Origin of the sequence: Myxococcus sp. AB056 (genome assembly GCF_006547365.1) — a bacterium.
In the GTDB taxonomy this organism is placed as follows: domain Bacteria; phylum Myxococcota; class Myxococcia; order Myxococcales; family Myxococcaceae; genus Myxococcus; species Myxococcus virescens.
This window is the reverse complement of the sequence record NZ_VHLB01000071.1, coordinates 1-45,215: the sequence shown is the minus strand read 5'-3', so window position 1 is coordinate 45,215 and position 45,215 is coordinate 1. Positions and strand designations below refer to the sequence as shown.

Below are 45,215 nucleotides of genomic sequence, written 5' to 3'. Positions count from 1 at the left end.
CCTCTCCGTCTGAGCCGGACGCCCGGGGCGGGGTGGGGTGGCTCAGCCGCACCGTGGACGTGGGCCCGTAGGCCCCGCCCCGGGCGTCCGGCTCAGACGGAGAGGTGCGCCGCCGCGCGCCCGAGCCCTTCGGCCACGGAGGTGAAGGCATCCGCGGTGCGCACGCGCCCCTCGCCGAAGCGGCGCATGTAGAGCTGGCGCACCGCGGGAATCTGTGACGAGCCGCCGGTGAGGAACACCGCGTCGATGTCCTTCGCCTCCGCGTGCTTCTCCAGCAGGCCCGCGGTGCACGCGTCCAGCTCGTCCAGCAGCGGCTGGCTGAAGGTTTCGAACTCCTCGCGGGTGATGGGCTCGTGGAGGGTGATGCGGGCCTCCTCGAAGTCCACCGTGGCCGTGTCTTCCTGGGACAGGCGCACCTTGGCCGCTTCAATGGCGCGGAAGAGGCGGTAGCCCAGGTTGTCCATGACGAGGTCGTACAGGGCCTGGATTTCGGCCTTGCGGTCGCTCGTGTTGAGCATGGTCTCCAGCAGCTCCTGGGTCGACTTCTCCCGGATGAAGGACATCTCGTGCCAGGTGAGCAGCTTGGCCATGATGTGCTGGGGAATGGGCAGCCGCTTGTCGCTGAAACCGCGCACCTGGTAGGTGGAGCCCGCGCCGAAGCGGGGCAGCAGCTTGTGGCGCATGATTTCCGCGTCGAAGCGGTCACCACCGATGCGCACGCCCGTGGAGCCCACCACGTCCTGGCGGCGGTCCGGGTTGCCGCGGCGGCTGGGGCCCAGGCGCATCAGCGTGAGGTCGGTGGTGCCGGCGCCGAAGTCCGCCACCAGCACGAGCTCGTCGCGCGTGAGCTGCGCCTCATAGGCGAGCGCCGCGGCGATGGGCTCGATGAGGAACTGGACGTGCTGGAAGCCGGCGAGCTCCGCGGCGCGCAGCAGGCGCTGCTGGGCCAGGGCATCCGCCTCCGGGTCCGGCGTGAAGACGGCGGGCCGGCCGAGCACGACGGCTTCGGGCGCGCCACCCATGGAGCTCGCGGCGGCGTCCCGCACGCGGCGCAGCAGCACGGCCACCAGCTCCTCGATGGTGTAGGTGCGCCCCTTCACCTGGGTGGCGCGGAAGGAGTTGGAGTGGAGGAAGGACTTCACGGACTGGATGAAGCGTCCGGTGTTGTCCTCCAGGTAGCGCTGGATGGCGTCGGCGCCGGCGTAGATGTCCTGCTCGTCGTCCGGGAAGAAGAGGACGGAGCGGAAGAGACGGGCCTCCGAGGTATGGGGTTGCAGGGACAGCACCGTGCCGTCAGGCAGGGCCGCGGCGGTGTTGCTGGTTCCGAAATCGAGTCCGCACGCACGCATGGGGGGCGCCCCTTACCGTTAAACCCCATCCATGGGTAGCGCTTCGTGCACCAACCCGTGGGAGGAGGGCGGCCAGGAGGGCGGACGCCTGGATTGGATGCGGGTTGGCGCGAGGACGCCGCTCGCCATCTTTCCTCTGGGACGTGCATGGAGACGGGAGGCAGCCAATGAGATTTCGCGCGGGATGGTTGTTGGCAGGCGCCGCGGCGCTGACGCTGGGGACGGCGTGTGAAGAACGCGACCGGGGGACCCAAGGGCAGGCAAGCGGGCAGCCCACGGTGAACGACCAGGTGGCGCAGGCCCAGCAGCGCTCGGAGAACGCTTTTGACTCAGCTCGCAAGGCTCAGGAGCAGGCGAGCAGTCAGCAGAAAGAGGCCGCCGACGCCCAGCAGGATCTCCAGAACAAGCAGCGGGAGTACCAGGAGGCCCAGGCCAAGGCGCAGTCGGCCTCGCAGCAGGCCCAGCAGACCCAGCAGCGCGCCCAGCAGCAGACGCAGCAAGCCCAGCAGGAGGCGCAGCAGGCCCAGCAGGAGGCACAGCAGGCTCAGCGACAGCAGAGCGACGCGCTGGCGCAGCAGAACCAGCAGGCTCGTCAGCAGTCCGAGCAGCTTCGTCAGCAGACCCAGCAGCCAGTGGCCGCGGCGCCCGCGCCCCAGGCGCAGCAGCAGCAGCAGGGGGCCCAGGCTCAGCAGGGCTCGGAGCAGCAAATCGTCGGTGAGGTGCTGCGCGCAAATGATGACGAGCTGCTGCTCAGCTCACAGGGCGAGCCGCAGTTGCGCCTGCAGGTGTCACCGCAGACGCAGGTCATGGTGGACGGGCGCCAGGCCAGCGCTGGGGAAATCCAGGAGGGCAGTCAGGTCCGGGCCTCGTACCGGACCGACGAGCAGAGCGGAGAGCCCCAGGCGGTGCGCATCGAGGCGACCTCCCAGGTCCAGCCCACGGCGCCGGCCGCGCCGGAGAGCGGCCAGTCCACCCCGGGCTCCCAGCAGCCCACGCAGTAGGCGACAGGGACCGTCCGTCCTTCCCCCACGGTGAAGGGCGGACGCGCCATTCCGGCCTCGGGGTGTGCGAAGCGGCCGCGGCATCGTCGGTCAGACCGCACTCGCGCTTTGCCCAGTTGAGCCAGTGCGCATGTCGTGCTCTAGGCATTCGCATCATGCGCACGGAGAATTGGCTTCCCCTCATCGGTCTGTTGCTCGTCATCCCCTTCCACTCCGTGGAGGCCCGTCCCGTCCGCGCGGAAGCTCAGCTCTGGTACACGGTGTCGGCGCAGGGGGGCATCGGGGAACACCTCCTCTATTATCTGGAAGCCCAGCCGCGCTTCGGCAAGGACGACGCCCGCGCCGTCTTCCGCTCGGCGGGAGGTGTGCGGTTGGCCCAGGACATGTCGCTGTGGCTGGGGCAGGGCTGGTTTCCATCGTGGCGCTGGGAGGGCGACCCGGCCTTGCGTCAGGGCGAAAGCCGGCTCTTCCAGCAGTTCCTCTACACGCCGAAGTTCGGCCAGGTCCGGGGCACGCTCCGCGCCCGTCTGGAGCAGCGCTTCCTGCCCGGCACGACGGAGGTCTCCCACCGGGGCCGCGTCATGCTGCGCGGTGCGCACCCCGTGGCCGCGGAGGGGCGGCTGTCTTTGATTGTCTGGGATGAGGTCTTCTACCACCTCAGCTCGGTGGCGAATGGCCCCAGCGCCGGCTTCGACATGAACCGCGTGTTCGTGGGTGCGGGCTGGAAGTACGGGGACCACTCCACCGTGGAGGTGGGCTACCTCAACGTCTTCACGCGCAGGCCCTATGCGGAGACCGAGCAGCTCATCCATACGCTCTCCGTCGCCATGCCCTTCAATTACATGTAACGGAATGCGCGATGAATGATGAGACAGACTGTCCGGGCCCTGGGGGCCCGCAGGAGCCGTGAGGCGCGGCGGCTGACAGGGACTCAGGTCAACATGCGGCGCAAGCGCTTGGGAATCTCTTCCGTGCGCCACCGCTGGACCTCGCGGGCAATCTCCGCCGCGCGTTTCGTTCGCTCCTCCCGGACCAGGGGGAGCAGGGCCCGCGCGGACTTGCGCTCGCGCGGCGCCGACTCCGCGGCCAGCCGCTCGAACAGCTCCAGGCGCACGTCGGCGTCGTGCAGCTCTCCCAGGCCGTCCTGGAGCGGCACGAGCACCTCCAGCAGCGCGTCCAGGGTGCGGCGGAAGGCAGGCTGGAAGATTTCCAGCTCGTAGCGCAGCCGCTTCAGCTCCTTGCGCAGCTCGTGGGCGGACGCCGCGTCGGCCGCGTCCACGTACGTGTCGATTCGCTTCTGCACGCGCTTGAGGCGTTGGCGCAGCGCGCCCCGGACGCGGCGGCCGGCGAAGCGGTGCCCGTCATTGAGCCCGTCCAGCTTGCGCAAGAGCCGCGGCACCGTCCTGTCCACCCAGCGCTCCAGCTCCGCGTGCAGGCGCGTCTCGTGCGTCTCCAACTCGGACAGCCGCTTCTTGCGCAGGGTCTGGATGCCGGCGCGCACCTGGGGCTTCTTGCTCGCTTTCCGGGCCACGCTCTCCAGCCATGCGGCCTGGACGTGCACGTCCCGAACGCCCCCCAGCGCGTCCTGGATGCGCTTCACGTCGCGCTCCAGCTTCTTCATACCGCCCAGGGAGCGGAACACCTTGAGGGCGGCGCGAAGCCGCCGGGTGGCCACACGCATGTCATGGACAGATTCGTCATCCACGGCGTCCTGAAAGCCGGCCTCCGGTTTGCGAACGTCCGCGAGCCGGCCCGCGAGGATGCGGCGCGCGGCGTCTCCCAGGCGGCTGTCGGGCCCGAGCCCTCGGATGGGCGTGGGTTGGGCCATCTATTCCTCCGTGCGTGCGTGTTGGCGGAGCATCCGCTCGACACCCTCCGGCCCCTCCCAGCCCAGGATGCGCGCGTCCTTGTCCTCGAAGCGCACGGCGGCGAGGAAGAAGTGCTCCAACTCCTCTCGCTCGCGCTGTGGCACTTGCTGATAGTCCGTCAGGTGTCCGGCGCGGGACGGGGTGATGGGAACGGCGAGGATGCGGTCATTGCGCTCGCGTCCGCCGTCGCCCGTGTTCTGCTCCACCTGGAGCACGCCGAGCGCACGGCAGGGCAGCACCACGCCGGGAAAGCTCGCGTCGTCCCAGTACACCATCGCATCCAGTGGGTCCCCATCCGGCCCCTGGGTGGAGGGGATGAAGCCCCAGTCGAAGGGATAGCTCAGGCCCCTGGGAAGCGGCCGTGAGAGGCTGAAGGCCTTGAGCGCCGTGTCGTACTTGAGCTTCAGCGTGGAGCCTCGGGGAGACTCGACGATGACGTGAAAGGCGCCTTGTTTCCCTCGCAGGGGCAACCGGGTGAGGTCCGTCACCATAGACAGCAAAGGTTGCGCCTGCCGCGTGTTCCGGCAACCGTGGCTGGGCGGAATCTTCGCTTCTTCAACCTTCGTCCGTGGCTCGGCCTCAGGAGCTGCAGCTCACCGCCAGGTGCCGGCCCCAGGCGGGAGGCGCCGCTGCGTAGGACTCCGCGTCGGGGTGTTCGGCGAACGGGTCCGACAGCACGCCGAGCAGCCGGTCCACGAGCGAGAAGTCCCCGGCCTCCGCGCGGGAGATGGCCTCCTGCGCCACCCAGTTGCGCAGCACGTACTTCGGGTTCACCCGCGTCATGCGCGCGTGGCGCTCTGCGTCCATGCTGCCCTCGGCGGCCAGCCGCGCCCGGTAGCGCCCGGCCCAGGCATCGAAGCCCTCGGGGGCGGAGAACAAGTCACGTACTGGACGCGTGTCCGCGCCGTTCGCCGAGGCGAAGTGGCCCAGCGCGCGGAAGAAGCGCGTGTAGTCCACGTGGGCTTCGGCCATGCGGGCGAACAGGTCGCTCACCAGCTCGCGGTCCTCGTCGCGCGTCTCCCGCAGGCCCAGCTTCGCGCGCATCCGGTCCATGAAGTGCGCGTTGTAGGTGGGCTGGTAGGTGGCCAGCGCGGCGCGGGCCTCATCCTCCGAGATGAGCGTGAGCAGCGCTTCGCCCAGACACGCGAGATTCCACAGGCCGATGCGCGGCTGCTGGTCGAATGCGTAGCGGCCCCGGTCGTCGGAGTGATTGCAGATGAAGCCCGGCTCGAAGTCGTCCAGGAAGCCGAAGGGCCCGTAGTCCAGCGTGAGGCCCAGGATGGACATGTTGTCCGTGTTCATCACCCCGTGCGCGAAGCCCACCGCCTGCCACTGCGCAATCAGCCGCGCCGTGCGCTCCACCACCTCCGCGTAGAAGCGCGGGTAGCGGCCTTCCTGGCCCGCGAGGTGGGGGAAGTGCTCGGTGATGACGTGGTCGGCCAGCGTGGCCACGTGCTCGGTCTGCTCGGTGTAGTGGAAGAACTCGAAGGTGCCGAAGCGCACGTGCGAGGGCGCCATGCGCACCAGCATGGCGCCCGTCTCCACCGCCTCGCGGTACACCGGGGCCTGGCTGCCGAGGATGCCCAGGCCGCGCGTGGTGGGGATGCCCAGGCCGTGCATGGCCTCGCCGCACAGGTATTCGCGGATGGTGGAGCGCAGCACCGCGCGTCCGTCACCTCCGCGCGAGAAGGGCGTGGGCCCGCCGCCCTTGAGGTGCAAGTCCCACTTCGCCCCGGCGGCGTCGCGGACCTCGCCTAGCAGCAGGGCGCGGCCGTCGCCCAGCCGGGGCACGTACACGCCGAACTGGTGCCCCGCGTACACCATGGCGAAGGGCTCCATTCCCGGCAGGGGCTTCGCGCCTCCCATCGCCGCGACGAACTCCGGCCGCTGCGCCTCCTCGGGCGTCAGGTCCAGGAGCTTCAAGGCGGCGGGGTTGACGCTCACCAGCTTCGCGTCAGGAAAGGGACTGGGGTGGACGCGCGCGCCGAACCCAGCGGGCAGGCGGGCATAGGTGTTGTCGAAGCGGAGCTGTTCGAGCGTGGCCATGACGGGGAAGAACACATGGAAGCGCGGCGGCCATCCAGCCACCGCGCTTCGGGGAAGCTGCGTGGGACTACTTGAGCTGGGGGACCTTCATGCCGCGCTCCACGGCGGGCCGGCTGCCCACGCGGTGGAGCCACTGCACGATGTTGCTGGACCCCCGGAACAGCTCGGGGAAGTACGCGCGGGTGCTGGCCACCCAGGGATACAGCGCGATGTCCGCGATGGAGTAGCGACCCGCGACGTAATCCCCGGAGCCCAGCTTCCCGTCGAGCACGCCGACGAGCCGCCGGGACTCGGCGTGATAGCGCTCGATGCCGTAGGGGACCTTCTTGGGGGCGAAGCGGGCGAAGTGGTTGAGCTGGCCGAACATGGGGCCCACGCCGCCCATCTGGAACATCAGCCACTCCATCACTTCCGCCCGGCCGCGCGGGTTGGAGGGCAGCAACTGGCCCGTCTTCTCCGCCAGGTAGATGAGGATGGCGCCGGACTCGAAGACCTTGAGCGGACGGTGGTCCTGCGTCGCGTGGTCGACGATGGCTGGAATCTTGTTGTTGGGGTTGATGTCCAGGAACTCGGGCTTGAACTGCTCGCCTTTGGTGATGTCCACCACGTGCGTCTTGTACTGGAGGCCCAGCTCCTCCAGGGCGATGGATACCTTCTGCCCGTTGGGCGTCGCGAACGTGTAGAGGTCGATCATCCCTTGACTCCCGTGAGCTGCTCGCTCACCTGCCAGAGCCGCTCCGCGAGCGCGTCGTTCCGCGCGGCGGAGGACGGCTTCTTCGGACGGCATTTGTAGAAGTACTGCCCGGACACTGCCTCCACTTCGGGCGAGGACGCCAGATACACGGACGTCCGCGCTCCCTTCTCCGCCGAAATCATGAACGCCGCGCCCAGCTTGACGAGGTGGCGGAAGAAGCCCTGGGTGTTGTGACCGAAGCCCGTGCGCACTACGCCGGGGTGCAGGGCGTTGGTCGTCACCTGCGTACCCTCCAGCCGCTTCGCCAGCGCGCGGGTGAACAGGATGTTGGCCAGCTTCGACGTGCCGTACACGCGGAAGCCGATGAAGCCGCGCTCGCTCTGCAGGTCATCGAAGTCGAGCTTGCCCGCGGCGTGGGCATCGGACGAGACGTTGATGATGCGGGCCGGGCCGGTGGCCTTCATCACGTCCAGCAGCAGGTTCGTCAGGAGGAAGGGCGCGAAGTGATTGGTGGCCATGGTGGCCTCCAGCCCGTCCTCCGTCACCTGCCGCCGGTCGATGATGAGCCCCGCGTTGTTGAGCAGCACGTCCAGGCGCGGGTAGCGGGAGCGGAAGGTCTGCGCCAGCTCCCGCACGGACTTCAGGGAGGCGAGGTCGGCGCGGAGCCAGTCCACCTGGGCGCTGGGGGCGGCCTCCTTCACGGCGGCCACGGCCGCCTCGGTGCGGCCCGCGTCCCGGCCCACCAGCACCACCGTGGCGCCCATGCGCGCGAGCGCCTTGGCGGCCTCCAGGCCGATGCCGCCGGTGGCCCCGGTGATGAGGCACACCTTCCCATCCATGCGCGTCTGTGAAGTCAAAAAGGCGTCCTCCGTCGCGAAAGGACGCCTTCTATACGCTGGAGCCCGCCCGCGCGCTTGCTCTTGAGCAGGCGCGCGGGGGCCTTCCGGTGGTCAACGCTCCGTTCAGGCGTTGGAGGGGCTGGCGGTGGTGTCCTGGGGCCGGACGTCCCCCCCGCGGCGCGCCCCCGCGCGGGGCTCGCCGTGCAGGTGGCTCTCCAGGAACCACAGGTCCAGTTCGACCTCGCCCAGCGTCTGGGTGAGCAGGTCGGAGGTGACGGGGTCGTTCAGCTCGTCGGAGCGGTGGATGCCGTTGCGGATGCTGGCCCCGTAGCGGGCGAAGCGGTCCACCAGGGCCTTGAGGTGGTCGTCACCGTCCACGGCCTTCAGGTCATATTCGGGCAGCTCGCTGTTCTTGGCCGCCAGCCGGATGGTGCCCTCGGCGTAGCCGCCCAGGGTGCCCGCGCGCTCGGCGAACTCGTCGGCCTGCTTGCGGACGTGCTTGGCCAGGTCGTCGAACAGCTCGTGGCGGCTGTAGAAGTGCCGGCCGCGGATGTTCCAGTGCGCTTGTTTGATTTGCCAATGCAGGTCGATGGCGTCGGCCAGCAGGGTGTTGAGCGAATCGATGAGCTCCTCACGTGCGTCGGTGGGGAGATTCACATGGCTTGGAAAGTTCATGGTGCGCGGTTCCTCCAGAAGGTCATTCCAAGGTGGGGATTCCTGCCGGGAATGCCAGCCCGTGCGTGGCGCCTGGGGGGCAGGCGGGCGGGCTCACGGTCGGTATGATGGGCGGACCATGCTTGCTCTCGACCTCGTGGAACGGCTGCGCCAGGTATCTCCCAGCGCGGCGAATGCGCTGCTGACGGTGGCGGTGAAGAACATCATCCCGCTGTCCTCGGTGATGGGCGTCCGGGTGGAGGACGCATCGGATGCCCGGGCCCGGGTGTCCGTGCCGCTGAAGCGGCGCACGCGCAACCACGTGGGCAGCGTGTACCTGGGCGTGCAGGTGACGGTGATGGAGCTGACCATGGGCGTGTGGCTCTTCCGCCGCTTCCCGCCCGGCCGTTACCTGGCGCTGGTGAACGAACTCCAGGTGTCCTTCAAGGCGAAGGCGAAGGGCGGCGTGCGCGCCATCTGCGAGCCGTCTCCCGAGGTGTTCAACACCCTGGACGCGGCGCTCCGGCAGAAGGGGGACAAGGCCCAGGAGTGGATTCCCGTTCGCCTGGAGGACTTCGAGGGCACGCACATCGCGGATGCCCGCTTCCTGGCGGTGATGAAGAAGGCCTGAGGCGGCGTCGGGTTGCCCCCTTGCGCTGGGGCCAGGCGGCGACGGCACTGAAGTTCGGGACGGCCCCGTCAAAAGGGGCTGCTTCACTGTGGTGACCCGTCGAGGCAAGCTGTCCGCTGTGTCGCGGCGCGCTCAACCGTTTTTCATGCTCCTGGTGTCGGGGCTCCTGCACGTCGCGCTCTTCGTGGCGCTGTCGGGCAGCGAGCCCAACGACCGCAAGCGCCGCGTGGAACCACGTGCCGTCGAGATGGAGGTCGTCTACCAGGACGTGACGCCTCCCCCCGAGCCGCCAGCGCCGGAGCCCCGCCAGCCGCCTCCTGACGAAGCCCCCCCGCGCCTGCCTCCGAAGAAGGAGGACCCGCCTCGTCACGTGGAGCGTCCGCGCCCCACCACGACGGAGCCCCCCAACACGTCCGAGGAACCTCCGTCCGATGCCGCTCCAGCGGGCTCCAGCGAGCCACCGCCAGCCCTGGCGCAAGACGTCCCTCGCGACGTTCCTCACCCACAGCAGCGTCCCAACCTGGAGCCACAGGGCCTGCTGGGAGGCGGCCTGCTGGGCGGCGGCCCCCCTTCGACGGGACGGACGCTCCGCCCTGGCGAAGGCCCCGACCCGAAGGCGCTGGCGGCCCGGCAGGCCGAGGAGGCCCGGGTGCGTGTGGACGGCTGGGCCCAGGACGCCGCGGCCACGGCGCGCGCGTCGAGCGGCGCCACGCATCCCTACTTCGCGAAGTTGCGGGAAGGCTTCGCGAAGCAGTTGGTGAACCCGCCACCCCCGGACCTGAAGGTGTTGGGCTCACGAATGAAGCGCGAGCAGGTGGATGCCATTGCGCGCTTCGGAAAGACAGGCACGCCCATCGCCGCCGAGCCCCGGGACCACCGGTTGGAGCAGCGCAATCGCATGCAAGCGGCCGTCGAGGCCGGGCGCGCGGCCAACATGTACATGGTGGATGTCACCACGCCGGTGCTCGCGCTCGCGGCCATCGTCGAGGTCTGGCAGGCGCGCGACGGGAAGCTGCTCGACCTCAAGGTGATTGAAGGCTCCGGCGACCCGAAATTCGACTCCTGGGCCGTGTCCCAGCTCCGGGATGCGCTCGCCAGCGCGGAGGCGCCGAAGCCCGGAGGCGGCCTGGGCATTCGTGATGACGGCATGCGCAGCCGATGGCGGCTGGAGGAATACCTTGGGAATCCGCGCGTGCAGATTCACCTGATGGGCGTCTACTGACCGTGCCGATGTGGAGGTCTTCGCGGTCGTCACGACCCCGTGAAGACAGGGCGCTCGTCCTCCAGCAGGAAGTCGACGATGCTCTTCCACGTCGACTCGAACTGGGGCCTGCGGAAGCCGGAGCCGGAGATGAGCCAATCCACGTGCGGTGGTTGGTGCGCGGGCTGGTCGAAGTGGCCAATCGCATCCAGGTGGTCCGCGCGCACCGCGGCCAGCACCCGGCCATACACCTGCGAGCGCGTGGGGACGATGCCGTCACATGCCGTGGGTCCAGGCATCGCGCCATAGGCCTGCACCAGCGCCGCCGTCTGCGCGGGCGTGTGCAGCGGCAGCGCGGTGAGCGGCATCCGCTGCGTCTGCCCGTACGTCAGCGCGTAGATGGTGTGCGTGAGCTGCGCGTAGGGGTCCAGCCCCGCCGCCATGCGCGTGCGCAGCGACGGCGGGCGCGCCTGCGTCACCACCGAGCCATACCGCACGCCGGGCCGGTCCAGCGTGCTGGCGTTGAACAGGTCGATGCCCTCCGGCGTGAGCTGTGGAATCAGCGAGGTGTCGTTGCCCACGTCGCTGAGGAACTTCGACACCGCGTCACGGCGCTCCGAGGAGAAGTCCCCCAGGAGCTGGTCATAGAGCTGGTCCAGCAGCGTGGGCTTCCACCCGAGCTGGTCATCCGCCCGCGCCAGCAGGTGGCCGAAGCGGAACACCACGCGCAGGGGCAGCCTGCCGAAGCGCAGCACGTAGACGGTGAAGAGGGACAGCAGCTTGAGGATGCGCTGTCCGAACAGGCCCATGAAGAACGTGGCCAGCGGCGTGCCCGCGTGCGGCGTGGACACGGACGTCACGGTGCGCACGCGCCTGGCGAAGGGCTCCAGGTCCACGCCCTCCGCCACCTGCGCGCCGGGGCTGACGAACAGGCGCGAGTCCAACCCGCCCGTCGAGTGGCCGATGAGGTGGATGGGGCCGTCGTCTCCGGACGCCGTCTCCTGTACGGCCTTGAGCAGGTCCGCGGTGCGCGTGCGGATGGAGGCCGTGGGGTGGGAGAGGACGATGATGACCTCCGCCTCCACCTGCCTGCGGGCCAGCTCGTCCTTCAGATAGTCCAGGGCGTGGCCGAAGTAGATGAGCTCGCCCAGGTTGATGAAGCCGAAGAAACCGGGGACGAGGTAGACGCGATGCTTGCCTGGCATTGCCCGCACCATATCTGACGCGGCGCATGATACCCGTGGGGAATGCACCCTCCGCTCGGGGGTTGACGCGCGCCGGCCATCACGTTCAGAACCGGCAACCCCCACTCCCAGTCATGACAGAAGGACGCCCGCACGTGGATCGCAGACTGCTCGCACTCGGCCTGCTCCTGTCCCTCCCCGCCTCGGCGGACGAGGGAATGTGGACCTACGACGCCTTTCCCTCCGACACGGTGAACAATGCCTACGGCTTCACGCCCACGCAGGCGTGGCTGGACCACGTCCGGCTCGGCTCGGTGAGACTGGCCGGCGGCTGCTCCGCCAGCTTCGTGTCGCCAGAGGGCCTGGTGATGACCAATCACCACTGCATCCGCGGCTGCATCGAGGACCTGTCCTCGCCGAAGAAGGACCTGCTGGCCAAGGGCTTCTACGCGTCGAGCGCCGCGCAGGAGCTGCGCTGCCCGAAGGTGGAGGCCAACCAGCTGGTGGAGATGACGGACGTCACCGCGAAGATGAACGCGGCGACGAAGGGCCTCACCGGCGCGGCCTTCAACACCGCGTTGAAGAAGGAGACGGCCGCGGTGGAGGCCGCCTGCGCCACGTCCGGAGACGTGCGCTGTGACGTGGTGACGCTCTTCAACGGCGGCAAGTATCACCTGTACAAGTACCGTCGCTTCCAGGACGTGCGGCTCGTCTTCGCGCCCGAGTTCTCCATGGCCGCCTTTGGCGGTGACCCGGACAACTTCAACTTCCCGCGCTTCGGCTTCGACGCGGCCTTCCTGCGCGTGTGGCAGGACAATGCGCCCGCGAAGAGCCCGCACTTCCTGCCGTGGGCGAAGCAGGGCGCGAAGGAGGGTGACCTCGTCTTCGTCTCCGGCCACCCGGGTGGCACCGAGCGCAAGGCGACCGTCGCCGAGCTGGAGTTCCAGCGCGACGTCAACCTGCCGTACACGTTGCTCCAGCTCGCCGAGCTGCGGGGCATGCTGCGCGAGTACGCCGGGGGGTCGGCGGAGCGCTACCGCACCACGCGGTCCATGCTGCGCGGCGTGGAGAACGGGCTGAAGGCCCTGCGCGGGCGGCACCAGTCGCTGGCGGACCCGGCGCTGCTGGCCGGCAAGCGTCAGGATGAGGCGGCGCTGCGCCAGAAGGTGGACGCCAACGCGCAGGTGAAGGCCGCCACCGACGGCGCGTGGGACGAAATCACCCAGGCGTTGGATGCGTACCGCCGCATGCTGCCCGACTACCGCATGAAGGAGGCCGGGGACGCCTATCCCTCCGAGCTCTTCCGCATGGCCCGGCACCTGGTGCGCGTGGCCGAGGAGAAGGAGCGGCCCAACGCGGAGCGGCTGCGCGAGTACACCCAGTCCCAGCTCCCCACGCTGGAGCAGCAGCTCCTGCGCGACGCGCCGGTGACGCCCGAGCTGGACCAGGCGCTGCTGACGTTCGGCCTCACCCGCGTGCGCGAGACGCTGGGCGCGGATGACCCCTTCGTCCAATTGGTGCTCGGACGCGAGGCGCCCGCCGACCTGGCGCGCACCCTGGTGCGTGGCACGAAGCTGCGGGACGTGAAGGTGCGCGCCGCGCTGCTCAAGGGCGGCAAGGCGGCGGTGGAGGCCTCCAAGGACCCGATGATTCTCTTCGCGCGCAAGGTGGACGCGGAGGCCCGCGCGGCGCGCAAGCGCTACGAGGACACCGTGGAGGCGGTGCTCAAGCGCAACGGCGAGCGCATCGCCAAGGCGCACCTCGCGGTGTACGGCACCTCCGGTTATCCGGACGCCACCTTCACCCTCCGCCTCAACGCTGGGCAGGTGAAGGGCTGGGATGAGAATGGCCGCCCCGTGGCCGCGCTCACCACCTTTGGCGGCGCGTATGAGCGGCACACCGGCAAGGAGCCGTACAAGCTCCCGGACACCTGGCTGAAGGCGCGCGGCAAGGTGCCGCCCCAGACGCCGTTCGACGTGGCCACCACCAACGACATCATCGGCGGCAACTCCGGCTCGCCCCTGGTGGACCGCGACGGGCGCGTGGTGGGGCTCATCTTCGATGGGAACCTGCACTCGCTGGGGGGGCGCTATGCCTACGTCCCTGAGACGAACCGTGCGGTCGCCGTGCACGGAGAGGGCATCCTGGCGGGCCTGGAGCACGTCTACGGGGCCAGGCGCGTGGTAGACGAGCTGCGCACGGCCAGCGACGCCGCGGTCGTGCCCGCGAAGTAGTCGCGGTTCTCAAGACCTGAGAGGTCTTGTGGATTGGATTTGGGCTTTCTGAACGCCTTGGCCGCAGTGGCCAAGGCATGTCAGAGGGAGCAGGATAGAATCCGGTTCAAAGCTGAAAACCGGTTACTCATGGCTCCCTCCAAACCCAATGACATTCCCCTCGGCACGGTGCTGAGGGAGACCTATGAGATTGCAGGCGTCCTCGGCCGAGGTGGCATGGGGACCGTCTTCCTGGCCAACCACCTGCGGCTGCGCGGACGGCAGGTGGCCATCAAGGTGCTGCGCCACGACGCGGGCATGGGGGCCGAGGCCTTCGTGCGCTTCCGGCGCGAGGCGGAGATTGCCTCGAAGCTGGGGCATCCCAACATCGTCGAGGTGCTCGACTTCGACAGCCTCGAGGATGGCTCGCCCTACATGGTGATGGAGTGCCTGCGCGGCCTGCCGCTGTCGCGCAGGCTGCGCAAGGGCCCGATGACGCTGGAGGAGGTGTTCTCCTGCGCGCGCCAGATGGGCTCGGCGCTCCAGGCCGCGCACCGCGCGGGCATCGTCCACCGCGACCTCAAGCCGGGCAACGTGTTCCTCGTGCCCACCGAGGTGGGCGGCGTGATGATGGAGCACGTGAAGTTGCTCGACTTCGGCATCTCCAAGGTCATCGACTCGCAGAGCGTGCACACGCAGGGCGGCATCCTCCTGGGCACGCCGCAGTACATGGCGCCCGAGCAGGCCACCGGGAAGAACGGCGAGGTGGACCCGCGCACGGACATCTTCGCCTTCGGGTGCCTCGTCTACGAGATGCTGGCGCGCCGGCTTCCGTTCCGGGACAACGGCAACCTTCCGGAGCTCATCTACCGCATCGTCTATGATCCGCCGGAGCCCCTGGAGGCGCTGGTGCCGGACCTGCCGGACCACGTCATCGCGGCGGTGGAGAAGTCGTTGGAGAAGCGCCCGGAGGACCGCTTCCCGGACGTGGCCAGCTTCATCTTCGCGCTGACGGGGCGCGCGCTCCAGACGATGGGCGAGGTGCCAATGCTCACGCCGCTGACCACGCCGCGGCTCGCGGTGGAGCTGGCTCCGGAGTCGAAGCCGGAGACGGTGCCCGGCCGGCGCTCGGGACGCGGGACGGAGGATGAAGACGTCGACGAGAATCCTCCGGACGCGAACCCGCCCTTCCGGGAGTCGGAGACGGTCAGCCTGTCCGCGCCGGTGCCCGCGGTGGCTCCGTCCCACGACGCCGCGACCATCGCCGAGGCGATGCCCTTGCCGGAGATGGAGGCGCCCCCGCCTCGGCCCGTCGTGGCGCCCGCGGACGTCGTGCCCGCGCCCATCGCCCGTTCGCCCGTGGCGAGGCCGCCCTCGGCTGCGCCTCCAGGGCCGAGCGCCCGGAAGCCGACGCCTCGGGACGGCGCTGTGGCCGGGGCCCAGGTGCCAGACGGAGGCGTGTCGGCGTCTCGGGGGCCCGAGAAACCCCTCGCGCCTGCTCCGTTGCCGCGCGGCGCTGACGCTCCACCCGTACGTCCGCCAGCAGGGGGCGCGCAGGCGGGTGCCGCGTCACCGAAGGTGGTCCCCGCGCCCATCGCGCGGGCGCCCGTGGCAGGAGGCCCCTCCGCGCCGGTCGCTGCCCGGAATGGGCCGCCCTCGCCAGGCGCGGACGCGGTGGGGTCGACCGTGTTGCTGCGCTCGAAGGCGGGCGTGGCCCAGTCCGCCTCGCCAGGTGTGCTCGCCGCCCAGCCGAAGCGGAAGCTGACGCCGCTCACGGTGGCGATGATGGTGGCGCTCGTCGCCGCCGTGGCCTTCGCCGTGTGGCCACGGCCGGATCCACGCGCGGAGGCGTCCCGAAAGCACGCCGCGCCCGCTGCTGGCGCGGAGTAGCGTCCTCCTTACGTGGAGGCGTCAGGCGCGATGACCGAGAGGGCCTCGAGCTCCAGGCCGTGCCTCGCCCCTCGGGCGACCAGCCGAGCCTCCTGGCCAGCAGGATGGTCTCGCGGGCGTCACAGCCTGACAGGACCGTGGGGCCGTGCCCTGTCAGGACTCGGACCGAACCCGACCTGCTGAGTTCGAGGCCCGACACGCCCTGACAGGACGCAGCAGGGCGTTGGTGCGGCGCGTCAGGGAAGACGTATCCTGATGAGGACTGACACGCTGGTTCATGTCATGTCCAACACCGAGCGTATGCGGGCACAGGGAGGGCAAGGGGCCCTCGGGGGGAGCCTGTCATCGCCGGTGGACCCACCGTGTGCGGCCGCGTCCCCCCGGGGCGGACGGCCGTCCAGGGCCCGGTTCCAGCCGAGAGGGGGGCTCGGCTGGGACCGGGGGCCCTGTGTGATGTAGCATCGCTGACAGTGCCGGGGGGAAAGGGGAGATGCGCGATGGTGGTGGAGGCTCCAGAACCCGGGAAACTATCGGCGATTCTCTTCACGGGCATTGAAGGCCCTGATGGGCTCTCATGGCGTGACGAATCGCTCCAGAACGACATGCGGGATGAGCATGCGCTGCTCGTCCGTGAGTTGTTGCCGCGCCATGGAGGGCGCGAGGTGAAGCGGCTGGAGGATGGCTTCCTCCTGGAGTTCGAGGGAGGCCCCTCGGCGGTGGACTTCGGTCTGGAATTGCAGCGCGTCCTGGACGCCCGCAACGGAGACGTGTCCGCCGAGCGCCGGGTCATCTTGCGCGTGGGTGTCCACCTGGGGATGGTGGTCCACCGCGACGGGGACGTGTTTGGAGAAGGCGTCAACCTGGCCGCGCGCATCGAGGCGCTGGCACGCCCTGGCACGCTCTATGTCAGCGAGACGGTGGCGCGTCAGGTGGAAGGCCGCCTGGCTTCACCGCCGGTTCGCCTGGGCCGTGGTGAGATGAAGAACATCCGGTTGCCCGTGGCCGTCTACCGCATCGACCCGCCCGAGCACCGCCGCCGGATGCCGCTGCTGTCGCGCATGCGTTCCTTCTGGGGGCGCCGGAGCGCGGCGAACTGACGCGCACAAGCGCGGGCGGGCCTGGGCGAGCGGCGTTATAGAGGCCGCCCCATGCCCCAGCTCACACTCGTCGTCGGTTCGAAGAACTACTCATCCTGGTCCCTGCGGCCCTACCTCGCGCTGGCCCACACGGGACAGCCCTTCCAGGAGGTGGTGATTCCGCTGGCTGTTCCGGACACCGAGGACCGGATTGCCCGGTACTCCCCCAGCAAGCGCGTGCCGGTGCTCCAGCACGGCGACCTGACCATCTGGGACTCGCTGGCCATCTGTGAGTACCTGGCGGAGGCCTTCCCCCAGGCCCAGCTGTGGCCCCAGGACATGGCGGCTCGCGCGGTGGCCCGCGCCGTCACCGCGGAGATGCACTCCGGCTTCGGCGCGCTCCGGCAGCACATGAACATGAACCTGCGCGCGCGCAGCCCGGGCAAGGGCCGTGCGCCCGGTGTGGCGGAGGACATCGCCCGCGTCCAGGCCCTCTGGAATGACTGTCGCGGGCGCTTCGGCCAGGGAGGGCCCTTCCTCTTCGGCCGCTTCTCCATCGCGGACGCCTTCTACGCGCCCGTCGTCACCCGCTTCGTCACCTATGACGTGGCGCTGGACGCGGTGAGCGCGGCCTACCGCGACGCGGTGCTCGCGCTGCCCGCGCTCCAGAAGTGGACCGAGGAAGGGCGGAGCGAGCCCGGCATCCCGAAGTACGACTGAGCCCTCCTCCCAGCGCGCTACTTGCTCGCGGGGGCCGGCTTCACCTCTTCGACCCGGGTGGCGCCGTCCTTGTCCACCGCGAGCTTCAGGTGGGGCGTGCCCTTCGCATCATGCAGGACGATGCTCGCCACGCCCTCCTCCACGCCGATGACGATGCGCTCCTTCCAGTCGTGCCGGAAGGTGATGTTGGGCTTGCCCTGGATGAGCCCCATGCACATCGCCTCGTAGCCTTCCTCGCTGTCGAAGCAGAGGCCGTTGATGCCGATGCTGTCGAGCATCCCGAGCCCGCCGACCTCCTGCCCGGACGCATTCATGAACTGGATGCCGTAGGCCTTCACCGCGCGCTTGAGGCCCTTGGGGTCGGGCATGGGCGCCGCGATGCGGATGCGCGCCTGTCCGTGCTCGTCGACGATGTTCAGCTCACGCACGGACAGCGACGCGGCAGCGGGGGCGGTGTTCACGCTGGTGCACGCGCCGAGCAGGCCCAGGGCGGAGCAAGCCGCCCACATCGACAGCCGGGGGAGACGGGAAGGGGACATCACGAGCAGACCTTTCGGAGGACGTCGAGGAGAGGACGCCACCGTAGGGAACCCGCGCACCGCCAGGGCCATGGCGGTGCGGTCATTTCGTCACGCTTTGGTCATGGCCGTCAGCTCAGCGCGCCGTCGCGCACGCGCGCGAACAGCGCGTCGTAGCGGCCTTCCGCGTAGAGCTGCACCAGCTCCGGGTAGCGGCCCTGGCGCAGCTCGCGCAGGTACGCGTACTTCGTGGCGTGGTAGCCCGCCACCGCCCATGCCAGGCGGGAGGCCTCCGCGCCGCCGCGCCACAGCGCGCCCTTCAGCAGACAGTCGCGCGCCCAGGACGCCAGGCGCTGCACGCCCACGGGCTTGAGGCCGCGCTGCTCGGCATGGGCGCGCAGGGCCCACAGCAAGGCATAGCGGTCCTCCTTCTGCGCGCGGAACTCCACCGACGTGGCGAAGCGGTGCTCGATGAAGGCGCGGACGCGTCCGCCCGCCAGCTTCGGCAGGGCCTCATGGACAATCTGCTCCGGCCGCCACACGGCCTTGTCCCGGCGCACCAGCCGCGCCCGCCACTGCGTGCGGTAGCGGAAGCGGTGCGTCCCCAGCTCGGCCCAGTCGCGGCGGGGCAGCCGGTACACGGCCTCCGTGGGCGACGAGGTCTTCCAAGCGCGCAGTGTCTCCACCGCCTCGGGGCCCAGCAGCTCGTCCGAGTCGAGGAAGAAGACGTAGTCACAGGGCGCCAGGGCGTTCACCGCGGCCTCGCGCGCGGCGCCGTAGCCTCGCCATGCATGGGGCACGGAGCGCGCGCCCAGCGAACGCACCAGCTCCGCCGAGCCATCCGTGGCCCCGGAGTCCAGCGCCACCACGTCATCGCAGAGCGCCAGCAGCCCGTGCAGGCACGGCTCCAACGTGTCCCGGTTGTTCCGGTGGAGGACGTAGCCGCCCAGCTTCATAGACCCAGGGCCTTGAGCTGCGCGTCGAAGGCGTCAGCGGTGGTGAAGAGCCGGCCTTGAATTCCCACGGCCTCGGCGGCCTGGACGAACTCGGCCAGGTCGTCGAAGAAGACGGCCTCCTCCGGGGCGCAGCCCACGCCCGCCAGCGCGAGCCGGAAGATGTCCGGCTCCGGCTTCACGTGGCCCACCTCGCAGCTCATCACCACGCTGTCGAAGCGCTGGAGCACCGGCAGCAGCGGACGCAGGTAGGCGACGTGCAGCGCGTTGGTGTTGGACACCAGCCCCAGGTGCACCCGGCCCACCAGCGACTCGATGCGCGGCAGCACGGCATCATGCCGCGTGAAGTGGCTGCTCCACAGCGAGGCGAACTCCGCCATGGGCAGGTCCACGTCCAGCGCGCGGCAAACGTCCTGGCGGATGCCCTCCGCGCCCAGCACGCCCCGGTTGGCGTCCGTCCACCCCGCGCCCGTCAGCCGCCGGGCCACCTCCGCGGCCTCCAGGCCCGCGCGGGCGCCCAGCCGGGAGAAGAGCAGGGTGTTGTCGTGGAAGACGAGGACGTTGCCCAGGTCCAGCAGCACTGCCTTCACCTGCGCCATGCATGCTCCTTCAGATGCGATAAGCGCGGGCCACGTCCTGCATCTGCTCGGACACATCCTGGAGCAGCTTCGCCGCCCGGGTGGTGGCCGACAGGCTCTCCTGGGTGTCGTTCATCATGGAGGACAGGTCCGTGACCGCGCTGAAAATCTGGGCGATGCCCGCGTTCTGCTGGCTCACCGCGCCGGCAATCTGCCGCACCGCGGTGGCGTTGTCCTGGATGATGGCGGCCAGCTCCTTCAGCCGCTCTCCGGTGCCGCGCACCTGCTCCAGGCCGTTCTCCATATGCGTGTAGCCCTGCTCCGTCATCTTCGCGGTGGAGAGGATGGCGCTGCTCAAATCGCCCAGGATTTCGCGCACCCGGTCCGTGGCCTGGATGGACTGGTCCGCCAGGCTGCGAATCTCGCGCGCCACCACGCCAAAGCCCTTGCCGTGCTCGCCGGAGCGGACGGACTCGATGGCGGCGTTGAGCGCCAGCATGTTGGACTGGTCCGCCAGGTCCTTCACTGTCTGGGTGATTCCGCCAATCTGCTGCGTGCGCTCGTTGAGCTGGGCGATGCGCTCCGTCATCTGCTCGGCCTGGGACAGGATTTCAGAGAAGCCGCCCAGGCTGTCCCGGATGGCCCCTTCGCCCGCGCGCCCCACCTCTTCGGCCACGGAGGCGCGATTGAGCACGTCCTCCGCCTTCTCCGAGGCCAGCATCGACGTCTGCTTGATTTCCTGCGCCGTCACCTGCGTCTGCTGGAGGGCCGCGGCCTGACGGGCCACGTTGCGCTCCTGCTGCGTCGACGCCGTCTGCAGCTCCGCCACCGTCTCACTGAGCACGCGCGTGCCGGTGTGCAGGCTCTGCGCCGTCTCCCGCAACTGGAACACCAGCAGGCCGAAGGCGCCAGCCAGCTCGCCCACCTCGTCGTTGCCGGCCTTCACGTCCAGCGTCTGCGTGAGGTCGCCCTCGCTCACCAGCCGCGTCACCGCCGCGCGCAGGGCCAGCACGGGACCGGAGATGCGGTGCGACAGCAGCCACGCGCCCACGACGGCCAGCACGATGAAGCACACCGCCATCAGCAGCGCCACCCGGTTCACGCGCACCACCGGGGCGTAGGCCTCCGCCGGGTCCACGCGCGCCACGAAGTGCCAGCCGTCTGCCACGTCGCGCACGTCCGTGCCGTTGACGGCCGTGACGGCCAGCAGCGTGTCGTTCCCCTGGGCGTTCGCGCCGCGCGAGTCGTACAGCAGCGTGCCGTCCGGCCGCTGGAGGGTGATCGCGAAGCTCTTCAGGGCGCGCTGATGGGCACGGGCCAGCGCCGGCTGCACCAGCTGGTCCACGTGCGCCCAGTCGAAGGCGGCCAGCAGCACGCCCATCCGGTGCTTGGAGATGGGGTCCAGCACCGGGAAGGCCAGCGACAGCACGTGGCCGGTGAAGATGGGGTGCTCCTCGGTGATGCCCTCGCTGCTGGTGCGCCCCTGCTGGGCCTCCGTGAACCAGGGGCTGCGCCGCACCTCGTCCTGCCGGCGCAGGTATTCGTCGCGCAGGGCAGGGGTGTTGGCGGAGATGGCGCGGCCGGTGTCGTCGAAGATGACGATGCCGTTGAGGGTGAGGTAGCGGCTCTGGAGCACGCCGAGCATGGCGTCGGCGGGCGACACGTCACCTCGCAGCGCGGCACGGACCGCGGGGTCCTCGGCCCAGCCGCGGGCGCTCGCCTCCCGTTCGGCCAGCGTCGACTCCAGCAGGTCCTTCACGCCTTCGGCCTCGCTCAGCAGCGATGCGTGAATCTGCTCTTCCATCACCTGCCGCGCGCTGCGGGCATGGAGCCAGGTCAGCGTCAGCAGCGGGACGACCGACAGCAGCGTCGCGTAGAGCGTGAGGCGTCCACGAAGGGACTTGGTTCCAGGAAGAGAAAGGGCCATGTGGCGCGGCGGGCAGCGTGCGGGGGCCTCCCAGAAAGGTCGGCCCTCGTCCTATACCAGAGCCCCGCGTCTCCAGGGCACCCCCGCGCCTGCCTGCTCAGATGACAGGCACCCGGTTGGGCAGCTCCTTCGCCGGGACGTTGGAGTAGTCCGAGTCCACGTCCAGGAGGACGCGCTGCCGGACCCGGGCGCTCAGCAAGCGGCGAATCCTCCCCAGGAATCCCGGCGGCGCGGCGATGACCAGCTTGTCGAAGTCGTGCCGGTCATGTGCCTTGTCCAGGAACACGGACAGCTCGCGGGCGAAGCGGTCGTGCTCCAGCTCCCTTCGTCCATTGGGCTCGTTCTCCGCCGGCGGGCCGTGCAGGGTGCCGGCATTGGGGTTGTCCGCCTGCTCAATCAGCTCTGCCTGACGGGCCCGACTCTCGTCGTGGTGGAACTCCTCCACCAGCCGCCAGTCCTCTTCCGCCTTCGCGTCCGTCGCGAAGAGGCGGGCCCGGCTTGCGTTCCCCACCAGAATCCAGAGCGTCCCATTCGCCATGTCGTGCGTCTCCTTGCGCTATAGAGTGGGAGATGCGGACCCCTCCGGGCCAAGGCAAGCTTCCCCAGACGAGCCGCACGCACGCCGAGCGCAGGGCAGGCAGCCAGGCCGCGCGTCGTTGACGGGTTTTGCGGGGACTGGGGGCGCCCCGGGCGCCGCATTCCGTTGCGCGGAGCGTCGCGATACAAGAGGGAGCCATGCGTATTTCCGTTGCTCCCGTCACTGCCCTGCTGGCGCTCGCGCTGCTGGCTGCTCCCTCGTGGGCTCAGGAACAGGGTGGGCTGGGCCTGGACCTCACCTCGGACGCCCCCGCCGAACAGCAGGGAATGGACATGGGGTTGGACCTGCGTCCCAGCAATCCCAACGCGGACCTCCTGCCTCGCTTCGCGTTGGTGGGGCTGTACGCGACGGAGCGCGCGGGGGCGCAGCAGGCGTCGAGTTGGTTGGAGGCCCTGGCGAGCGGGGCGCTGTCCTCCGCCATGGTGGCGCAGGCGTCGGACCTGGTGGAGACGCGTGAGCGGCTGGCGGAGGGCCACGACGCGGCGGTGCGCTGCGCGGAGGCCGCGTGCTTCGCCGAGCCCGCGGAGTTGCTGGACGCGGACCTGCTGACCACCGCGCGTCTGTCTTTGGAGGATGCGGGCTGGACGCTGCGGACGTGGACCTACGACAGGGACCTCCGCGTGGTGCACGAGGACTTCGTGACGGGGCGCAACCCGCGCGACGAGGACTTCGTGAACGAAGCCGCCGCGATGCTGTCCAAGCGCCTGGCGGCGTTGGCCCGGCCGCGCGCGATGCTGACGGTGAACGTCAACGTGCCGCAGTCGGTGGTGAAGGTGGGCGAGCGCATCGTGGGCGTGGGCAGCGTGGAGGTGCGCCAGGCGCCCGGCGCGGTGGTGGTGGAGGTGTCCGCGGACGAGTACGGCACCCAGACGCGCACCCTGGACCTCATGCCCGGCGCGCGCGAGACCGTGGACGTCATGCTGGAGATTTCCGGTCCGGCGCCGGATGGACCTCCCGATGATTCCGTGGTCGGCGTGGCGTCTTCCCAGAAGGCGCCTCGCAAGTCCCTCTTCAAGCGGCCCGCGCTCTACACCGCGCTGGTGGGACTGGCCGCGGTGGGGGCGGGTGTGGTGATGGGCATGGCCGCCAAGGACGTGGAGAAGCGCGGGGGTGACGCGGATGGGGACGGCATGTTCGACGTCACTCGCAAGGAGCGGCTGGACGCGCAGTCCCAGGCCAATCTGGCCACGGCGCTGCTGGTGGGCGGAGGCGCGGTGACGGCGGGCAGCGTGGCGTGGCTGGTGCTGGTGCCCGCGCGCAGCGCGCCCGCATCGACGTCCGTGGCGCCCGGAAGCGGCGGTGGCGCCTCCTCGTCCCTGCACATCATGGTCGGCGGGAGTTTCTAGAGCCTATGAAGACCTTCGAATCCCGGCTGCGCGTGTGGTGTGGCCTGTTGCTCGTCGCGGGCGCGGTGGGCTGTACGGTGAATTTCCCGGACGACGTGCCCTACACGTGCACGGAGACCGCCGACTGCGGCGGTGACGGCTACGTCTGCACGTCCCTGCCGGACAACGGGCCGCGGTACTGCTGCCTGCCGGACCCCGCGGAAGTCTGCAACGGGCTGGATGACGACTGCGACGGCTTGGTCGATAACCTGGAGACCGCCTGCTATACGGGGCCGGAAGGCACACGCGACGTGGGTCTCTGTCACGCCGGTGAGTCCATCTGCACCCGGGAGATGAGCATCGCATGTGTGGGGCAGGTGCTGCCCGGCACTGAAATCTGCAATGGCCTGGATGATGACTGCGACGGGACAGCGGACGAGGACTTCGACCTGAAGACGGACCCGGGCCACTGCGGCGCCTGCAACAACGATTGTTCCTTCCTCCAGGACTGCGTGAATGGCGAGTGTGTGCGCCGTCAGGAGCGGGACTGCGCCAACAGTCAGGACGACGACGGGGACGGCTTCACGGATTGCCAGGACCGCGCGGACTGCGACGGCCAGTCGTGTGGTCCGGAGTGCGTGTGCGAGGGAGGCTCGAAGACGGAGGCGAGCTGCACCAACGGCGAGGATGATGACGGGGATGGCTTGGTGGACTGCGCGGACCGCGCGGACTGCCCCACGGAAACGCAGTGCGGGCCCCTCAGGTCGGATGGCGAAAACAATTATCCGCGCTGCCAGGCGAACGGAGTCTGTCTGTGATGAAATCGGCTCCCGTGCGTCAATGTCCGCCATCCCGCACTCACCGAGGGTGGGTGGCGTCCCTGGGAAGACAGAGTGCAGATCCAGGGTTGCTGTTTGCCTCGGACATGGAAATTTCTTCTCATCATGGGCTCCGATGACGCCTTCATGCAGACCCTGCAGTCCAGTGCCGAGGCCCCCGTGAGTGACGCGGAGCCCCGAGCCAGTGACGAGCTCCAGGAGGGCTCCACGCTGGGGAACTACCAGCTGGAGCAGCTCCTGGGCGAAGGGTCCATGGGCCGGGTGTTCCAGGCGCGGCACACGCGGCTGGGGCGCCAGGTGGCGCTCAAGGTCCTGCGGCCGGAGCACGCGCGGGACGGCGGCTTCGTGCGGCGCTTCTTCCAGGAGGCTCGCACCGTCAATCAAATCAACCACGAGCACATCGTGGAGATTTTCGACTTCGTCGACGAGAGCGCGACGGGCGGGCACGTCTACTGCGTGATGGAGCTGCTGCGCGGACAGAGCCTGAGCTCGCTGGCGCAGGCGGAGCCGCTGACGCTGGCGCGCATCCAGCGCTTCGTGGTGCAGGTGTGCGCGGCGCTCGGCGCGGCCCATCAGGTGGGCGTGGTGCACCGGGACGTGAAGCCGGACAACCTCTTTGTCATCCACCGCGCGGGCCAGCCAGACTTCGTGAAGGTGTTGGACTTCGGTGTGGCGAAGCTGCTCACCGCCGAGGGGGGCACCACCGGGACGGTGGACGGAACCATCATCGGGACGCCCGCGTACATGGCGCCGGAGCAGGCCGCGGGCCTTCCGGTGGATGCGCGCTCCGACATCTACGCGGTGGGCAACATCCTCTACGAGCTCATCTCCGGCAAGCCGCCCTTCCAGGCGCCGGCCTTCGGCCATCTGGTGGTGCAGATCATCACCCAGCCGCCGCCGCCGTTGCCCTCGCACCTGCCGTCCGGCGAGCCCGTGCCGCCGCAGCTGGCGGAGCTGGTGATGCGCTGCCTGTCGAAGGAGCCCGAGGCCCGGCCGCAGAGCCTGGCGGAGGTGACGACGGCGCTCCTCCTGTTGCCCGCGTCCGCCCAGGCGCTGACGCCCGCGCCCGCCGAGCTGGCGCTGGAGGCCTCCGAGCGGCCCACGCACAAGGTGCGGGTGGCGGTGACGGGGCGCTGGCACCGCCGGGCGGTGGTGTCGGTGGGGACGGCGGCGTTGGTGGTGGTGGCCGCGGTGGTCACCTGGTCCGGCATGCAGCCGGAGCCCGCCCCCGCCGAGGCCCCAGTGGCTCAGGTGGCCGAAGTCGTGGGCCGGCCCGCCGCCGCGCCCCAGCTGCTTCCGCCCGTCACGCTCACGGTGCGCTCCTTCCCGGAGGGCGCGCAGGTGCTGCGCCTGGACACGGGCGAGCTGCTGGGCGTGACGCCGCTGGTGAAGCAGGTGTCCGGTGAGTCCGCGCCGCTGCGCCTGCGCGTGGAGCTGGCCGGCTATGCCCCGCTGGAGCGGATGGTGGACCTGGACAAGCACGCCGAGCTGGAGGTGCCGCTGGTGAAGGCGCTGCCTTCGCCCCGGCAGAAGCCCGCGGCCGGGACGCAGCGCGACACAGGCAAGAAGAGCCGCGAGCGCCCTGTCGCGCACTAGGTGTCGCGGTGGCCCCGCCCTGGGAGGCGGGGCCTGCGCCCACTCAGCGGGGCGGCGCCGTCTGGGCGAGCACCTGGGCGGCGATGCGGCCAATGCGCTCGTCGAAGTCCTCCGCCTCGTGGAAGGTGAGACGCACGTCACCCACGTGAAGCTGCACGCCGGGCTGGAGCACGGTGGGCTGCTCCGGCTCCAGGGCCGTGCCGCCCAGCGTCACCGTCCGGGAAGCGGCCACGCGCGTCACCGTCCAGCGTCCTTCCAGGGTGGGGGACAGGTGGAACTGCTCGCGCGACACGGTGGCGTCATTGACGACCAGCGCGTTGTTCGAGGCCCGGCCCAGCCGCAGCGGGCTGCCGTCCGTCTGGCCCACCAGTTCGAAGCACAGGGCGTCTCCAGCGGGCAGGCAGTCCCGCAGGTCCGTCAGCGGCAGCCGCGTGGCGGCCACGTTGCCCTCCACCACTTCGGGGACATTCCAAGCGCCCGCCTCCCACACCAGCCACGGGTGTGGGTACTTGGCGCGAAACTTCTCTTTGAGAGCCATGTGCTGCCTCACGAGCAGCGAGAGCAGCAGTGCGCGAGCCATGCGGGTTGAATAACCTTCCTCCCCCGTCGCGGCCCGAGAAGGTGCGCGTGGGGGGCCAGGGGATGTCAACGAATGGCCAGATGCGGGTGGGATGCCCCACTCGCGCCCGGGCCGACCCCTGTAGTACACCCGCGACCGCCTCCTGTCCCCCGGACAAGGCATCCCCGCCTCCTGGAAGATTCGATGCGTCGCCTGCTCGCCGCCGTGTTCTGCGCCGCCGTCGTGCTGGCGGCTTGTGAAGACGATTCCCCACCGCCTCCCACGCCGCAGCCTCCCTCCACGGAGACGTACCCGGATGCCGGCACGCGCCCGGACGCGGGCACCCAGGAGCCCTGGGCCTGCCAGCGGAGCACGACGGTGCACAACGCGCCCATGAGGCTGCTCACCCGGCTGCAACTGGAGATGAGCCGCGCCACGTCCTCCGCGCAGCGCACGGAGGCCATCGACCGCTTCGTGGCGGAGGTGGAGGAGCAGGGCGGCCGGCCCCTGGTGAGTGACGTCAAGGCGGGTCGTCCTCGCGTGGCCTTCTTCGTGCGAGGCGAGGCCGGCCGGGACACCTTCGTCGCCGGCGACTTCAACGGCTGGTCCGCCACGGCCACGCCGCTGGTGCAGGTGCGGGACACCGACCTGTACGTGGCGGAGGTGGAGGTGCCGCGCACCGGCCCGCAGCCCTACAAGCTGGTGAAGGACGGCGACTTCATCGCGGACCCGGGCGCGCGCCACGTCGCGTGGGACGACTTCAACCGGCACGACGTGGGGCAGTTCAACTCGCTCATCTACCCGGAGCTCCAGGACGCCGCGAAGGGCCGGCTCACCGCGTGGTACGGCGTGCCCGCCACGGTGTTGGGGGATGCGCGCGACGTCTTCGTCTACACGCCGGCGGCGTATGACGGGCCGGAGTGCCCGTCCCTGCCGGTGATGTACCTCCACGACGGCAACGAGAGCCTGACGCGCGAGTCCTTCGCGGAAGCGGCGGACACGCACTACGCGGCGCGGCCGGCGGACTCGGCGGTGCTCGTCTTCGTGGCGCTGCCGGACCAGTCCGTGCGTCTGGCGCAGTACACCTTCCCGCCCGCGCGCGCGCCGGGCTGGCCCACGCCGCGCGGGGATGACTACCTGGCCTTCATCCGCGACGACCTGATGCCGCGCGTGGAGGCGTCCTACCGCGTGAAGACGGGCCCGCAGGAGACGGGCATCGCCGGCGCGTCGCTGGGCGGCCTCATCTCCGTGTACGCGGGTTTCCAGATGCCGGAGACGTTCGGCTTCGTGGGCTCCCAGTCCGGCACGCTGTTCTGGCCTCATGACGGCGTGGTGGACCGCGACGACGGCAACGCGATGATTGTCCGCGCGAGCCAGGAGCCGGTGGTGCCGGTGCGCTTCTACGTGGACCACGGCTCGCCGGTGGCGGGCTGCACGCGGGACGGCGAGGAGGGTGGGGACGACTGCCAGTCCAACCTGCAGTTCGTGGAGGCGCTGCGCGGCCGCGGCTACGACGTGGCCCACTGGAACGAGCCCGGCGCCGAGCACGACTGGGCCTTCTGGAAGCGGCGCTTGCCGAAGCTGCTGTGCCACTTCCGCAACGCGGCCCCGGCGGTGTGCGGCCTGTAGTCCGGCCTCACAGCTTCGCGACGATGGCGCGGGCCAGCCGGTCCGCGGCCCCCGCGTCGAGCGACAGGAACAGGCGCGGCTCGGTGGCCTCCAGCTCTTGCAGCCGCGACTGGCCCGCGTTGTCGGTGGCCACGTCCACGCGGGCGTAGAGCAGGGGACGTCCCACCGCTTCCAGCACGGACTCCGCCAGCCGCAGCTCGGCTGCGTCCTCGGGCGTGAAGGCGGTGGGCTCGGAGAAGCCGCGCGGCGCGTCCAGCAGCGTGGGGGGCCGGCGCACCGCGTGGCTGAGGACGCCGTCGAAGAAGACGTAGCTGCGCTCGCCCTCCGTTTCGAAGGCGGTGAGGTAGGGCTGCACCATGACGTCGCCCTCGCGGGTCAGCTCGGCCAGCCGGGCGGTGGCGGCGTGGGCCTCCGCGCGCGGGAAGACGTGCGTCTTGAGCGCTCCCGCGGACACGGCGGGCTTGAGCACCACCGCGTCCCAGCCGTGCCTGAGCGCCAGCTCGCCCACATCGAGCGTGTCGCCCCTGCGCACCCAGGTGGTGGGCGTCACCAACACGCCCTTCTCCTCCAGTTCACGCAGGTAGTGCTTGTGCGTGTTCCAGCGCAGCACGGGCGCGGGATTGTGGAGCTGCGTGAGGCGGCCCACCTTGTCCGCCCAGGCGACGAAGGCGTCGCGGCGCAGGTGGCTGTCCCACGTGTTGCGCACCAGGGCCAGCCGCACCGTCTTCCAGTCCATGGCCGGGTCATCCCAGACGACGGGCCGGGCCTCCACGCCCAGGGCCGCGAGCGCGGGCAGCAGCGATGCGTCAAAGGCATCGAGTTGAGGCAAGCCTTCGAAGGTGAGGACGGCGACGTCCATGACGTGGGCTCCCGGTGTTGAAACGTGCGGCGGCTTGTAGCGCGTGGGGCACCCGCGCGCAGGGCCCTCGCGGTGCGTCAAGAGCAGGGTGCGGGCCAGTCCGACAGGTAGGCGTTGAACACCCCGTACTTGAGGTGAGGTGAGCGGCGTACTCCACGGCACATTCGCGTGCGCGGACGCTTGGGAACTGGACCTGTGCGGTCAGGTGTCGCTGAAATGTTTCAAGGGGTACGCTCTTCGCGTGCCAAGGACCTGTCACCTTCCCTCCGGCCGGCTCCGCCGGGAGACCCACGAGATGCGAATGTCCCCACGTTTATTACTCGCCGCGCTAGGCGCGGTCCTCCTCTTCCACGCCGGATGCGGCGACGAGCCTGGCTGTGAGGGTGCGAGCTGCAACCCGCAAGCGGTCTGCGGCAACAACACCGTGGAGCAGGGCGAGCAGTGCGATGACGGCAACAAGGTGGACGGCGACGGCTGTGAGTCCGACTGTACGCGGACGCCCGCGCCGGCCGCGGTATGTGGCAACGGCCAGCTGGAAGGCGAAGAGGTCTGTGACGACGGCAACACGGCGGATGGTGATGGCTGTCAGGCGGACTGCTCGCTGACGCTGACCCAATGCCCCGCGGCCAACGCGCCCGCGCTTCCCGACGGCGCCACCTGCGCGGTGACGCAGCAGGGCTCCGCCGCGCGCCTCTTCACGGGCGTGGTGCTGAAGGACGGCGAGACGCTGGTGGGCGGCCAGGTGCTGGTGGATGCACAGGGCATCATCCAGTGCGCCGCCTGTGACTGCTCCGCCGCGGCGGGCGCCGCCGAGGCCACGCAGGTGTCCTGCCCCGGTGGTGTCATCTCCCCGGGCCTGGTGAATCCGCACGAGCACATCACGTATCCGATGGAGCCGTACGTCGGCACCGAGGAGCGCTACGAGCACCGCCACGAGTGGCGCACGGGCCGCAACGGCCACACGCGCATTAACAGCCCCGCGGCCAGCGCCGCGGACAACGTTCGCTGGGGCGAGCTGCGGCAGATGATGGCGGGCGCCACCTCCATGGCGGGCGCGGGTGGCCAGGCCGGTCTGCTGCGCAACGTGGACGTGAACAACACCGCGCTCCAGGAGGGTCTGGGCGAGGGTGTGGTGAACTCCGACACCTTCCCGCTGGGTGACACCAGCGGCAACATGATTGCGTCGGGCTGTGGTTACGGCTCGATGCCGACGACGAGCTCGCTGCCGCGTTCGGCCGCGTACCTGCCGCACGTCTCCGAGGGCATCTCCACCGCGGCGCTCAACGAGTTCCTCTGCCTGTCCACGGGCCCGAACAACGTGATGCAGCCGCGCACCGCCGTCATCCACGGCATCGGCCTGACGGCGAAGGAAATCCGCGTCATGGCGGAGAACGGCACCGGCCTCATCTGGTCGCCCCGCTCGAACATCTCGCTGTACGGCGACACGGCCATGGTGTCGGCCTACAAGAACCAGGGCGTCACCATCGCGCTGGGCACCGACTGGCTGCGCTCCGGTTCCATGAACCTGCTGCGCGAGCTCCAGTGCGCGGACTACCTCAACACCTCGCACTACGCGCGGACCTTCAGCGACCAGGACCTCTGGCGCATGGTGACGTCGAACGCGTCGGACCTGGTGGACACGTTCGAGAAGACGGGCCGCATCGCCGAGGGCAAGGTGGCCGACCTGGCCATCTTCCAGCTGCGGACCTTCACTCGCTCGCCGCACCGCGCGGTCATCACCTCGAACCCCGAGCACGTGGTGCTCACGATGCGGGGTGGCAAGGCGCTCTACGGTGACCAGGCGCTGATGGCCGGGCTCCGCGGCGCGGACACCTGCGACACGCTGGACGTGTGCGGCGCCTCGAAGGAAGTCTGCCTCCAGTCCGAGATTGGCAAGAACCTGGCGGCGCTGACGTCGGGCGCCACGGCGAAGTACCCGCTGTTCGCGTGCGGTACGCCGGAGAACGAGCCGACGTGCTCGCCCCGCCGTGCCTCGCTGGACTCGCGCTGGCCGGCCGTCGTGAACAACTCCACCAGCTACACCGGTGAGGTTCGCGCCGCGGACAAGGACGGGGACGGGCTGGTGGACTCCGTCGACAACTGCCCTGCCATCTTCAACCCCATCCGCCCCATGGACAATGGCAAGCAGGCGGACTCGGATGGCGACGGGATTGGCGACGCGTGCGACCCGTGCCCGCTGGAGGCGGGTGACGCCTGCACGTCGTTCACCGTGGGCGACGATGACCACGACGGCATCGTGACGTGGCAGGACAACTGCCCGTTCGTTGCCAACCCGGACCAGGCGGACGCGGACGGCGACGGCAAGGGTGATGCGTGTGACGCGTGCTCCAGCGTTCCGAACCCGGGCGACCTGGGCTGCCCCGCCACCATTCACGAGCTGAAGACGCCCGTGGGCGGCAGCCTGCCGCTGGTGGGCAAGCCGGTGTCCATCCTGGACGTCGTCGTCACCGGTGTGGTGAAGGGCGGCGCGAGCTCCCAGGGCTACTGGGTGCAGACGTATCCGCTGCCTTCGGGCACGAGCGTGGATAACTCCGGTCTCTACGTGTACTCGCCCAAGGGCGACCTCGCCGCGGGTGATCGCATCGACATCACCACGGGCGTGCTGACCGTCTACTTCGGCCTGCCCGAGCTGACCGAGGTCAAGTACGTCAAGCGCAGCTCCGGCAACGAGGTTCCCGCGCCGGTGGTGGTCACGACGGCGGACATCCGCACCGGTGGCCCGCGTGCCGCCGCGCTGGAAGGCGTGCTCGTGGAGGTCCGCGACGTGGCGGTCAACACGGGGGTGGACGAGTTCGGCCAGTTCCTGGTGAACGAGGCGGGTGACGCCGGTCAGCCGGGTCTGATGGTTGACGACCAGGCCTATGCCTTCCCGGTCCCGTCCATTGGCACGCGCTTCGGCGCGCTGCGCGGCGTGCTGACGTACAACTTCAATGACTCCAAGCTGGTGCCGCGCTTCCAGGCGGACATGCCGCTGCCGCCGCCGTCGCTGACAGGCTTCGGTCCGAACGGTTACGCGCGCGTGGGTGGCACGGGCCCGGTGAACACCTTCCCGCAGGCGCTGACGCTGACGCTGTCGTCCGCCTACGCGGAGGCGCTCGACGTCGTCATCATCTCCTCCAACGAGAGCGCGCTGAGCGTGCAGGACGGCCGCATCACCATCCCCGCGGGTCAGACGTCCGCGACGGTGCAGGTGAACGCGGTGGCGCCCGCGCAGAGCGTGACGCTGACGGCCACGCTGGGCGGCTCCACGCAGACGACCACCATCCGGGTGCTGGGTGCCGACGAGCAGCCCGAGGTGGTAGGCGTCACCCCGGGTGACGTGACGATGGTGCCCGGCGGCGAGGTGGTCTTCACCGTGCAGCTGGACCGTCCGGCGCCCGCCAACGCCACCGTGGCGCTGAGCGTGAATCCGGCGACGGGCTTCGGCACCTTCGTTCCGGCGAACGGCACGCTCACCGTGACGGAGAACGCCACGGAGGCCGTGTTCTCCTTCATCACGGACGCGGCGGCCACGGCCACCGAGCCCGGCACGGTGACGGCGAGCATCGGCGCGACCAGCGCGAGCGCCACCGTGACGCTGGACCAGAATGCGCCGCGGCTGACGGCCCTGTCGCCGTCCTCGGCGGTGACGATTCCGGCGGGCGGGACGCAGACGTTCACCCTGACGGTGGACCGTCCGGCCGCGCAGGACACGGTTGTTGAGCTGGCGGTGGTGCCGGGGGCGGGCGTGCAGAACTACGGCACGGTGCCGGCCTCGGCCACGATTCCGGCGGGCGCCACGGAGGTGACCTTCACCTTCACGGCGGACGCGCAGGGCGAGGGCACGGGCACGGTGTACGCCTCGCTGTACGGCATCACCCAGACCACCGAGCTCACGGTGCTTCCGCCTCCGCCCGCGCTCAGCGCGGTGACGCCGTCGGTGGCCACCGTCTACTTCGGCACGCAGCAGGTCTTCACGGTGGCGCTGGACCGTCGGGCTCCTGCGGGTGGCATCACGGTGGACGTGGCGCTGGAGCCGGCCACGGGCATGGGTGAGCTGTCGAGCTCGACGGTGAGCATCGCGGAAGGCCAGACGACGGGCACCGTGACGTTCACCGCGGGCGACGAGGACGCCCAGGGGCGGCTGATTGCGTCCTACGCGGGCGTCACCCGCGGGGTGGACATCACCATCGCGGACCGGCCCGCCGTCGGCCATATCGTCATCAGTGAAATCTCCGCGCGCGGCGCGACGGCTCAGAACGATGAGTTCATCGAGCTGTACAACCCGACGGGCGCGGACATCACGCTGAACGGCTGGAAGGTCCAGTACAAGAGCGCGGCGAGCACGTCGAACTACTCCGGTTCGGTGGATATCCCGGACGGCACGGTCATCAAGGCCTACGGCTACCTGCTCCTCGCGCACAACTCGGGCTACACCGGGACGGTCGCGAAGGACGTGGGATACCCCTTCGACATGTCGGCCTCGGCGTCGGGTGGCGGCCATGTCCGCATCGGCCCGAACCTCAAGGCGGACAACCTGGATGACCCAAACACGGTGGATAAGGTGGGCTACGGCACGGCGAACCAGCCCGAAGGCAGCGCGGCCCCCGCCCACCCGGGCGCGGGTGGCAGCCTCGAGCGCAAGGCGCGTCCGAACTCCACTGCGGAGACCATGGCGGAGGGCGGCGCCGATGCCCTGGCTGGCAACGGCCATGACATGGACGACAACGGGAGCGACTTCATCGTCCGCACCGCGCGTCAGCCGCAGAACTCGCAGAGCCCGGCGGAGCAGCCGTAGCCGCCAGGCATCAAGGGGACAGGGCTGAAGTGCCGGCCCTGTCTCCGTAAGGTTTCAAGCGGGCGGAACCCTGACATGGGGTTCCGCCCGTTTCATTTTGAGCTGGGCATGTATCCGGGCGCTGGCTGGCGTTGCCGCGTCAGAGATGTCAGGACTGGCTGGCATTGACGCAGTCGACGCCTGTGGCCTGCACGAGTCCCGCTTGGTGTATCAGCATGACGGCGCGGTACAGCGGGTCGTAATCCACGGAGGCGCGGAAGAGGTTCTGGTGCACGAGCATGCCCAGGAGCCCGCCCAGGAGGCTGTGCGCGGCGGCGAGTGCGTCCACGTCCTGCCGGAACTCCCCCAACTGCTGCCCGTGACGGATGAGGCGCTCCAGCGTCGTCGCGTAGAGGGCCAGCTTGTCTCGGATGGCCTCCGCTACCTGGTCATTGGAGTCGGCGGCCTCGGCCGCGAGCATCGCGAAGAAGATTCCGTATTCGCGGTGCTCGCGAAGGAGGAGGTGTGTCCGCTCGCAGATGGCTTGGAATTGCTCCCGCGCCGGAAGCTCGCGGTCGTCTCCAGGCAACTGAAAGGCTCTCAGACAGCGCTGGTGCAACTCTTCAATCGCAGCCAGCAGCAGGTCTTCCTTGGTGGGGAAGTGCCAGTACAGCGCTCCGGGCGTCATCCGGATGGCGCGGGATAAGTCCGCCATCGTCGTGGCGAGGAAGCCTCGCTTCGCGAAGAGGTGGATGGCCGCTTCCAGAATGTCCATGCGCGTGCGCGCGGCACGCTCTTGTTTCAGCTCACGTTGGGCGGGTTCCCTGGCCATACCCGCCGAATCTATGCATCACGCCAGGAGTGTCACCCGGACGATCTCCGGCGGCGCTCCGACGCGGAGCGGCGGACCCCAGAAGCCTGTTCCCCGGCTGACATACAGGTGCCGGTCTCCTTCGTGAAACAAGCCCGCGTCATGCTCCCAGATGGCGGAGACCGCCAGCGTAAAGGGGAAGAACTGTCCCCCATGCGTGTGTCCGGAGAGCTGCAAGCCCATTCCCTCCCGCGCCGCCACCTTCCAGTTCGACGGCTGATGCGCGAGCAGCACCGAGGCCCGCTCGACATCCCGGCCCGCCGTCGCCGCCGCCAGGTCATAGCCTTGCGAAAACCCCATCTTGCCCGCCGACCAGTCGTCCACACCCACCAGGTCGAATGACGCGGCCGTGTCGCCAATGCGCACGTGACGGTTGCGCAGAACATGCACATTCATACGCTCCAGCGCTTCAGCCCAGGCCGCGTCGCTCCAGTAGTACTCGTGGTTTCCCGTGACGAAGTAGGTGCCGTGGCGTGACTTCAGCTCGGACAGCGCCGAGACCGCTGGGGCCAGCGATGCGACGTGTCCGTCCACCAGGTCGCCCGTGATGCACACCAGGTCGGGGCGCAATGCGTTGCAGCGGCGCACCAGCTCGTCCATGAAGCGGCGCCGGATGACCGGGCCCACGTGGATGTCACTCAAGTGGACAATGCTGAAGCCATCCAGCGCCTTGGGCAGCCCCGGCAGCTTCACCGCCACCTCGTTCACCACGGGCGGATGGAAGGCGCTCCACATCCCGAAGCCCGTCACGCCACCCGCGGCCAGCACTGCTCCGCCGGCTGTCGCCCGAGCAAGGAAGCGTCGGCGTTCCACATCCACCGGTGCTGGAGACTCGGACGTGGCGCCGCTGGGCCTTTCCGTCATCGCCACCGGAGCAGCTTCGGCGTGCGTCGCCGCCGCGCCGTGTCCACTGGTCGCCAGGGCTTCCGGAGTCACTGACACGGACTCCGTGCCCGTCGCCGCCAGCGTGCCGCCAGCGTGTGCCGAGCCACCCACCGCATGCGCATGGGACACCGAGGCCGACTCGCCACCGCGCAGCTCCACCACCGCCGTCTCGCCGCGCGAACCCCACCTCCGTGCCGCCACCTTGCGCGCCGCGCCCAACACTCCGAGCGCGAGCAACAGGTAGATGGCCATGCCCATCCACGTCCACACCGCCGTGGCCACGGCGAAGGTGGAGTCCATGGGAAGGAAGCGCGTCACGGACCACGACAGCACCAGCAGTGTGCCCAGCACCGTCATGACGCTCATTCCGACGCGCCGCCATGCGCGGTGCTCCGACGTGGCCGCGAAGAGGCGCCGGTACAGGTAGACGTGGACGGCGACCGTGGCGATGCCGGTGACGAGGGCGAAGAGGATGAAGCGCGCGGTGTCCATGCAGTGCGCCATCCTGACCCGTGCGCGACGCGCTGCAATGCAATCCGCGTGAAGAAGTGTGAACACCTCGTACACGGACATCGCATCAATCCGCGTGGGGTGTTCGCAGCTGGGGCAATCGCGACCCGAACCCACGTCGCATGCGATTGCAGCATGCAGCCAAGAGAGCGCCTGAGCCGTTCTCGCGATACAAGTGACAGCGTGTTGGCCGTATACACCGGCCTGCCCGAAAGCCACTGAAGGGTTGCCGCGTGTGTAACGGCGAACCGCCTGGCTGACGCGCATGCACCACCTCCTCGAGGAGACCCCCATGCCCCCTGACCTGATGGCGGGAACGCGCCGCCTGTTGACGTGCCTGTTGAGCGCCTTGCTGATGGTTGGCTGCGAGCCCTCGGGGGAGCTCGCCATGCCGCAGACGCCACACGCCACGCGCACCCAGCGCGTGGTCGTCTCGGCCCCGCCGATGCGCATCGCCGCGGGCGCCCAGCACTCGCTGTATCTGTCACCCGGAGGTGACGTGTGGGCCTGGGGCGGCAATGGCTCCGGCCAGCTTGGCGGGGCGGAGACGTCCCTCCAGGGACTGGCGCCAGTGCGGCTGGCGGCGCTGGGGGACATCGTGTCGGTGGTGTCCGGAGACGCCCACTCGCTCGCGCTGGGCGCGGATGGCTCGGTGTGGACGTGGGGCGGCAACAGCTCCGGGCAGCTCGGTGACGGCACCACCACTGATCGCGCGACGCCGATGCGGGTGGCCGGCCTGGACAGCGTGGTGGCGGTGGCCGCCGGAGACTTCCACTCGTTGGCGCTGCGCGAGGACGGCACGGTGTGGGCGTGGGGGACGAACTTCCACGGACAGCTCGGCCGGGGACACACGCAGCCGGGGCTCACGCCCGAGCGGGTTCCCGGGTTGCAGGGCGTGGTCGCGCTCGCCGCGGGCTTCGACTTCACCCTGGCCGTGCTCGAGGACGGCACGGTGCGCGCGTGGGGCTCCAACGGCTCCGGCCAGCTGGGCGACGGTACCTTCACCCAGCGCCTGTCTCCCGTGAAGGTCTCCGAGCTCAGCGGCATCACCGAGGTGACGGCGGGCACCTACCACGCGCTGGCGCTGGCCAAGGACGGCGGCGTGTGGACGTGGGGCAGCAATGCCTCCGGACAGCTCGGGGATGGCACGTGGAATGACCGCGCCGTTCCCATGCAGGTGCCGGGGCTCGAGCGGGTGAAGGCCGTGGCTTCCATGGACTCGGATTCGCTGGCGCTGCTCGACACGGGCGACGTGTTCGCGTGGGGTGCCAATGGCTCCGGCCAACTGGGCGATGGAGACACCACCGACCGCGCCACGCCGGGACCGGTGCCGGGGCTGAATGCGGTGGCCTCGGTGGTGGGCGGCGCGCAGCACGCGCTGGCCTTGCGAAAAGACGGCACGCTCTGGGCCTGGGGCGGAGGCATGTCGGGCCAACTGGGCCACGGAGGCTCCGAGCGCCACGTGGTGCCCGCGCCGGTGATGCGCCTGGCGGGCGTGACGTCGATGGCGACGGGCAGCTTCCACTCCCTGGCCGCGCTGGGGGATGGCTCCGTCTGGGCCTGGGGCCGCAACACCTATGGGCAATTGGGTGATGGCAGCACCGCCGAGCGCCACGCCGCGGTGCGCGTGGAGGGGCTCGGCGGCGTTCGCAGCGTCGCCTCGGCCGCCCACCATTCGCTCGCCGTGGGCATGGATGGGACGGTCTGGGCATGGGGGCGCAACGCCGCCGGACAGTTGGGGGATGGCACCACGCGCGACCGCGCCCGGCCCGTCGCGGTGTCGGGCCTGACGTCGGTGACGGCGGTGGCCGCGGGCGGCAGTCACGTCCTGGCGCTGCGCAGCGACGGCAGCGTGTGGGCCTGGGGCTACAACGCGCTGGGCCAGTTGGGGGACGGCACGACGGTGGACCGGTTGACGCCGGTGCGCGTGTCGGGGCTCGGTGCGGTGGTGGCGGTGGCCGCCGGTTCCTACTTCTCCATGGCCCTGCAGTCCGACGGCACGGTGTGGACGTGGGGCGAGGGCTTCGAGGGACAGCTGGGGGACGGTGGTGGCGTGCAGCGACTGAGTCCCGTGCGCGTGGAGGGACTGGCGAATGTCACCCGCGTGGCGGCGGGCTCCGCGCATGCGCTGGCCGTGCGCGGCGACGGAACGGTGTGGGCGTGGGGTGACAACGGGGAAGGGCAGCTCGGGGACGGCTCCTGGGCGGACCGCTTCCGTCCGGTGCAGGTGCCGGGGCTGCAGGGCATCACCGCCGTCAGCGGTGGCCGCTCCCACTCCATGGCGTTGCAAGGCGATGGCACGGTGCGCGCGTGGGGCTACAACGGTTACGGCCAGCTCGGAGACGGAACGCTCACCTCGCGCGTGCGGCCCGCCCTCATCCCCGGCCTGACTGGCATCCAGGCGCTCCACCCCAGCCACCTGCACGTGCTCGCGCTGCACGCGGATGGGACGTTGCGCGGGTGGGGCTACAACCGCTTCGGCCAACTGGGCCTGGGCGCCGCGGGTTGGAGCGCCGTGCCAGTGCAGGTGCGTGGCATTGGCCGCGTGGACCGGTTGTCCGTCGGCCGCGCGCACACGCTGATGGTGCGCGCCGATGGCACGGTGATGGCCTGGGGCGAGAATGGTTCGGGCCAACTGGGCGACGGCACCTCCACCCTCCGCACGGGGCCGGTGTCCGTGCTCGGCGTGCCCTGTGTCCGCTCTGTCGCCAGTGGCGTACAGCACTCGCTGGCGCTGGCGTGTGACGGCACCGTCTGGGCCTGGGGCGCGAACGGGCGGGGGCAACTGGGCGATGGCACCACCACCCCGCGCGTGACGCCGGGGCTGGTGGAGGGGCTTCGGGGCGTGGTGGCGCTGGCGGCGGGTGGAGACGCGTCGGTGGCGCTGCGCGCGGATGGCTCCGTGTGGAGCTGGGGCGGCAACGCCAGCGGCCAGCTGGGTGACGGCACTCTCACGGACCGCCCCCTGCCGACACACCTCAAGTACCTCTCCAACGTGGTGGCCGTGGCCCTGGGCGAAACGCACGCCCTGGCGGTGGGCGAGGACGGCGCGCTGTGGGCCTGGGGCGCGAATGGCTCGGGCCAACTGGGAGATGGTGGCACCGTGCCGAGCCTGACGCCGGTGCGCGTGAAGGGGCTGGAGCGCGTGGCGTCCGTGGCGGCCGGACGAGCCTTCTCGGTGGCGGTGCGCGACGACGGCACCGCGTGGGCCTGGGGCACGAACCCGTCCGGCCAACTGGGCGATGGCACCAACCTCGCGCGGAGCGTGCCAAACCAGGTGACCACCTTGAAGGGCATCCGCGCCATGTCCGCGGGGGCGCACCACGTGGTGGCGCTGAGCACCGACGGCACGGTGTGGACGTGGGGCGACAACACGCTGGGGCAGTTGGGGGATGGCTCGTCCTCGCCGACGGGGATGTGGCCCCGGCAGGTGCCGGAGCTGCGAGGCGTGGAGGCGGTGGCCGCGGGAGAGCAGTTCACCGTGGCCGTGCTGCTGGACGGTACCGCCCGCGCCTGGGGAAGCAACGAGTACGGCCAGCTCGGTGATGGGAAGACGGGCCCGCAGCTGACGCCGATGGCGGTGAAAATCGAAGGGCCGAAAATCCGCCCGCCCGTGCGCACCGTGCGCGCCTGGGGCCAGCACGCGGTGGTGCTGATGTCGGACGGCACCGTGCAGACGTGGGGCGACAACACGTTCGGCCAGCTGGGAGACGGCACCACCACGCGCCGCGCGGTGCCCTTGACGGTGTATGGATTGGCGAGCGTGGTGGCCGTGTCCTCGGGCGCCTGGCACTCGCTGGCGCTGCGCAGTGACGGCACCGTCTGGGCGTGGGGCGCCAATGGCTTCGGTCAGCTCGGGGATGGCACGTCCACTCCGCGCACCAGGCCGGTGCAGGTGGCAGGGCTGGGGGACGTGGTGGCCATTGGCTCGGGGGGCTACCACGCGCTGGCGGTGCGCTCGGATGGCTCGGTGTGGACGTGGGGCTACAACGCGTTCGGTCAGCTGGGTGACGGCACCGCGGAGTCGCGCTCCCTGCCCACCCGGGTGGAGGGGCTGGAGGGCGTGGTGGCCGTGGCGGGCGGAGACCACTACTCGCTGGCGCTGCACTCGGACGGCACCCTGTCCGCGTGGGGCAACAACGCGTCGGGCCAGTTGGGAGACGGCACCGGCACCACTCGCTATTCGCGCGTGGTGGTGAAGGGCGTGGACGGCGTGGTGGACGTGCGCGCGGGCGCGACGCACACGGTGGCGCTGCGGGGCGACGGCACCGTGTGGACGTGGGGCGACAACGCGTTCGGTCAGCTGGGGGACGGCGCCAGCGGCACGCGGATGCGCCTGGTTCCCCGGCCGGTGCCGAGCCTGTCCTCGGTGTCCGCCGTGGGCGCGGGGGCTCGCCACACGTTCGCCGCGGCGCTCAAGGGCACGGTGTGGACGTGGGGACGCAACTCGCACGGCCAGCTGGGGCTGGGGGACAACACGAACCGGACGGAGCCCCAGCGCGTGCGGGAGCTGTCGGACGTCACCGTGGTGTCGGGCGGGGCGGATTTCTCCCTGGCCATGAAGCGCGACGGCACGGTGCTGAGCTGGGGCTCCAGCCTCTACGGCTCGTTGGGCCTGGGCGCCACGGGGCACCGCTCGTCACCCGGGCAGGTGGCGCTGCCCTGAGCCGGGCATCAGGGCCTGTTCAGAGGGTGCGGCGGGCGGTCCGCAGCCGCACCCGGTACTTCTTGGGCGGGCGCGTCCTGAGCCGGGCCCGGTATGTGCCATGCGCGCGCCGGGCCGAGCGGGAGCGTCGGCTGATGGTTTTCCTGCGGCCCGCGCCGGGGGTGCGTCGACGAAGAGCTTTCATGGGTGCATCCGGCGCGTGCGCTAAGGCTTCTCCGTGAGCGGGCGGGGCGTCGTCAGCTCGGAGCCGATCTGCCGCCACTCCTGCGCGTAGGCGCCGCGAGCGAAGGCGCGCAGGTCGTCGGACGTCACCGTGCCCCGCGCCAGGGCGGTCCCCAGCGCGCGCACGACGGCGTTGCGGTGCGGCTGCTCGACGTAGGGATTGCCCTCGCGGAACACCTCGCCGAAGAGCGACTCCAGGCGGCCGTCCTGCTTCAGGCGCTCGACGATGCGGGCCTGCGAGGCGGGCTCGTTCGCGTGCGCGTGCAGCATGGCGGAGGCGAGCCCGCCCTGGGCATCCGCCTGGTCGGGAAACTCGGAGAGCAGCTCCAGCTCCGCGTCAGCACCCGCGATGGCGGTGGCGTCCGGAGGCGGCGCCGTCACGCCGCGCTGGGCGGGGCGCCGGTCGGGCTCGAAGTCGCTGCGGCCCTGGAACGTCTGCACCGTGCGGTGCGCCTGGACGCCCTTCGCCCCCTGGGTGGCGGTGCCGGAGGCCGGCCGCTGCTCCGGAGCGCTGGCGCGCTCATGCGCCGGGCCCTTGGGCGAGGACGGGCGGTTACCACCATCAATGCGAGACATGGGGGCTCCAGGGATGGGGCCCGGCGCGGACAGAGCTCCGGGAATTCCCATGTAGGTTATCGGGCGCGGTGTGTCTCCAGTTGCGTCCCACCTCTAACGTGCGTCCGCCGGAGTGTCCCCGCACGGCGGGCGCGCCCGCGTCATCGCCCGGAAAAACGCAATGACTCCCGGCGTTTGGCGGGCAGGGGAGGGAAGTGGCGCTCCAGGCCGTGTACCAGGTCCTCACGCCACGCAGGGTAGTTGTGCCCACCGCTGTACTCCCGGAGTTCCACCTGATGCCCGGCTTCTGAGAGTACGGGAGCGATGCGGCGGTTGCCCTCCAGCAGGCCTTCAAAGCGGCCGCAGTCCAGCCAGATGTCCAGCGGGCGGCGGGGTGGGGGCCGCGCCAGGTCGAAGACGACGAAGTCATGGCCCTCCACCGTGAAGGCCCCGGACTGCGACAGCACCCGGCCGAAGACGTCCGGCATGCGCAGGCCGGTGTAGAGCGCCATCAACCCGCCCAGCGAGGCCCCCAGCACCGCGTGGGCACCGGGGCTGCGCCGCTCGTCCACCAGCGACAGCTTCTGGCGCGCCAGCGGCAGCACCTTCCACTTCAACAGCCCCACCGTGTACTCGCTGCAGGCGTACTCCATGCTGCGTGTCTCACCGCCATGGCACACGAGCGCCAGGGCCACCGGGCGCATGCGGCCTTCGGCCACCAGGGTGTCCACCAGCTCCGGAAGGCGGACGCGGCGCAGGTAGTCCTCGCCGTCGTACACCACCACCAAGGGCACCGGCGCGTCCGAGGGCGGCGCGTACAGGTACACCCGGCGCTGGCCCGGCAGGTCCACGTCTCCTGTGTCCACCACGTGCCGGGTGACGCGGCCCCGAGGCGCGCCGCGTGGGTGCCGGGCGGGCAGGGACGAGCGGGCCTGGGGCATGTGGAACGAGTGGTTGATGCCGCCAAAGCCGTTGTCGGAAGGGTGGCGGTTGAGCGGGTCCTCCACGCGCTGGCCGCGCGGGTCCTCCAGCGCGTATTCGACGTAGGCATCCGCGGGCAGCGTCAGCGTGCGAGCCCACAGTCCGGGCGCCACGCGCTTGAAGGGCAGCGGCTTGCCGCGCCAGTCCTGGAAGTCACCTTGGAGGCAGATGGGGCCCCGGCCTCGCCACACGAAGGTGGCGGTGTCCGATTCGATGACGGGCGTTCCCTCGGCGCGAGCCCGCGCCTCCAGTGTCTTCGCGTCCATCCGCGCACCCTAGGCCAGCAGGTCGCGCAGCGCGCCCTCCAACTCCGGGTACCGGAACACGAAGCCCGCCTCCTGGGCGCGCTGGGGCAGCACGCGCTGGCCCTCCAGCACCACCTTCGCCATCTCCCCCAGCGCCGCCTTGAGCATGAACGCGGGCATCCGCACCACGGACGGCCGGCCCAGCACGTGGCCCAGCGTGTGCGCGAAGAAGGCGTTCGTCACCGGCGTGGGCGCGGTGGCGTTCACCATGCCCTCCACCTGGGGATGGGCCAGCAGGAAGAGGAGCAAGTCCCTGGCGTCGTCGCGGTGCACCCAGCTCACGAACTGCTCGCCGCTGCCCACCGGGCCGCCCGCGCCCACGCGGAAGGGGGGCAGCATCTTGTGGAGGGCGCCCCCCTCCGGGTGCAGCACCACGCCCATGCGCACCACCGCCGTGGGAATGCTGGACTCGCGCGCCTGCATCGCCTCCGCCTCCCAGTCCACGCACACGCGGGCCAGGAAGTCGTCACCCGGAGGGCTCTCCTCTGTCAGCGGCTCCGCGCCGCGCGTGCCGCCGTAGTAGCCAATGGCGGACACCGACACGAAGCGCCGCACCGTCCCCGCGCCCCGCATCGCCGCCACCACCGCGCGCGTGCCCAGCACCCGGCTGTCGTGGATGCGGTGCTTGCCTTCGTGCGTCCAGCGCTGGGCCACCGGCTCGCCCGCCAGGTGCACGACGGCCTCCGCGTCCGCCAGCGCCTCCGGGGGCAGGGGCGAGCCGGCGGTAAAGGGCGCTCCCGTCACACCGGCGGGCAGGCGGGCCAGGGCCTGTTCAACGTTCCGGGCCAGGACGTGGACCTGGTGTCCACGCTCCAACAAACCTTGGACAAGCCCTGGACCCAGGAAGCCGGTCGCGCCGGTGACGGCCACCTTCACGGGGAGGGCTCCGAGGGCGCCGGGCTGTTCAGGTCCACGCCCACCAGGCGGCTCAGGACGGCGAAGAAGGTCTTCAGCTCATCCGGCTTCATCCGGCCGGAGTGCCGGTAGACCAGGGCCCCTTCGGCGTCCAGCAGCACGATGTTGGACGTTTTCAGCGGCAGCTTCCACGGCGCCTTTCCCAGTGCTCCATCCATATCCACCAGGATAGGCACGCCCACCTTCTTCTCCTCGTCCCGGACGAAGGAGAGGGCAATCTGCCGGGCCGGAAAAAAGTCGAAATTCTGAAGGTTTGCGACCGCCAGCACCCAGGCCGCATCCAGGATTCCGCGCTCCTGCCCCCGGGCGAACAGCTCCTTCTTCAGGGTCGAGTTGAGCTTGGTCGAGTCCTTGTCCTCGTAGAAGAGGATGACCGGCTTTCCACGCCACTTGGAGAGCCGGACCTCCTTTCCCGCGGAGGTGCGTAACGTCGCGTCCACCTGCTCCGGGGCCGGCGCCGCGCCCAGGGCGCTTCCCGCTGCCAGGGAGATGGAGAGCGCACCTGCGATCCACGCCTTCATGAGGGGACCTCTGTGTACAAGGTTATCGCAAACCTTAGACATACCCTTGACAAGCTCTGGACGCAAACGCTACCTCTAGGAAGCAAAGGACGGGTTCTTCGGAGGAAAGAAGCATGGCACTCACGCTTCCCGATGCGCAGTCGCCGACGGGCCTGCTTCCTCTGGAGCAGGCCTGGCTGCAACTGGTCCAGGCGGAGGTGGAGACCTCGCTGGCGGAGTTGTTCGAACTTCCCGACGAGGCCGGCCTGGACGTTCGTTGGACACAGGCACTGACGCAGGCCCGGGCGTATACCTTGCGGCCCGCCAAGCGGCTCCGCCCCGCGCTGGTGATGGCCGGCCACTGCCTGGCGCGTGGGAGCGCGGTGGTGCCCTCCGGGTTGTGGCGCTTCGCCGCGGGGCTGGAGCTGCTGCACACCTTCCTCCTCATCCACGACGACGTGGCGGATCAGGCGGAGCTGCGGCGGGGCGCCGCGTCCCTGCACCGGATGCTGGCGCCTGGACGCGCGGGCGAGGACCTGGCCGTGGTGGTGGGAGACCACCTCTTCGCGCGGGCCCTGGAGGCCATGCTGGGCTCGGGGCTGACGTGCGTCGCGGGCGTGGTGCAGTACTACCTGGGCGTGTGCCGTCACACGGCGGCCGGGCAGTACCTGGACCTGGACCTGGGACGCGCGCCGCTGGCGGAGGTGACGCTCTTCCAGACGCTGCGCGTGGCGCATCTCAAGACGGCGCGCTACGGCTTCTGCGCCCCGCTGGTGTGCGGGGCCATGCTCGGCGGTGCCAGTAGCGGCTTGGTGGAGGGGTTGGAGCGCGTGGGCCGTCACGTCGGTCTTGCCTACCAGCTTCGGGACGATTTGCTGGGCCTTTTTGGTGATTCGAACGTTGCTGGCAAGGCCGCTGACGGCGACTTCCTCCAAGGCAAGCGAACCTTTCCAGTGCTGGCCGCCTTCGCGCGCGCCACCGAGGCCGAGCGCACGGAGCTGGAGGCGCTGTGGGCGCTGCCGGTGGAGCAGAAGGACGCCGCCGCGCTGGCGCGGGCCCGCGCGCTGGTGGAGTCCTGCGGAGGCCGGGCCGCGTGTGAGCGCATGGTGGTGCGCGCCTCCCGGGCCGCCCGCCGCTCGTTGCAGTCGCTGCCCAATCCCAACGGCGTGAGAGAGCTGCTCGACGCGCTCATCGCCCGGCTGGCCCACCGCACCGCCTGAGGACGCCATGAGTGCATCGACACAGGGCAGGCGCGTCGTGGTGGTGGGGGCGGGCGTGGGC

The 45,215-nt window shown here is 70.2% G+C and carries 36 protein-coding genes; 15 read left to right on the top strand and 21 right to left on the bottom strand.

The annotated features are described in order from the left end of the window. Positions 1 to 92: 92 nt before the first annotated feature. A complete protein-coding gene (locus tag FMP39_RS26525; RefSeq protein WP_141592954.1) occupies positions 93 to 1,349 on the bottom strand; it encodes an Hsp70 family protein in 1,257 nt (418 codons plus the stop codon). Between the two features lie 167 nt (positions 1,350 to 1,516). On the opposite strand from FMP39_RS26525, the gene FMP39_RS26520 reads away from it, so the two are divergent. Both FMP39_RS26520 and FMP39_RS26515 read left to right on the top strand, forming a co-directional pair. Next, positions 1,517 to 2,350, top strand: a complete 834-nt coding sequence (locus FMP39_RS26520) for a hypothetical protein (RefSeq protein ID WP_141592953.1) — start codon at positions 1,517 to 1,519, stop codon at positions 2,348 to 2,350. Between the two features lie 155 nt (positions 2,351 to 2,505). After that, positions 2,506 to 3,198 carry a DUF2490 domain-containing protein gene (locus tag FMP39_RS26515; RefSeq protein ID WP_141592952.1) on the top strand — a complete coding sequence of 231 codons (693 nt, stop codon included), beginning with the start codon at positions 2,506 to 2,508 and terminating at the stop codon, positions 3,196 to 3,198. Between the two features lie 83 nt (positions 3,199 to 3,281). On the opposite strand, the gene FMP39_RS26510 is transcribed toward FMP39_RS26515, so the two are convergent. The 6 genes from FMP39_RS26510 to dps form a co-directional block, all read right to left on the bottom strand. Beyond that, positions 3,282 to 4,178, bottom strand: a complete 897-nt coding sequence (locus FMP39_RS26510) for a CHAD domain-containing protein (RefSeq protein WP_141592951.1) — start codon at positions 4,176 to 4,178, stop codon at positions 3,282 to 3,284. Further along, a complete protein-coding gene (locus FMP39_RS26505; protein WP_141592950.1) occupies positions 4,179 to 4,709 on the bottom strand; it encodes an inorganic diphosphatase in 531 nt (176 codons plus the stop codon). Between the two features lie 88 nt (positions 4,710 to 4,797). Next, positions 4,798 to 6,264: a YdiU family protein gene (locus FMP39_RS26500; RefSeq protein WP_141592949.1), complete on the bottom strand. Its 1,467-nt coding sequence runs from the start codon at positions 6,262 to 6,264 to the stop codon at positions 4,798 to 4,800. A gap of 67 nt (positions 6,265 to 6,331) precedes the next feature. Continuing rightward, the gene (locus FMP39_RS26495; protein WP_141592948.1) at positions 6,332 to 6,958 is read right to left on the bottom strand and encodes a glutathione S-transferase N-terminal domain-containing protein; all 627 of its coding nucleotides are present in this window, start codon (positions 6,956 to 6,958) and stop codon (positions 6,332 to 6,334) included. Further along, positions 6,955 to 7,797 (bottom strand): SDR family oxidoreductase, encoded by an 843-nt coding sequence (locus FMP39_RS26490; protein ID WP_011550986.1) that lies wholly within the window; start codon positions 7,795 to 7,797, stop codon positions 6,955 to 6,957. The genes FMP39_RS26495 and FMP39_RS26490 overlap by 4 nt, the downstream gene beginning before the upstream one ends. Positions 7,798 to 7,920: 123 nt before the next feature. Next, positions 7,921 to 8,472, bottom strand: a complete 552-nt coding sequence (gene dps, locus FMP39_RS26485; protein WP_090485546.1) for a DNA starvation/stationary phase protection protein Dps — start codon at positions 8,470 to 8,472, stop codon at positions 7,921 to 7,923. Positions 8,473 to 8,590: 118 nt separating this feature from the next. Between dps and FMP39_RS26480 the strand changes: the two genes are divergently transcribed. After that, entirely contained in the window at positions 8,591 to 9,082 is a 492-nt protein-coding gene (locus FMP39_RS26480) for a DUF4442 domain-containing protein (RefSeq protein WP_228558357.1), read from the top strand. An 88-nt stretch (positions 9,083 to 9,170) separates the two neighbouring features. Then, positions 9,171 to 10,304 (top strand): ferrichrome ABC transporter substrate-binding protein, encoded by a 1,134-nt coding sequence (locus tag FMP39_RS26475; RefSeq protein ID WP_141592946.1) that lies wholly within the window; start codon positions 9,171 to 9,173, stop codon positions 10,302 to 10,304. 29 nt (positions 10,305 to 10,333) lie between these two features. On the opposite strand, the gene FMP39_RS26470 is transcribed toward FMP39_RS26475, so the two are convergent. Next, positions 10,334 to 11,488, bottom strand: coding sequence for a triacylglycerol lipase (locus FMP39_RS26470; protein WP_171445062.1), 1,155 nt, complete (start codon positions 11,486 to 11,488; stop codon positions 10,334 to 10,336). Positions 11,489 to 11,622: 134 nt separating this feature from the next. Here FMP39_RS26470 and FMP39_RS26465 point away from each other — a divergent pair, with 134 nt between their 5' ends. The 4 genes from FMP39_RS26465 (at position 11,623) to FMP39_RS26450 (ending at position 17,366) form a co-directional block, all read left to right on the top strand. Then, positions 11,623 to 13,701 carry a S46 family peptidase gene (locus tag FMP39_RS26465; protein WP_141592944.1) on the top strand — a complete coding sequence of 693 codons (2,079 nt, stop codon included), beginning with the start codon at positions 11,623 to 11,625 and terminating at the stop codon, positions 13,699 to 13,701. 129 nt (positions 13,702 to 13,830) lie between these two features. Then, a complete protein-coding gene (locus FMP39_RS26460; RefSeq protein WP_141592943.1) occupies positions 13,831 to 15,570 on the top strand; it encodes a serine/threonine-protein kinase in 1,740 nt (579 codons plus the stop codon). A 497-nt stretch (positions 15,571 to 16,067) separates the two neighbouring features. Further along, positions 16,068 to 16,667 (top strand): adenylate/guanylate cyclase domain-containing protein, encoded by a 600-nt coding sequence (locus FMP39_RS26455; protein ID WP_011550994.1) that lies wholly within the window; start codon positions 16,068 to 16,070, stop codon positions 16,665 to 16,667. 51 nt (positions 16,668 to 16,718) lie between these two features. Then, entirely contained in the window at positions 16,719 to 17,366 is a 648-nt protein-coding gene (locus FMP39_RS26450) for a glutathione S-transferase family protein (RefSeq protein WP_141592942.1), read from the top strand. 17 nt (positions 17,367 to 17,383) lie between these two features. Here FMP39_RS26450 and FMP39_RS26445 read toward each other — a convergent pair whose 3' ends face one another. The 5 genes from FMP39_RS26445 to FMP39_RS26425 form a co-directional block, all read right to left on the bottom strand. Beyond that, a complete protein-coding gene (locus FMP39_RS26445) occupies positions 17,384 to 17,977 on the bottom strand; it encodes a hypothetical protein (RefSeq protein ID WP_141592941.1) in 594 nt (197 codons plus the stop codon). A gap of 38 nt (positions 17,978 to 18,015) precedes the next feature. After that, positions 18,016 to 18,840, bottom strand: a complete 825-nt coding sequence (locus FMP39_RS26440) for a glycosyltransferase family 2 protein (RefSeq protein ID WP_141592940.1) — start codon at positions 18,838 to 18,840, stop codon at positions 18,016 to 18,018. Next, positions 18,837 to 19,436 carry an HAD family phosphatase gene (locus tag FMP39_RS26435; RefSeq protein WP_141592939.1) on the bottom strand — a complete coding sequence of 200 codons (600 nt, stop codon included), beginning with the start codon at positions 19,434 to 19,436 and terminating at the stop codon, positions 18,837 to 18,839. The genes FMP39_RS26440 and FMP39_RS26435 overlap by 4 nt, the downstream gene beginning before the upstream one ends. A 10-nt stretch (positions 19,437 to 19,446) precedes the next feature. Next, positions 19,447 to 21,342, bottom strand: a complete 1,896-nt coding sequence (locus FMP39_RS26430) for a methyl-accepting chemotaxis protein (RefSeq protein WP_141592938.1) — start codon at positions 21,340 to 21,342, stop codon at positions 19,447 to 19,449. A gap of 97 nt (positions 21,343 to 21,439) precedes the next feature. Further along, on the bottom strand, positions 21,440 to 21,880 hold the full coding sequence (locus FMP39_RS26425; protein WP_140860638.1) for a host attachment protein: 441 nt from the start codon (positions 21,878 to 21,880) through the stop codon (positions 21,440 to 21,442). A gap of 128 nt (positions 21,881 to 22,008) precedes the next feature. Between FMP39_RS26425 and FMP39_RS26420 the strand changes: the two genes are divergently transcribed. The 3 genes from FMP39_RS26420 to FMP39_RS26410 all read left to right on the top strand — a co-directional run bounded on the left by FMP39_RS26420 (position 22,009) and on the right by FMP39_RS26410 (position 25,700). After that, a complete protein-coding gene (locus FMP39_RS26420) occupies positions 22,009 to 23,286 on the top strand; it encodes a hypothetical protein (protein WP_141592937.1) in 1,278 nt (425 codons plus the stop codon). 5 nt (positions 23,287 to 23,291) lie between these two features. Next, on the top strand, positions 23,292 to 24,083 hold the full coding sequence (locus FMP39_RS26415) for a MopE-related protein (protein ID WP_141592936.1): 792 nt from the start codon (positions 23,292 to 23,294) through the stop codon (positions 24,081 to 24,083). Positions 24,084 to 24,209: 126 nt separating this feature from the next. After that, positions 24,210 to 25,700 (top strand): serine/threonine-protein kinase, encoded by a 1,491-nt coding sequence (locus FMP39_RS26410; protein WP_141592935.1) that lies wholly within the window; start codon positions 24,210 to 24,212, stop codon positions 25,698 to 25,700. A 43-nt stretch (positions 25,701 to 25,743) separates the two neighbouring features. Here the strand turns inward: FMP39_RS26410 and FMP39_RS26405 are convergent, their stop codons facing one another. Next, positions 25,744 to 26,238 carry an FHA domain-containing protein gene (locus FMP39_RS26405; protein ID WP_228558354.1) on the bottom strand — a complete coding sequence of 165 codons (495 nt, stop codon included), beginning with the start codon at positions 26,236 to 26,238 and terminating at the stop codon, positions 25,744 to 25,746. Between the two features lie 225 nt (positions 26,239 to 26,463). Here FMP39_RS26405 and FMP39_RS26400 point away from each other — a divergent pair, with 225 nt between their 5' ends. Next, complete coding sequence (locus FMP39_RS26400; protein WP_141592933.1) at positions 26,464 to 27,888, top strand: esterase family protein; 1,425 nt, start codon at positions 26,464 to 26,466, stop codon at positions 27,886 to 27,888. Between the two features lie 7 nt (positions 27,889 to 27,895). Here FMP39_RS26400 and FMP39_RS26395 read toward each other — a convergent pair whose 3' ends face one another. Next, positions 27,896 to 28,747, bottom strand: coding sequence for a RimK family alpha-L-glutamate ligase (locus FMP39_RS26395; protein WP_186817960.1), 852 nt, complete (start codon positions 28,745 to 28,747; stop codon positions 27,896 to 27,898). Positions 28,748 to 29,042: 295 nt separating this feature from the next. Between FMP39_RS26395 and FMP39_RS26390 the strand changes: the two genes are divergently transcribed. Next, the gene (locus tag FMP39_RS26390) at positions 29,043 to 33,545 is read left to right on the top strand and encodes a lamin tail domain-containing protein (RefSeq protein WP_194858571.1); all 4,503 of its coding nucleotides are present in this window, start codon (positions 29,043 to 29,045) and stop codon (positions 33,543 to 33,545) included. A gap of 148 nt (positions 33,546 to 33,693) precedes the next feature. Here the strand turns inward: FMP39_RS26390 and FMP39_RS26385 are convergent, their stop codons facing one another. Then, positions 33,694 to 34,356 (bottom strand): TetR/AcrR family transcriptional regulator, encoded by a 663-nt coding sequence (locus tag FMP39_RS26385; RefSeq protein WP_141592931.1) that lies wholly within the window; start codon positions 34,354 to 34,356, stop codon positions 33,694 to 33,696. A gap of 18 nt (positions 34,357 to 34,374) precedes the next feature. Beyond that, complete coding sequence (locus FMP39_RS26380; protein ID WP_141592930.1) at positions 34,375 to 35,772, bottom strand: metallophosphoesterase; 1,398 nt, start codon at positions 35,770 to 35,772, stop codon at positions 34,375 to 34,377. 310 nt (positions 35,773 to 36,082) lie between these two features. On the opposite strand from FMP39_RS26380, the gene FMP39_RS26375 reads away from it, so the two are divergent. Next, positions 36,083 to 40,456 carry a chromosome condensation regulator RCC1 gene (locus FMP39_RS26375; protein ID WP_228558353.1) on the top strand — a complete coding sequence of 1,458 codons (4,374 nt, stop codon included), beginning with the start codon at positions 36,083 to 36,085 and terminating at the stop codon, positions 40,454 to 40,456. A 204-nt stretch (positions 40,457 to 40,660) separates the two neighbouring features. Here the strand turns inward: FMP39_RS26375 and FMP39_RS26370 are convergent, their stop codons facing one another. From FMP39_RS26370 to FMP39_RS26355, 4 genes are all read right to left on the bottom strand, one after another. Further along, complete coding sequence (locus FMP39_RS26370; RefSeq protein ID WP_228558352.1) at positions 40,661 to 41,254, bottom strand: hypothetical protein; 594 nt, start codon at positions 41,252 to 41,254, stop codon at positions 40,661 to 40,663. Between the two features lie 140 nt (positions 41,255 to 41,394). Further along, positions 41,395 to 42,480, bottom strand: coding sequence for an alpha/beta hydrolase-fold protein (locus FMP39_RS26365; RefSeq protein WP_141592927.1), 1,086 nt, complete (start codon positions 42,478 to 42,480; stop codon positions 41,395 to 41,397). A 9-nt stretch (positions 42,481 to 42,489) separates the two neighbouring features. After that, a complete protein-coding gene (locus FMP39_RS26360; protein WP_141592926.1) occupies positions 42,490 to 43,395 on the bottom strand; it encodes a TIGR01777 family oxidoreductase in 906 nt (301 codons plus the stop codon). Beyond that, complete coding sequence (locus FMP39_RS26355; protein ID WP_194858570.1) at positions 43,392 to 43,955, bottom strand: peroxiredoxin; 564 nt, start codon at positions 43,953 to 43,955, stop codon at positions 43,392 to 43,394. The genes FMP39_RS26360 and FMP39_RS26355 overlap by 4 nt, the downstream gene beginning before the upstream one ends. Positions 43,956 to 44,068: 113 nt before the next feature. Here FMP39_RS26355 and FMP39_RS26350 point away from each other — a divergent pair, with 113 nt between their 5' ends. After that, positions 44,069 to 45,154 carry a polyprenyl synthetase family protein gene (locus FMP39_RS26350; RefSeq protein WP_141592924.1) on the top strand — a complete coding sequence of 362 codons (1,086 nt, stop codon included), beginning with the start codon at positions 44,069 to 44,071 and terminating at the stop codon, positions 45,152 to 45,154. Positions 45,155 to 45,215: the final 61 nt, after the last annotated feature.

Coding starts and splice junctions, on each gene's coding strand:
- FMP39_RS26425 (WP_140860638.1), bottom strand. CDS start 21,880: ATGGCGAATGGGACGCTCTGGATTCTGGTGGGGAACGCAAGCCGGGCC.
- FMP39_RS26460 (WP_141592943.1), top strand. CDS start 13,831: ATGGCTCCCTCCAAACCCAATGACATTCCCCTCGGCACGGTGCTGAGG.
- FMP39_RS26505 (WP_141592950.1), bottom strand. CDS start 4,709: ATGGTGACGGACCTCACCCGGTTGCCCCTGCGAGGGAAACAAGGCGCC.
- FMP39_RS26400 (WP_141592933.1), top strand. CDS start 26,464: ATGCGTCGCCTGCTCGCCGCCGTGTTCTGCGCCGCCGTCGTGCTGGCG.
- FMP39_RS26415 (WP_141592936.1), top strand. CDS start 23,292: ATGAAGACCTTCGAATCCCGGCTGCGCGTGTGGTGTGGCCTGTTGCTC.
- FMP39_RS26520 (WP_141592953.1), top strand. CDS start 1,517: ATGAGATTTCGCGCGGGATGGTTGTTGGCAGGCGCCGCGGCGCTGACG.
- FMP39_RS26440 (WP_141592940.1), bottom strand. CDS start 18,840: ATGAAGCTGGGCGGCTACGTCCTCCACCGGAACAACCGGGACACGTTG.
- dps (WP_090485546.1), bottom strand. CDS start 8,472: ATGAACTTTCCAAGCCATGTGAATCTCCCCACCGACGCACGTGAGGAG.
- FMP39_RS26410 (WP_141592935.1), top strand. CDS start 24,210: ATGGGCTCCGATGACGCCTTCATGCAGACCCTGCAGTCCAGTGCCGAG.
- FMP39_RS26450 (WP_141592942.1), top strand. CDS start 16,719: ATGCCCCAGCTCACACTCGTCGTCGGTTCGAAGAACTACTCATCCTGG.
- FMP39_RS26480 (WP_228558357.1), top strand. CDS start 8,591: ATGCTTGCTCTCGACCTCGTGGAACGGCTGCGCCAGGTATCTCCCAGC.
- FMP39_RS26495 (WP_141592948.1), bottom strand. CDS start 6,958: ATGATCGACCTCTACACGTTCGCGACGCCCAACGGGCAGAAGGTATCC.
- FMP39_RS26515 (WP_141592952.1), top strand. CDS start 2,506: ATGCGCACGGAGAATTGGCTTCCCCTCATCGGTCTGTTGCTCGTCATC.
- FMP39_RS26510 (WP_141592951.1), bottom strand. CDS start 4,178: ATGGCCCAACCCACGCCCATCCGAGGGCTCGGGCCCGACAGCCGCCTG.
- FMP39_RS26430 (WP_141592938.1), bottom strand. CDS start 21,342: ATGGCCCTTTCTCTTCCTGGAACCAAGTCCCTTCGTGGACGCCTCACG.
- FMP39_RS26395 (WP_186817960.1), bottom strand. CDS start 28,747: ATGGACGTCGCCGTCCTCACCTTCGAAGGCTTGCCTCAACTCGATGCC.
- FMP39_RS26500 (WP_141592949.1), bottom strand. CDS start 6,264: ATGGCCACGCTCGAACAGCTCCGCTTCGACAACACCTATGCCCGCCTG.
- FMP39_RS26390 (WP_194858571.1), top strand. CDS start 29,043: ATGCGAATGTCCCCACGTTTATTACTCGCCGCGCTAGGCGCGGTCCTC.
- FMP39_RS26375 (WP_228558353.1), top strand. CDS start 36,083: ATGCCCCCTGACCTGATGGCGGGAACGCGCCGCCTGTTGACGTGCCTG.
- FMP39_RS26370 (WP_228558352.1), bottom strand. CDS start 41,254: ATGTCTCGCATTGATGGTGGTAACCGCCCGTCCTCGCCCAAGGGCCCG.
- FMP39_RS26385 (WP_141592931.1), bottom strand. CDS start 34,356: ATGGCCAGGGAACCCGCCCAACGTGAGCTGAAACAAGAGCGTGCCGCG.
- FMP39_RS26445 (WP_141592941.1), bottom strand. CDS start 17,977: ATGGCCCTGGCGGTGCGCGGGTTCCCTACGGTGGCGTCCTCTCCTCGA.
- FMP39_RS26350 (WP_141592924.1), top strand. CDS start 44,069: ATGGCACTCACGCTTCCCGATGCGCAGTCGCCGACGGGCCTGCTTCCT.
- FMP39_RS26470 (WP_171445062.1), bottom strand. CDS start 11,488: ATGCCAGGCAAGCATCGCGTCTACCTCGTCCCCGGTTTCTTCGGCTTC.
- FMP39_RS26380 (WP_141592930.1), bottom strand. CDS start 35,772: ATGGACACCGCGCGCTTCATCCTCTTCGCCCTCGTCACCGGCATCGCC.
- FMP39_RS26435 (WP_141592939.1), bottom strand. CDS start 19,436: ATGGCGCAGGTGAAGGCAGTGCTGCTGGACCTGGGCAACGTCCTCGTC.
- FMP39_RS26525 (WP_141592954.1), bottom strand. CDS start 1,349: ATGCGTGCGTGCGGACTCGATTTCGGAACCAGCAACACCGCCGCGGCC.
- FMP39_RS26355 (WP_194858570.1), bottom strand. CDS start 43,955: ATGAAGGCGTGGATCGCAGGTGCGCTCTCCATCTCCCTGGCAGCGGGA.
- FMP39_RS26405 (WP_228558354.1), bottom strand. CDS start 26,238: ATGGCTCTCAAAGAGAAGTTTCGCGCCAAGTACCCACACCCGTGGCTG.
- FMP39_RS26365 (WP_141592927.1), bottom strand. CDS start 42,480: ATGGACGCGAAGACACTGGAGGCGCGGGCTCGCGCCGAGGGAACGCCC.
- FMP39_RS26455 (WP_011550994.1), top strand. CDS start 16,068: ATGGTGGTGGAGGCTCCAGAACCCGGGAAACTATCGGCGATTCTCTTC.
- FMP39_RS26490 (WP_011550986.1), bottom strand. CDS start 7,797: ATGGATGGGAAGGTGTGCCTCATCACCGGGGCCACCGGCGGCATCGGC.